54 protein-coding genes, 1 tRNA gene, 1 other RNA gene, 1 pseudogene and 1 riboswitch (2 of these 58 running past the window's edge) are annotated in these 55,178 nt (G+C 66.7%); of the genes and pseudogenes, 30 read left to right on the top strand and 27 right to left on the bottom strand.

Annotated features, from left to right (window positions below; all coding sequences use genetic code 11):
- The 4 genes from coaBC to DIE08_RS03525 all read right to left on the bottom strand — a co-directional run.
- On the bottom strand, positions 1-1,112 hold the 5' portion of the coding sequence (coaBC, locus tag DIE08_RS03510) for a bifunctional phosphopantothenoylcysteine decarboxylase/phosphopantothenate--cysteine ligase CoaBC (RefSeq protein ID WP_124901016.1). 100 nt of this gene lie to the left of the window's left edge; the window shows 1,112 of its 1,212 coding nt (coding positions 1-1,112); it begins with the start codon at positions 1,110-1,112; the stop codon falls past the left edge of the window.
- Between the two features lie 67 nt (positions 1,113-1,179).
- Positions 1,180-1,680, bottom strand: a complete 501-nt coding sequence (gene lspA, locus DIE08_RS03515; RefSeq protein ID WP_124901017.1) for a signal peptidase II — start codon at positions 1,678-1,680, stop codon at positions 1,180-1,182.
- A 2-nt stretch (positions 1,681-1,682) separates the two neighbouring features.
- A complete protein-coding gene (ileS, locus tag DIE08_RS03520; RefSeq protein WP_124621546.1) occupies positions 1,683-4,520 on the bottom strand; it encodes an isoleucine--tRNA ligase in 2,838 nt (945 codons plus the stop codon).
- Between the two features lie 102 nt (positions 4,521-4,622).
- Complete coding sequence (locus tag DIE08_RS03525) at positions 4,623-5,615, bottom strand: bifunctional riboflavin kinase/FAD synthetase (RefSeq protein ID WP_059603965.1); 993 nt, start codon at positions 5,613-5,615, stop codon at positions 4,623-4,625.
- Positions 5,616-5,739: 124 nt separating this feature from the next.
- Between DIE08_RS03525 and purN the strand changes: the two genes are divergently transcribed.
- The 6 genes from purN (at position 5,740) to nadC (ending at position 12,883) form a co-directional block, all read left to right on the top strand.
- Positions 5,740-6,402, top strand: a complete 663-nt coding sequence (gene purN / locus DIE08_RS03530; RefSeq protein ID WP_059603964.1) for a phosphoribosylglycinamide formyltransferase — start codon at positions 5,740-5,742, stop codon at positions 6,400-6,402.
- On the top strand, positions 6,399-7,661 hold the full coding sequence (locus DIE08_RS03535; protein ID WP_124621548.1) for an RsmB/NOP family class I SAM-dependent RNA methyltransferase: 1,263 nt from the start codon (positions 6,399-6,401) through the stop codon (positions 7,659-7,661). Before purN ends, DIE08_RS03535 begins: the two co-directional genes overlap by 4 nt.
- A gap of 15 nt (positions 7,662-7,676) precedes the next feature.
- Positions 7,677-9,056 carry a mechanosensitive ion channel family protein gene (locus DIE08_RS03540; RefSeq protein ID WP_124901018.1) on the top strand — a complete coding sequence of 460 codons (1,380 nt, stop codon included), beginning with the start codon at positions 7,677-7,679 and terminating at the stop codon, positions 9,054-9,056.
- A gap of 210 nt (positions 9,057-9,266) precedes the next feature.
- The gene (locus DIE08_RS03545) at positions 9,267-10,463 is read left to right on the top strand and encodes an acyl-CoA desaturase (protein ID WP_059468287.1); all 1,197 of its coding nucleotides are present in this window, start codon (positions 9,267-9,269) and stop codon (positions 10,461-10,463) included.
- Between the two features lie 405 nt (positions 10,464-10,868).
- Positions 10,869-12,005, top strand: coding sequence for a quinolinate synthase NadA (nadA, locus tag DIE08_RS03555; protein ID WP_059511738.1), 1,137 nt, complete (start codon positions 10,869-10,871; stop codon positions 12,003-12,005).
- Positions 12,002-12,883, top strand: coding sequence for a carboxylating nicotinate-nucleotide diphosphorylase (nadC, locus tag DIE08_RS03560; protein ID WP_059603955.1), 882 nt, complete (start codon positions 12,002-12,004; stop codon positions 12,881-12,883). The genes nadA and nadC overlap by 4 nt, the downstream gene beginning before the upstream one ends.
- Before the next feature lie 90 nt (positions 12,884-12,973).
- Here the strand turns inward: nadC and nadB are convergent, their stop codons facing one another.
- The 4 genes from nadB to radC all read right to left on the bottom strand — a co-directional run bounded on the left by nadB (position 12,974) and on the right by radC (position 16,177).
- Positions 12,974-14,560 carry an L-aspartate oxidase gene (gene nadB, locus DIE08_RS03565; protein WP_059603954.1) on the bottom strand — a complete coding sequence of 529 codons (1,587 nt, stop codon included), beginning with the start codon at positions 14,558-14,560 and terminating at the stop codon, positions 12,974-12,976.
- A gap of 180 nt (positions 14,561-14,740) precedes the next feature.
- Complete coding sequence (gene rpmG / locus DIE08_RS03570; RefSeq protein WP_006478046.1) at positions 14,741-14,908, bottom strand: 50S ribosomal protein L33; 168 nt, start codon at positions 14,906-14,908, stop codon at positions 14,741-14,743.
- A gap of 17 nt (positions 14,909-14,925) precedes the next feature.
- Positions 14,926-15,159 carry a 50S ribosomal protein L28 gene (gene rpmB, locus DIE08_RS03575; RefSeq protein WP_004186391.1) on the bottom strand — a complete coding sequence of 78 codons (234 nt, stop codon included), beginning with the start codon at positions 15,157-15,159 and terminating at the stop codon, positions 14,926-14,928.
- Positions 15,160-15,397: 238 nt separating this feature from the next.
- A complete protein-coding gene (radC, locus tag DIE08_RS03580; RefSeq protein WP_124901019.1) occupies positions 15,398-16,177 on the bottom strand; it encodes a RadC family protein in 780 nt (259 codons plus the stop codon).
- Positions 16,178-16,312: 135 nt separating this feature from the next.
- On the opposite strand from radC, the gene DIE08_RS03590 reads away from it, so the two are divergent.
- From DIE08_RS03590 to DIE08_RS03625, 8 genes and pseudogenes are all read left to right on the top strand, one after another.
- Complete coding sequence (locus DIE08_RS03590; protein WP_059468284.1) at positions 16,313-16,768, top strand: peptidylprolyl isomerase; 456 nt, start codon at positions 16,313-16,315, stop codon at positions 16,766-16,768.
- A 2-nt stretch (positions 16,769-16,770) separates the two neighbouring features.
- Positions 16,771-17,751 carry a 4-hydroxy-3-methylbut-2-enyl diphosphate reductase gene (ispH, locus tag DIE08_RS03595; protein WP_059603948.1) on the top strand — a complete coding sequence of 327 codons (981 nt, stop codon included), beginning with the start codon at positions 16,771-16,773 and terminating at the stop codon, positions 17,749-17,751.
- 270 nt (positions 17,752-18,021) lie between these two features.
- Positions 18,022-18,860: pseudogene (locus tag DIE08_RS03600) on the top strand (branched-chain amino acid ABC transporter).
- A 210-nt stretch (positions 18,861-19,070) separates the two neighbouring features.
- The gene (locus DIE08_RS03605) at positions 19,071-20,021 is read left to right on the top strand and encodes a branched-chain amino acid ABC transporter permease (RefSeq protein ID WP_059468282.1); all 951 of its coding nucleotides are present in this window, start codon (positions 19,071-19,073) and stop codon (positions 20,019-20,021) included.
- Between the two features lie 19 nt (positions 20,022-20,040).
- Positions 20,041-21,210, top strand: a complete 1,170-nt coding sequence (locus DIE08_RS03610; protein ID WP_124901020.1) for an ABC transporter permease subunit — start codon at positions 20,041-20,043, stop codon at positions 21,208-21,210.
- A 24-nt stretch (positions 21,211-21,234) separates the two neighbouring features.
- Positions 21,235-22,011 carry an ABC transporter ATP-binding protein gene (locus tag DIE08_RS03615; protein ID WP_011352945.1) on the top strand — a complete coding sequence of 259 codons (777 nt, stop codon included), beginning with the start codon at positions 21,235-21,237 and terminating at the stop codon, positions 22,009-22,011.
- Entirely contained in the window at positions 22,011-22,727 is a 717-nt protein-coding gene (locus DIE08_RS03620) for an ABC transporter ATP-binding protein (RefSeq protein WP_124901021.1), read from the top strand. The genes DIE08_RS03615 and DIE08_RS03620 overlap by 1 nt, the downstream gene beginning before the upstream one ends.
- 290 nt (positions 22,728-23,017) lie before the next feature.
- Positions 23,018-23,689, top strand: coding sequence for a DUF2278 family protein (locus DIE08_RS03625; protein ID WP_124901022.1), 672 nt, complete (start codon positions 23,018-23,020; stop codon positions 23,687-23,689).
- A gap of 18 nt (positions 23,690-23,707) precedes the next feature.
- On the opposite strand, the gene DIE08_RS03630 is transcribed toward DIE08_RS03625, so the two are convergent.
- The 3 genes from DIE08_RS03630 to DIE08_RS03640 form a co-directional block, all read right to left on the bottom strand.
- Entirely contained in the window at positions 23,708-24,163 is a 456-nt protein-coding gene (locus tag DIE08_RS03630; RefSeq protein WP_124901023.1) for a GNAT family acetyltransferase, read from the bottom strand.
- A 13-nt stretch (positions 24,164-24,176) separates the two neighbouring features.
- Positions 24,177-25,361, bottom strand: a complete 1,185-nt coding sequence (locus DIE08_RS03635) for an acetylornithine transaminase (RefSeq protein WP_124621558.1) — start codon at positions 25,359-25,361, stop codon at positions 24,177-24,179.
- A 294-nt stretch (positions 25,362-25,655) separates the two neighbouring features.
- Complete coding sequence (locus tag DIE08_RS03640) at positions 25,656-26,687, bottom strand: CDP-6-deoxy-delta-3,4-glucoseen reductase (protein ID WP_124901024.1); 1,032 nt, start codon at positions 26,685-26,687, stop codon at positions 25,656-25,658.
- A 105-nt stretch (positions 26,688-26,792) separates the two neighbouring features.
- On the opposite strand from DIE08_RS03640, the gene DIE08_RS03645 reads away from it, so the two are divergent.
- Positions 26,793-27,830 (top strand): NAD-dependent epimerase/dehydratase family protein, encoded by a 1,038-nt coding sequence (locus DIE08_RS03645; RefSeq protein ID WP_124901025.1) that lies wholly within the window; start codon positions 26,793-26,795, stop codon positions 27,828-27,830.
- Here DIE08_RS03645 and DIE08_RS03650 read toward each other — a convergent pair.
- On the bottom strand, positions 27,813-28,001 hold the full coding sequence (locus DIE08_RS03650; protein WP_059682071.1) for a hypothetical protein: 189 nt from the start codon (positions 27,999-28,001) through the stop codon (positions 27,813-27,815). The genes DIE08_RS03645 and DIE08_RS03650 overlap by 18 nt on opposite strands.
- Positions 28,002-28,106: 105 nt before the next feature.
- Positions 28,107-28,823, bottom strand: a complete 717-nt coding sequence (locus DIE08_RS03655; protein ID WP_124901026.1) for a pseudouridine synthase — start codon at positions 28,821-28,823, stop codon at positions 28,107-28,109.
- Positions 28,824-29,018: 195 nt separating this feature from the next.
- Between DIE08_RS03655 and DIE08_RS03660 the strand changes: the two genes are divergently transcribed.
- The 3 genes from DIE08_RS03660 to DIE08_RS03670 all read left to right on the top strand — a co-directional run bounded on the left by DIE08_RS03660 (position 29,019) and on the right by DIE08_RS03670 (position 31,595).
- On the top strand, positions 29,019-29,519 hold the full coding sequence (locus DIE08_RS03660) for a DinB family protein (protein WP_124901027.1): 501 nt from the start codon (positions 29,019-29,021) through the stop codon (positions 29,517-29,519).
- A gap of 193 nt (positions 29,520-29,712) precedes the next feature.
- A complete protein-coding gene (locus tag DIE08_RS03665) occupies positions 29,713-30,486 on the top strand; it encodes an SDR family oxidoreductase (protein ID WP_059603913.1) in 774 nt (257 codons plus the stop codon).
- Positions 30,487-30,665: 179 nt separating this feature from the next.
- Complete coding sequence (locus DIE08_RS03670) at positions 30,666-31,595, top strand: LysR family transcriptional regulator (RefSeq protein WP_124901028.1); 930 nt, start codon at positions 30,666-30,668, stop codon at positions 31,593-31,595.
- A 249-nt stretch (positions 31,596-31,844) separates the two neighbouring features.
- On the opposite strand, the gene DIE08_RS35480 is transcribed toward DIE08_RS03670, so the two are convergent.
- From DIE08_RS35480 to DIE08_RS03690, 4 genes are all read right to left on the bottom strand, one after another.
- Positions 31,845-32,015 carry a hypothetical protein gene (locus tag DIE08_RS35480; RefSeq protein ID WP_179955272.1) on the bottom strand — a complete coding sequence of 57 codons (171 nt, stop codon included), beginning with the start codon at positions 32,013-32,015 and terminating at the stop codon, positions 31,845-31,847.
- Positions 32,016-32,180: 165 nt separating this feature from the next.
- Positions 32,181-32,265 (bottom strand) — tRNA-Leu (locus DIE08_RS03680).
- Positions 32,266-32,357: 92 nt separating this feature from the next.
- Entirely contained in the window at positions 32,358-33,515 is a 1,158-nt protein-coding gene (locus tag DIE08_RS03685; protein ID WP_124901029.1) for an ABC transporter substrate-binding protein, read from the bottom strand.
- 64 nt (positions 33,516-33,579) lie between these two features.
- Complete coding sequence (locus tag DIE08_RS03690; RefSeq protein ID WP_009689198.1) at positions 33,580-34,521, bottom strand: CysB family HTH-type transcriptional regulator; 942 nt, start codon at positions 34,519-34,521, stop codon at positions 33,580-33,582.
- Positions 34,522-34,735: 214 nt separating this feature from the next.
- On the opposite strand from DIE08_RS03690, the gene DIE08_RS03695 reads away from it, so the two are divergent.
- The 6 genes from DIE08_RS03695 (at position 34,736) to cobA (ending at position 40,925) form a co-directional block, all read left to right on the top strand.
- Entirely contained in the window at positions 34,736-36,415 is a 1,680-nt protein-coding gene (locus DIE08_RS03695; RefSeq protein WP_124901030.1) for a nitrite/sulfite reductase, read from the top strand.
- A gap of 25 nt (positions 36,416-36,440) precedes the next feature.
- Positions 36,441-36,983 carry a DUF934 domain-containing protein gene (locus DIE08_RS03700; RefSeq protein ID WP_124901031.1) on the top strand — a complete coding sequence of 181 codons (543 nt, stop codon included), beginning with the start codon at positions 36,441-36,443 and terminating at the stop codon, positions 36,981-36,983.
- Positions 36,980-37,723 (top strand): phosphoadenylyl-sulfate reductase, encoded by a 744-nt coding sequence (locus DIE08_RS03705; RefSeq protein ID WP_059692230.1) that lies wholly within the window; start codon positions 36,980-36,982, stop codon positions 37,721-37,723. The genes DIE08_RS03700 and DIE08_RS03705 overlap by 4 nt, the downstream gene beginning before the upstream one ends.
- 75 nt (positions 37,724-37,798) lie before the next feature.
- Positions 37,799-38,761, top strand: coding sequence for a sulfate adenylyltransferase subunit CysD (gene cysD, locus DIE08_RS03710; protein WP_059603846.1), 963 nt, complete (start codon positions 37,799-37,801; stop codon positions 38,759-38,761).
- 22 nt (positions 38,762-38,783) lie between these two features.
- The gene (locus DIE08_RS03715) at positions 38,784-40,100 is read left to right on the top strand and encodes a sulfate adenylyltransferase subunit 1 (protein WP_059603843.1); all 1,317 of its coding nucleotides are present in this window, start codon (positions 38,784-38,786) and stop codon (positions 40,098-40,100) included.
- A 75-nt stretch (positions 40,101-40,175) separates the two neighbouring features.
- A complete protein-coding gene (cobA, locus tag DIE08_RS03720) occupies positions 40,176-40,925 on the top strand; it encodes a uroporphyrinogen-III C-methyltransferase (protein WP_124621592.1) in 750 nt (249 codons plus the stop codon).
- Between the two features lie 79 nt (positions 40,926-41,004).
- Here cobA and DIE08_RS03725 read toward each other — a convergent pair whose 3' ends face one another.
- Genes DIE08_RS03725 through lptF form a run of 3 tightly spaced genes read right to left on the bottom strand, consistent with a single transcriptional unit; the run spans position 41,005 to position 43,657 of the window.
- Positions 41,005-41,388, bottom strand: coding sequence for a sirohydrochlorin chelatase (locus tag DIE08_RS03725; protein ID WP_124901032.1), 384 nt, complete (start codon positions 41,386-41,388; stop codon positions 41,005-41,007).
- A 25-nt stretch (positions 41,389-41,413) separates the two neighbouring features.
- Entirely contained in the window at positions 41,414-42,562 is a 1,149-nt protein-coding gene (lptG, locus tag DIE08_RS03730) for an LPS export ABC transporter permease LptG (RefSeq protein ID WP_124901033.1), read from the bottom strand.
- Positions 42,563-42,565: 3 nt separating this feature from the next.
- On the bottom strand, positions 42,566-43,657 hold the full coding sequence (gene lptF, locus DIE08_RS03735; RefSeq protein WP_124901034.1) for an LPS export ABC transporter permease LptF: 1,092 nt from the start codon (positions 43,655-43,657) through the stop codon (positions 42,566-42,568).
- Positions 43,658-43,779: 122 nt separating this feature from the next.
- Between lptF and DIE08_RS03740 the strand changes: the two genes are divergently transcribed.
- Genes DIE08_RS03740 through DIE08_RS03750 form a run of 3 tightly spaced genes read left to right on the top strand, consistent with a single transcriptional unit; the run spans position 43,780 to position 46,457 of the window.
- Positions 43,780-45,291, top strand: a complete 1,512-nt coding sequence (locus DIE08_RS03740; RefSeq protein ID WP_124901035.1) for a leucyl aminopeptidase — start codon at positions 43,780-43,782, stop codon at positions 45,289-45,291.
- A gap of 34 nt (positions 45,292-45,325) precedes the next feature.
- Positions 45,326-45,742 (top strand): DNA polymerase III subunit chi, encoded by a 417-nt coding sequence (locus DIE08_RS03745; protein ID WP_059603821.1) that lies wholly within the window; start codon positions 45,326-45,328, stop codon positions 45,740-45,742.
- 25 nt (positions 45,743-45,767) lie between these two features.
- On the top strand, positions 45,768-46,457 hold the full coding sequence (locus DIE08_RS03750) for a DUF2486 family protein (RefSeq protein ID WP_124901036.1): 690 nt from the start codon (positions 45,768-45,770) through the stop codon (positions 46,455-46,457).
- Between the two features lie 135 nt (positions 46,458-46,592).
- On the opposite strand, the gene DIE08_RS03755 is transcribed toward DIE08_RS03750, so the two are convergent.
- Both DIE08_RS03755 and ilvD read right to left on the bottom strand, forming a co-directional pair.
- Complete coding sequence (locus tag DIE08_RS03755) at positions 46,593-46,922, bottom strand: c-type cytochrome (protein WP_059603815.1); 330 nt, start codon at positions 46,920-46,922, stop codon at positions 46,593-46,595.
- A gap of 125 nt (positions 46,923-47,047) precedes the next feature.
- Positions 47,048-48,721, bottom strand: coding sequence for a dihydroxy-acid dehydratase (gene ilvD / locus DIE08_RS03760; RefSeq protein WP_059603812.1), 1,674 nt, complete (start codon positions 48,719-48,721; stop codon positions 47,048-47,050).
- A 135-nt stretch (positions 48,722-48,856) separates the two neighbouring features.
- On the opposite strand from ilvD, the gene DIE08_RS03765 reads away from it, so the two are divergent.
- Both DIE08_RS03765 and lgt read left to right on the top strand, forming a co-directional pair.
- Positions 48,857-49,774 carry a LysR family transcriptional regulator gene (locus DIE08_RS03765; protein ID WP_124901037.1) on the top strand — a complete coding sequence of 306 codons (918 nt, stop codon included), beginning with the start codon at positions 48,857-48,859 and terminating at the stop codon, positions 49,772-49,774.
- A gap of 89 nt (positions 49,775-49,863) precedes the next feature.
- A complete protein-coding gene (gene lgt / locus DIE08_RS03770) occupies positions 49,864-50,754 on the top strand; it encodes a prolipoprotein diacylglyceryl transferase (RefSeq protein ID WP_124901038.1) in 891 nt (296 codons plus the stop codon).
- Positions 50,755-50,928: 174 nt separating this feature from the next.
- Here lgt and DIE08_RS03775 read toward each other — a convergent pair whose 3' ends face one another.
- The 5 genes from DIE08_RS03775 to DIE08_RS03795 form a co-directional block, all read right to left on the bottom strand.
- The gene (locus DIE08_RS03775; RefSeq protein ID WP_059603803.1) at positions 50,929-51,669 is read right to left on the bottom strand and encodes an SIMPL domain-containing protein; all 741 of its coding nucleotides are present in this window, start codon (positions 51,667-51,669) and stop codon (positions 50,929-50,931) included.
- Between the two features lie 208 nt (positions 51,670-51,877).
- Positions 51,878-52,339 (bottom strand): EVE domain-containing protein, encoded by a 462-nt coding sequence (locus DIE08_RS03780; RefSeq protein ID WP_059603800.1) that lies wholly within the window; start codon positions 52,337-52,339, stop codon positions 51,878-51,880.
- Positions 52,340-52,408: 69 nt separating this feature from the next.
- A non-coding RNA gene (ssrS, locus tag DIE08_RS03785) (6S RNA) lies at positions 52,409-52,590 on the bottom strand.
- A gap of 80 nt (positions 52,591-52,670) precedes the next feature.
- Positions 52,671-52,985: a cell division protein ZapA gene (locus tag DIE08_RS03790; RefSeq protein ID WP_011885730.1), complete on the bottom strand. Its 315-nt coding sequence runs from the start codon at positions 52,983-52,985 to the stop codon at positions 52,671-52,673.
- On the bottom strand, positions 52,982-53,332 hold the full coding sequence (locus tag DIE08_RS03795) for a hypothetical protein (protein ID WP_059603797.1): 351 nt from the start codon (positions 53,330-53,332) through the stop codon (positions 52,982-52,984). Before DIE08_RS03795 ends, DIE08_RS03790 begins: the two co-directional genes overlap by 4 nt.
- Before the next feature lie 176 nt (positions 53,333-53,508).
- A riboswitch (cobalamin riboswitch) is annotated at positions 53,509-53,762 on the top strand.
- 697 nt (positions 53,763-54,459) lie between these two features.
- Between DIE08_RS03795 and DIE08_RS03800 the strand changes: the two genes are divergently transcribed.
- A protein-coding gene (locus DIE08_RS03800) for an iron ABC transporter permease (protein WP_124901039.1) crosses the window boundary here: on the top strand, positions 54,460-55,178 show its 5' portion. 280 nt of this gene lie beyond the right edge of the window; the window shows 719 of its 999 coding nt (coding positions 1-719); the start codon lies at positions 54,460-54,462; its stop codon lies beyond the right edge, outside the window.

Raw genomic sequence — 55,178 nt, forward strand, 5'->3', positions numbered from 1 at the left:
GCCTCGAACAGCACGACTTCGTTGTCGTCGCGGCCGAACGTCAGCGGGCCGAGATTGCCGACCAGGAGCGGCACGTTCTTGCGCTTGCGCTTCTCGTCGCCGTGCACGTCGAGGTCGCCGCTTTCGGCCGCGAACCCGACGCAATACGGCGGATCGGGCAGCGCCGCGACCGACGCGAGGATGTCCGGGTTCTCGACGAACGCGAGCGCCGGCATCTTGCGGTCGGCCGTCTTCTTCATCTTGTGCTCGGCCGGATGATCGACGCGCCAGTCGGCGACTGCGGCCACCGCGATGAAGATGTCGGCGTCGGACACCGCTTGCATCACTGCGTCGTACATCTGCTGTGCCGTCTGCACGTCCTGGCGGGTCACGCCCCACGGCGTGTCGAGCGCGACCGGCCCTGCGACGAGATGCACGTCGGCGCCGGCCTGCTGCGCGGCGCGCGCGAGCGCGAAGCCCATCTTGCCGCTCGAGCGGTTCGTGAGGCCGCGCACCGGATCGAGCGGCTCGAACGTCGGGCCGGCCGTGATCAGCACGCGCCGGTGCGCGAGCACCTTCGGCGCGAAGTGCGCGATGATCGCTTCGTAAATCGCCTCGGGTTCGAGCATGCGGCCGTCGCCGACTTCGCCGCAGGCTTGGGCGCCCGAATCGGGGCCGAGCACCGACACGCCGTCGGCGCGCAACTGCGCGACGTTGCGCTGCGTGGCCGGGTTCTGCCACATCTGGCGGTTCATCGCGGGCACGACGAGCAGCGGGCAGTCGCGCGCGACGCACAGCGTCGACAGCAGGTCGTCCGCGAACCCGTGCGCGAGCTTCGCGAGGAAATCCGTCGACGCGGGCGCGATCACGATCGCGTCGGCTTCGCGCGACAGGTCGATGTGCGCCATGTTGTTGTCGATGCGTGCGTCCCACTGGCTCGTGTAGACGGGCCGGCCGGACAGCGCCTGCATCGTGACGGGCGTGATGAACTGCGTCGCGGCTTCGGTCATCGCGACCTGCACGGTCGCGCCTGCCTTCGTCAGCAGCCGGGTGAGCTCGGCGATCTTGTAGCAGGCGATGCCGCCCGTCAGGCCGAGAACGAGGTGTTTTCCTGCGAGTTCTGCGTGTGCCAACTCAGGCCTCCAAGGGTCAAACGGAACGGCCGGCGCGAAGCCGGCCGTCGACACCGAGTATGCGCGCTCAGCGCGAGCCGCGCACGCGACGCAGTTCGTCGTAGATCAGCAGCACCGCACCGATCGTGATCGCGGAATCGGCGAGGTTGAACGCCGGGAAGTGCCAGGCGCCAACGTGGAAATCGAGAAAGTCGATCACGTGGCCGTAGATCAGCCGGTCGATCACGTTGCCGAGCGCGCCGCCGAGGATCAGCGCGAGCGACAGGCTGAACAGCCGCTGCTGGCCGTGACGGCGCAGCAGGAAGCAGATCACGAGCGTGGCGCCGATGCCGAGCGCGGTGAACGCCCAGCGCTGCCAGCCGCTCGCGGTCGACAGGAAGCCGAACGCGGCGCCGCGGTTGTACACCAGCACGAGGTTGAAGAACGACGTCAGCGCATGCTGCGCGCCGTACACGAACGTTTTCAGGATCGCGATCTTCGACAGCTGATCGAACAGGATCACGATCAGCGAAATGCCGAGCCAGGGCGCGAGCGCGCCGCTGGCCGGTTTCGACACAGTCTTCGCCATATTCAAGCAGCGCTCCGGGTTTCGCCGTTTTCAAACAGGTTCGAGAAGCAGCGGCCGCACAGCGTCGGATGATCGGCGTGCGCGCCGACGTCCTCGCGATAGTGCCAGCAGCGTTCGCACTTCTGGTACTTCGACGCCGCAACGTCGACGCTTTCCTGCGCTTCGTCGTCGACCTTCACGACCGTTGCCGCCGACGTGATCAGCACGAACTTCAGGTCTTCGCCGAGGCTCGCGAGTGCGTCGTAGCGCGCGCCGCTCGCATGCACGGCCACTTCCGCCTGCAGCGACGAGCCGATGCGGTTCGCGGTGCGTGCCTCCTCGAGCGCCTTCGTCACGTTGCCGCGCACGTCGCGCAGCAGCGCCCACTTCTCGATCAGCGCGGCCGAGCCGGCAACTTCCGGATACGCGTAGTAGGTTTCCGTGAATACGGTGTCGCTGGCCGGCTGGAACACCTTCCACGCTTCTTCCGCCGTGAACGACAGGAACGGCGCGAGCACGCGCAGCAGGCCGTGCGTGAGGTGGTACAGCGCGGTCTGCGCGGAGCGGCGTGCGCGCGAATCGGCCGCGCTCGTGTACAGGCGATCCTTCAGCACGTCGAGGTAGAAGCCGCCGAGGTCTTCCGAGCAGTACGTCTGCAGCTTCGCGACGACCGGGTGGAACTCGTACTTCTCGTAGTGGCCGAGCAGTTCCGTCTGCAGTTGCGCGGAGAACGCGACCGCGTAGCGGTCGATCTCGAGCCATTCGTCGACCGGCACCGCGTGCTGCGCATAGTCGAAGTCCGACAGGTTCGCGAGCAGGAAGCGCAGCGTGTTGCGGATGCGGCGATAGCCTTCCGTCACGCGCTTCAGGATTTCCTCGGAGATCGCGAGCTCACCCGAATAGTCGGTCGACGCGATCCACAGGCGGATGATTTCCGCGCCGAGTCGGTTCGCGACTTCATGCGGGTCGATGCCGTTGCCGAGCGACTTGCTCATCTTGCGGCCTTCGCCGTCGACCGTGAAGCCGTGCGTGAGCAGGCCCTTGTACGGCGCGCGGCCGTCGATCATCGACGCGGTCAGCAGCGACGAGTGGAACCAGCCGCGGTGCTGGTCCGAGCCTTCGAGGTACAGGTCGGCCGGGAACTGCAGTTGATCCTTGTGCGAGCCGCGCAGCACGTGCCAGTGGGTCGTGCCCGAATCGAACCACACGTCGAGCGTGTCGCGGTTCTTTTCGTACAGGTTCGCGTCGTCGCCGATCAGCTCGCGCGGGTCGAGCGTCTGCCACGCCTCGATGCCCGACTGCTCGACACGTTTCGCGACTTCCTCGAGCAGCTCCAGCGTGCGCGGGTGCAGCTCGCCGGTTTCCTTGTGCACGAAGAACGCCATCGGCACGCCCCACTGGCGCTGGCGCGACAGTGTCCAGTCGGGACGGTTCGCGATCATGCTGAACAGGCGCTGCTTGCCCCACGACGGGTAGAACGCGGTCGCCTCGATGCCCTCGAGCGCGGTTTCGCGCAGCGTCTTGCCGTCGTCGCGCGGGGTGACGTCCATGCCGGCGAACCACTGCGACGTCGCGCGGTAGATGATCGGCGTCTTGTGGCGCCAGCAGTGCATGTAGCTGTGCGTGTACTTCTCGCTGCGCAGCAGCGAGCCGGCCGCGTTCAGCGCATCGACGATCTTCGGGTTCGCGTCCCAGATCGACAGGCCGCCGAACAGCGGCAGCGATTCGATGTAGCGGCCGTCGCCCATCACCGGGTTGATGATGTCCGAGTCGGTCATCCCGTGCGCCTTGCACGACTGGAAGTCCTCGATGCCGTATGCGGGCGACGAGTGCACGACGCCGGTACCCGTATCGGTCGTCACGTAGTCGCCGAGGTAGACGGGCGCGGTGCGCTTGTAGCCGGGGTGGGCCGATGCGAGCGGGTGGTGGAAGCGCAGGTTCGCGAGCTTCACGCCGGGGGTGGTCGCGACGACGCGGCCGGTCAGCTTGAACTCGGTCATGCAGGCTTCGACGCGTTCTTGCGCGATGATCAGCAGCCCGCGCTCGGTGTCGACCAGCGCATAGACGATTTCCGGATGGAGGTTCAGCGCCTGGTTGGCGGGGATCGTCCACGGCGTGGTGGTCCAGATCACGATGCCGCCCTCGGCGCGCGGCAGCGCCGGCAGGCCGAACGCCTGCGCGGTCTTTTCCGGTTCCGCGAATGCGAACATCACGTCGATCGTCGGGTCGGTGCGGTCCTTGTACTCGACCTCCGCCTCGGCGAGTGCCGAGCCGCAGTCGAAGCACCAGTTCACCGGCTTCAGCCCGCGATACACATAGCCCTTCTCGATGATCTTGCCGAGCGCGCGGATCTCTTCCGCCTCGTTGACGAAGTTCATCGTCTTGTACGGATTCGCCCAGTCGCCGAGCACGCCGAGGCGCTTGAAGCCGACCTTCTGCTTCTCGATCTGCTCGGTCGCGTACGCGCGCGCCTTGCTCATCACTTCGGCCGCCGGCAGCGACTTGCCGAACTGCTTTTCGATCTGGATCTCGATCGGCATCCCGTGGCAATCCCAGCCCGGCACGTACGGTGCGTCGAAGCCGGCCATGTTGCGCGACTTGACGACGATGTCCTTCAGGATCTTGTTGACCGCGTGACCGAGGTGGATGTCGCCGTTCGCATACGGGGGACCGTCGTGCAGGATGAACTTAGGCCGGCCCTGGCTGGCCGCGCGGATCTTCTCGTAGATGCCGCGCTCTTCCCATTCCTTGACCCACTGCGGCTCGCGCTTGGGCAGGTCGCCGCGCATCGGGAACGGCGTGTCGAGCAGGTTGACCGGATACTTGGCCTGCGGTTTCGAATCGGCTTTCTTGTTGCTCATGATGGGATCGCTATCTAAATCGGGGGACGCTCGGGCGTCGTGAATCGGGGATGCGCGCGAGTGGGCGGCGCGAGGGTGCGGCGCCAGGCGCCGCCGTCCGGATCAGCTAATTCGGTCGGTCGCCGACGTCGAGAAGCCGGTCGCGCGGCTGCCCGGCGCACGGTCGCGCTCGATGAAGTACGCGCGCGCGTTCGCGACGTCCAGTGCGATCGCGCGCGACAGCGCCTCGAGATCGTCGTACTTCGCCTCGTCACGCAGCTTCTTCAGGAATTCAACGCGGATCAGCTTGCCGTACGCGTCGCCGTGCCAGTCGAGCAGGTGGACTTCGAGCAGCACGCGGCCGGAATCGTCGACGGTCGGGCGCAGCCCGAGGCTCGCGACGCCCGGCAGCGGGTCGGGGCCGAGGCCGTGCACCTGCACGACGAAGATGCCCGCGAGCGCCGGCCGCTTGTGCGCGATCGGCAGGTTCAGCGTCGGGAAACCGAGGTCGCGGCCGAGCTTCAGCCCGTGCGCGACGTGGCCGCTGATCGCATAACCGTGGCCCAGCGCCTGCGCAGCCGCGCCGAGATCGCCCGCGGCGAGCGCGGCGCGCACGCCCGAGCTCGAGATGCGCGTGCCGTCGCTGCCGGCGACCGTGCCCATCTGCTCGACCTCGAAGCCGTACTGTTCGCCGGCCGCCTTCAGCGTGTCGAAGGTGCCCGCGCGCTTCGCGCCGTAGCAGAAATCGTCGCCGACCATCATCCAGCGCGTGTGCAGCCCGTTCACCAGCGTGCGTTCGACGAACGCCTGCGGCGACTGGCTCGCGAAGGTGTGGTTGAAGTGCTCGACGACGACGCGGTCGACACCGTGATCGCGCAGCGCCTCGAGCTTGTCGCGCAGCATCGCGATGCGCGGCGGCGCGCCGGCCGGATTGAAGAATTCGCGCGGGTGCGGCTCGAACGTCATCACGCACACGGGCAGGCCGCGCGCGTCCGCTGCCGCGCGCACGCGCGCGAGCAGGGCCTGGTGGCCGCGATGGACACCGTCGAAGTTGCCGATCGTCAGCGCGCACGGGGCACGGCTCTCGGCGTTGGGCAGGCCGCGGAAGACTTTCACGATAGCGGATGCAGCGGTCGGGGAATGGGCGGTGGGATGCCGCAAAGCAGAAGATTATAAACGTTCGGGCGGCCCGGCGGCCGAGAAGGGGGGGAAACGCGGGGGCGAATGGTAAAATTCGCGGATGAAAAAACTCGTGATCCTGATTTCCGGTCGCGGCAGCAACATGGAGGCCATCGTCCGCGCGTGCGCGCAGGAACGCTGGCCGGCCGAGGTCGCTGCCGTGATCGCCAACCGGCCCGACGCGGCCGGCCTGGCTTTTGCCGCGTCGCACGGGGTGGCGACCGCGGTGGTCGACCATCGCTCGTTCGACGGCCGCGACAGCTTTGACGCGGCGCTCGCCGCCGAGATTGACCGTTTCGCGCCCGATCTCGTCGTGCTCGCCGGCTTCATGCGCATCCTCACGCCTGATTTCGTCAGACGATATGAGGGCCGGCTGCTGAACATCCATCCGTCGTTGCTGCCGAGCTTCAAGGGCATCCACACGCACCAGCAGGCGCTGGATGCCGGCGTTGCGCTGCATGGCGCGAGCGTGCATTTCGTGATTCCCGAGCTCGACAGCGGCGCGATCGTCGCGCAGGGCGCGGTGCCCGTGCGCGCGGGCGACGACGCGGCCGCGCTCGCGCAGCGCGTGCTGACGGTCGAGCACGTGCTGTATCCGCGTGCGGTGCGCTGGTTCGTCGAGGGGCGCCTGCGCCTCGAGAACGGCCGGGCAGTTGTGCCGCCGGATGAGGCGCGCTGGATTTTCGCGGATCAACCGCATACCGAAACGAGCGAGGGCGTATGAAGCTGCACGGATTCCTGATTGGCCAGACCGAGACCTTGCTGGCCGAGGTGCTGAAGTTCACCGGCCCGGCCGACGCGACCACGAGCCGGTTCTTCCGCGCGCACCCGAAGCTCGGCCACGCCGAGCGCGGCGTGATCGCCGAGGCGGTGTTCGCGGTGCTGCGCCGGAAGATGGAGTTTTCGCACCTGGCCGAGAGTGGCACGGGCAGCCCCGCGCGGCGCCTGACGCTGCTCGGCCTGATGCAGACGCTCGGCCGCAATGCGCTGAAGCCGTTCGTGTCCGACACCGAGGCCGCGTGGCTCGAGCACGTGTCGAAGATCGATCCGGCGAGCCTGCCGGTGCGCGTGCGCACGAACCTGCCGGACTGGATCTACCAGGCGCTGTCGGCCCGTTTCGATGCCGAGGAACTCGCGCAGCTCGCCGCGGCGCTGAACTACCCGGCGCCGCTGGATCTGCGCGCCAACGCGCAGAAGGCGACGCGCGATCAGGTGATCGACGCGCTGCGCGCGAACGGCATCGACGCGGGTGAGACGCCGTTTGCGCCGCACGGCGTGCGCGTCGTCGGCAAGCCGGCGCTCACGCGCCTGAAGCTGTTCGAGGAAGGTCAGATCGAGGTGCAGGACGAGGGCAGCCAGCTGCTGTGCTCGCTGGTCGCGCCGCGACGCGGCGAGATGGTCGTCGATTTCTGCGCGGGCGCCGGCGGCAAGACGCTCGCGCTCGGCGCGATGATGCGCTCGACCGGGCGCCTGTATGCGTTCGACGTGTCGGAAAAGCGCCTCACGAAGCTGAAGCCGCGCCTCGCGCGCAGCGGGCTGTCGAACGTGAATCCGGTGCTGATCGACAGCGAGCACGACGCGAAGATCAAGCGGCTCGCCGGCAAGATCGACCGCGTGCTGGTCGACGCGCCGTGCAGCGGTCTCGGCACGCTGCGCCGCAACCCCGACCTCAAGTGGCGCCAGACGCGCACGTCGATCGAGGAACTCACGCCGAAGCAGGCGTCGATCCTCGCGAGCGCCGCGCGTCTCGTGAAGAAGGGCGGCCGGCTCGTATATGCGACCTGCAGCGTGCTCGACGCGGAGAACGAAGCGATCGTCGAGCAGTTCCTGGCCGATCATCCGGACTTCGTGCTGGTGCCCGCGCAGAAGGTGCTGGCCGACCAGCGCATCGCGCTCGAGACCGGCGACTACCTGTCGCTGTGGCCGCACCGCCATGCGACCGACGGCTTCTTCGCCGCGGTGCTCGAACGGCGCGCGCAGTAACGGCAGGACCCACGGATGATGCAGAACCGCCTGCTGTCGCACCGGCTCGCGTCGGTGATCCGCGACTTCAACCAGCCCGTGATGATCTGGCAGGCAGCGATCCTCGTCGGCGCGCTGTGTTTCGCGTGGGTCGCCGCGCGCTTCGTGCACGGCCGCATCGACGCGCGCCGGCGCGCGGCCGGCCGGACGCCGGGTGCCGGTGCGCAAAGCCTGAAGCGCGCGCTGTTCCCGCTGTTCGGCGGCCTGTTCGTGCTGGCCGCGCAGCTTGGGTTCGACCCGTTCATGTCGACGTCGCTGCTGTCGCTCGCGCTCGTGCCGCTGTTCGGCATCGGGTTGATCTACGTACTGTTCTTCTTCGCGCGGCGCGTGTTTGCCCGTGACGGCCACACGCATGCGTGGCTGTCGATCGTCGAGAAGATCGTGTCGGTGATCGTGTGGGCGGCGATGGTGCTCACGGTGCTGGGGATCCAGCGCGACGTGATCGCGTGGCTCGACAGCGTGCAGTTCCGCGTCGCGAATGCACACCTGACGCTGCTGTCGGTGATTTCCGGCGCGCTGTGGGTGTGCGTGACGCTGATGGTCGCGATGTGGCTCGGCTCCGTGTTCGAGGAGCGTCTCGCGCGCGCCTCCACGCTCGACGCGAACCTGAAGGTCGTGCTGTCACGGGTCGGCCGCGCGCTGCTCGTGTTCGCGGCGATCTTGATCGGGCTGTCGCTCGTCGGCATCGACGTGACGGTGCTCGGCGTGTTCGGCGGCGCGGTGGGCGTCGGCCTCGGCTTCGGGCTGCAGAAGATCGCCAGCAATTACGTGTCGGGCTTCATCATCCTGCTCGACCGCTCGTTGCGGCTAGGTGACGCGATCAGCGTCGGCGGGCTGCAGGGCGTCGTCACGCAGATTCGCACGCGTTATACGGTCGTGCGCGGCCTCGACGGCAACGAGACGCTGATCCCGAACGAGAAACTGATCACCGACGTCGTGCAGAACCAGTCGTCGTACCTGACGCGCGGCTACGCGAAGGTCGCCGTGCAGGTCGCCTATACCAGCGACGTCGAGCAGGCGCTCTCGGTGCTCGCGGAAGCCGCGAACGGCGTGCCGCGCGTGCTCGCGGAGCCGGCGCCGACCGCGTACCTGGTCAGCTTCGGCGCGGACGGGATCGATCTGGAGCTCGGTTTCTGGATCGAGGATTCGGCGAAAGGCACGTCGGGCGTGCGTTCGTCCGTGAACCGCAACATCTGGCGGCTTTTCGGCGAGCACGGAATCTCGATTCCGTTTCCGCAGCGCGAAGTGCGCGTGGTCGGCCTGCCCGACGGGTTTGCCGCGACCGGCGTGGGGGCCGAGGGCGTGCCCGTGGCGGCGGTCAACGGCGCGGGGGACGGGCGGGCGTCGGCGGCCTAGGCGCGAATCGGGCAATTCGGGCGGTCAGAACCGGAGCGCGGGGCTTTCCCGGTCCGCCGATGGACTGTCCGCGTTGCGTCAAGACAAGAAAATATTCATTTTTTACAAAGACTTGGAACGGTTGAAGTAAAATTCCGGTCTACACGCGGTATGCTTTCATTTTTATGACGTCGGCCTGCGTCGGCGTCGCTCTCACCACAGGTAACTGCCTTGTTGAATTCCCTGCTCGATTTTCTTTCCCACGGGCTCCTGCGCTTTTCGTGGTGGCAGGTCGCGCTGTTCGCGCTCGCCGTCACGCACGTCACGATCATCGGCGTGACGGTCTACCTGCACCGCTGCCAGGCGCACCGCGCGCTGGAGCTGCACCCGATCGCGAGCCACTTCTTCCGTGTCTGGCTGTGGATGACGACGGGCATGCTGACGGGCCAGTGGGCCGCGATCCATCGCAAGCACCACGCGAAATGCGAAACCGAGGAAGATCCGCACAGCCCGCAGACGCGCGGCATCTGGAAGGTGTTCCTCGAAGGCGCCGAGCTGTATCGCGCGGAAGCGAAGAACGAAGAAACGATGCGCAAGTTCAGCCACGGCACGCCGAATGACTGGATCGAGCGCAATCTGTACTCGAAGTACCCGATCCTTGGCGTGAGCCTGATGATGGTGATCGACGTCGCGCTGTTCGGCGTGCTCGGCCTGACCGTGTGGGCCGTGCAGATGGTCTGGATTCCGTTCTGGGCCGCGGGTGTCGTGAACGGGTTCGGCCACTTCTGGGGCTACCGCAACTTCAACTCGGCCGACGCGAGCACGAACCTGTTCCCGTGGGGCATCGTGATCGGCGGCGAAGAACTGCACAACAACCACCACACGTTCGCGACGTCGGCGAAGCTGTCGAACAAGTGGTACGAGTTCGATATCGGCTGGATGTACATCCGCATCATGTCGGCATTCGGTCTCGCGAAGGTGAAGAAGGTCGCCCCGACCCCGCGTCTGAACAAGCCGAAGACGGTGCTCGACCAGGAAACGCTGCAGGCCGTGCTGTCGAACCGCTACGAAGTGATGGCGCGCTACGGCAAGGCCGTGAAGCGTGCGTACCGCCAGGAGCTCGCGCACCTGAAGGAACTCGGTTCGAGCGAGAAGTACCAGCTGATGCGCGGCGCGCGCAAGTGGTTCCACAAGGATGCCGACGGCCTCGACGAGCCGCAGAAGAAGCTGCTGCCGGAGATTTTCGCGAACAGCCAGAAGCTGCATACGTACTTCCAGCTGCGCCAGGATCTGGCCGCGATCTGGGATCGTTCGACCGCCTCGCGCGAACAGCTGCTCGCGCAATTGCAGGATTGGTGCCATCGCGCGGAACAAAGCGGCATCAAGGCGCTGCAGGAATTCGCGACGCGCCTGCGCCGCTACGCCTGATTCGAAATCGATTAGAATCTCAGGACGTCACAAACCCCGCGTTGGCGGGGTTTTTTCATTTGGGCGGCTGGTTTTCGAAGGGCGACCGGAAGCGCCGGAATTCGTGTGAGGCTTTGGGGCGCGGCGACGTGGTGCCCCGGGTGATAGCGTAGAGGATGGGGCTGGAGTGCGCGCTGAAGCGCTGACTCGGACCGACCGCGAAGCATGGGGCCCGAGTAAGTGCTGAAGGACTGACTCGGGCCGACCGCGAAGCATGGGGCCCGAGTAAGTGCTGAAGGACTGACTCGGGCCGACCGCGAAGCATGGGACCCGAGTAAGTGCTGAAGGACTGACTCGGGCCGACCGCGAAGCATGGGACCCGAGTAAGTGCTGAAGCACTAACTCGGGCCGACAGGAGATATGGAGATGCAATCGACGATCAAATCCGTCGAGTACGACCGGCCGGTCTCGGCAGGAACCGTCTGTGGCGTCGGGCAAGCGTGGGCCAAGGTGCCCGATGCACCGTCGGCCGAAGAACGCGCCGCCCTGAAGGCGCGCATCAAGGCGCTGCTCGCACGTGAAAAGGCCGTGCTCGTCGCTCACTACTACGTGGACGCCGAGCTGCAGGAACTGGCCGACGAAACCGGCGGCTGCGTCGCCGATTCGCTTGAAATGGCACGCTTCGGCCGCGACCACGACGCACAGACGCTCGTCGTCGCCGGCGTGCGCTTCATGGGCGAAACCGCCAAGATCCTGAGCCCCGGGAAACGCGTACTGATGCCCGATCTCGACGCGACCTGCTCGCTCGATCTCGGTTGCCCGGTCGACGAATTCTCCGCGTTCTGCGATGCGCATCCCGATCGCACCGTCGTCGTCTACGCAAACACCAGCGCCGCCGTGAAGGCGCGCGCCGACTGGATGGTCACGTCGTCGATCGGCCTCGAGATCGTCGCTGACCTGCACGCACGGGGCGAGAAGATCATCTGGGCACCCGATCGCCACCTCGGCAGCTACATCCAGAAGAAAACCGGCGCGGACATGCTGTTGTGGCAGGGTTCGTGCCTCGTCCACGACGAATTCAAGGGCATCGAGCTCGACCTGCTGCGCGCCGAGTATCCGGACGCGAAGGTGCTCGTGCATCCCGAGTCGCCGGAAAACGTCGTCGCGCAGGCGGACGTCGTCGGCTCGACGACGCAGCTGATCGACGCAGCCGTGAAGTTCGACGCGACGCACTTCATCGTCGCGACCGACCTCGGCATCCTGCACAAGATGCAGCTCGCGGCGCCCGGCAAGACCTTCATTGCCGCGCCGACGGCCGGCAACAGCGCGACCTGCAAGAGCTGCGCCCATTGCCCGTGGATGGCGATGAACGGCCTCGCGAACCTCGCCGACGTGCTCGAGCGCGGTCACAACGAGATCTTCGTCGATCCCGCGATCGGCGCGCGCGCGCGTCTGCCGATCGACCGGATGCTCGATTTCGCAGCGGCGCACAAGAAGCGCGTGCAGGCGAGCGGCGATCTGCAGCGCGATCAGCAACTGTTCGCGAACGTGGGGGCTGCATGATCGGCGCAGTTTCCCCACTGTTCGAAGCCGTGCGCGCACAATACGGCGCGGCATTCGACGAAGCGATCGCACGCAACGTCGCCGATGCGATCGCCGAAGACGTCGGCACCGGTGACCAGACCGGGCGGCTCGTGCCGGCCGGGGAGCGGCGCCGTGCGCGCATCATCGTGCGTGAGGAAGCGGTGTTGTGCGGCGTGCCGTGGTTCGAGGCCGTCATCTCGCGCATCGATCCGTCGATCGTCGTGCAGTGGCGGTATCGCGAAGGCGACCGGATGACGCCGGATTCGACGGTCTGCGAACTCGAAGGACCGGCGCGCGCGCTGTTGACGGCCGAGCGCAACGGCCTGAACTTCCTGCAACTGCTGTCGGGCGTCGCGACCGCAACGCGTCGTTACGTCGATCGCGTCGAAGGCACGCGCGCGAAGATTCTCGATACGCGCAAGACGCTGCCGGGCCTGCGGCTCGCGCAGAAGTACGCGGTGCGGGTCGGCGGCGGCGAGAACCAGCGTCTCGCGCTGTACGACGGCATCCTGATCAAGGAAAACCACATTGCGGCAGCCGGCGGCGTCGGCGAAGCGCTCGATGCGGCGTTCGCCCTCGATTCAGGCGTGCCGGTGCAGGTCGAGGTCGAGACGCTCGCGCAGCTCGACACGGCGCTCGCGCATGGCGCGCAATCGGTGCTGCTCGACAACTTCACGCTCGACATGATGCGCGAAGCGGTGCGTGTCGCGACCGGCAAGGCCGTGCTCGAAGTGTCGGGCGGTGTCAATTTCGATACGGTGCGCACGTTCGCGGAGACGGGCGTCGACCGCATCTCGATCGGCGCGCTGACGAAGGACGTGCGCGCGACCGACTATTCGATGCGGATCGTCGACTGACCGCGCGATAGTCAGTCTGACGAAAAAAGCCGCTGGCGCGCAAACGCCAGCGGCTTTTTTGTGGGCCTCAAGCCGGGAAGGGCCTGCCGCTCAGCGGCGCGAGCGGGGCGTGAGCACGCTCGGCAGCGCCTTCGGCAGCGTGTGCGGCCAGTCGCGGCTGTAGTGCAGCCCGCGGCTTTCGCGGCGCGAGTACGCGCTCTTCACGATCAGTGTCGCGACGTCGACGAGATTGCGCAGTTCGAGCAGGTCGCGCGTCACGCGGAAGTTTGCGTAGTACTCGTGGATCTCGTCGCGCAGCAGCGACAAACGATGCTTCGCGCGCTCGAGACGCTTGTCGGTGCGCACGATGCCGACGTAGTTCCACATCAGCCGGCGCAGTTCGTCCCAGTTGTGCGCGACGACGACTTCCTCGTCCGCATCCGACACGCGGCTTTCGTCCCATGCGGGCAGCGTGCCCGGCGTTTCGGCGTCGAAGCCGGCCGCCTCGATTGCCTCGGCCGCCGCGCGGCCGATCACGAGGCATTCGAGCAGCGAATTGCTCGCGAGCCGGTTCGCGCCGTGCAGCCCCGTGTACGACGTCTCGCCGACCGCATACAGGCCCGCGAGATCGGTGCGTCCCGCGAGGTCGGTGACGACGCCGCCGCACGTGTAGTGCGCGGCCGGCACGACCGGAATCGGCTGCTTCGCGATGTCGATGCCGAATTCAAGGCAGCGCGCGTGGATCGTCGGGAAGTGTTCGCGCAGGAACGCTTCCGGCTGATGGCTGATGTCGAGATACACGCAGTCGATCCCGCGCTTCTTGATCTCGAAGTCGATCGCGCGCGCGACGATGTCGCGCGGCGCGAGTTCCGCGCGCGGATCGTGCGCGGGCATGAAGCGCGTGCCGTCCGGCAGTTTCAGCAGGCCGCCTTCGCCGCGCACGGCTTCCGAAATCAGGAACGATTTCGCGTACGGATGGAACAGGCAGGTCGGGTGGAACTGGATGAATTCCATGTTCGACACGCGGCAGCCCGCGCGCCACGCCATCGCGATGCCGTCGCCGGTCGCGGTGTCGGGGTTCGTCGTGTACAGGTAGACCTTGCCGGCGCCGCCGGTCGCGAGTACCGTGTGCGGCGCCTCGATCGTGATCGTGCGATCGTTGTCGACGTCGAGCGCATACAGCCCGTGACAGCGGCGGCCGGGCAGCCCGAGCCGGTCCGACGTGATCAGGTCGATCGCATGGTGGTTTTCGAAGAACGTGATGTTCGGATGCTGGCGCGCGCGGTCGGACAGCGTCGCGAGCACCGCATGGCCGGTTGCGTCGGCCGCGTGGATGATTCGGCGGTGACTATGGCCGCCTTCGCGCGTCAGATGGAAGCCGAGTTCGGCCGCATCGTCCTTCGTGAACGGCACGCCCTGCGAAATCAGCCATTCGATCGCTTCGCGGCCGTGCTCGACGATGTAGCGCGTCGCGCCTTCGTCGCACAGCCCGCCGCCGGCGACCAGCGTGTCGTCGACGTGGTTCTCGATGCTGTCCGCCGAATCGAGGACGGCCGCAATGCCGCCTTGCGCGTGATCGCTTGCCCCCTCCATCATCGAACGTTTAGCGATCAGCGCGACACGTCGCGTGCTGGCCAGGTTGAGTGCGACCGACAGCCCTGCCAGGCCGCTGCCGACGATCGCCACGTCGAATTTCATGCTGCATCTCCATCGTTACGCTTTAGCTCTTGTGCGTTCCGTCGGCCGTGGCCGGGGAAAGAGGAGAGCATACCGCGTCGGGCTCGCGCGTGCGCGCAAAACCCCACCTGTGCGCGCAAAACAAAAAGCCCCGCATGTGCGGGGCTTTTTGGTCGCCGTCAGGCTGGCAGAAACCGGAGATTACTTGATCTTGGTTTCTTTGTATTCCACATGCTTGCGGACGACGGGATCGAACTTCTTGATCGCCATCTTTTCCGGCATGTTGCGCTTGTTCTTCGTGGTCGTGTAGAAGTGACCCGTACCAGCGGTCGACTCCAGCTTGATCTTGTCGCGTGCGCCTTTTGCCATGATTGTGCTCCTTGGGCTTAGGCTTCGCCGCGTGCGCGCAGGTCAGCGAGCACGGAATCGATGCCGTTCTTGTCGATCAGGCGCAGGCCGGCGTTCGAGACGCGCAGGCGCACCCAGCGGTTTTCGCTCTCCACCCAGAACCGGCGGTTTTGCAGGTTCGGGAGGAAGCGGCGCTTCGTCTTGTTGTTGGCGTGGGAAACGTTGTTGCCGCTCATCGGCGCTTTCCCAGTTACTTGGCATACGCGTGCCATGAGAGCACTCCTAATACGCTAAATTCGGGGTTCGATCGCCGATGAAGGTTCCATCGTACCGCCACGTGATCCATGGCTGCACTCAGAACGCCGAAGCCTTTACAGACAAGGCCCTTCGATGGCTAGAACTGGTTGGAAAAAAGACAGACGACGATTCTAGCAGAAAAAGTTCAGAAAAATCAAACCCAATTTCGCTTCGTCGTTGCGGAGACCCCGGGGCGGGTCGCCGGGCCACAGTCTACAGCCAACCGGCGCGTGCGAACGAAAATGTATCGTCGGTGCCGACGACGACGTGATCGAGCAGCTTCGCGTCGACGAGCATGAGCGCTTCGTGCAGCATGCGCGTCAGGCGGCGATCTTCCGCGCTGGGCTGCACCGCGCCGGACGGGTGATTGTGCGCGATGATCAGCGCGGCGGCATTCAGCATGAGCGCGCGCCGCACGATCTCGCGCGGATAGACGACCATCCGTGTCAGCGAGCCGCGTGCGCTCTCTTCCACGTCGATGAGGCCGTGACGGGCGTCCAGGTACAGCGTGACGAATACTTCGTGCGGACGCGTGCCGATCCTGAGCCGCAGATAGTCCTCGACCGCGCCTGGCGAGCCGATCTGCATCCGCTCGCGGGCTTTCTCGGCGAGCGCGCGCTGAACGATCTCGGTCACCGCGATCAGCACCGCCGAGCGAGCGGGGCCGATGCCGGGGTGCATGGCGAACGCGCCGGGCTCCGCGTCGAGCATGTTGCGCAGCGAATCGCCGAAACGTGCGAGCAGCGCGCGGGCGCTGGCGAACACGTCGTGGCCGCCGCCGCCCGTGCCGAGCAGCAGCGCGATCAGCTCCGCGTCGGTCAGCGCGGCCGGCCCGCGTTCCAGCAACCGCTCGCGCGGCAGATGGGGTTTCCAGTTTCGCGTGCGGCGCGTGCGCGACGGCGTGGCTGCGTCGATGCGGCGGGCCGGAGCGACAGGCGCATCGGCGATGTCGCGACATTCGGTCGCCGGGGCGGTGAGACAGGGTGACGGCATGATCCAGACTCCATTGGCGGCGTGCGCGGGCGCGATGTCGTCGCACTTTCAGCCTTGCGCGCTCAGGTGACTTACAATATTGGCTTTGCGCCGGGCCTTTCGGCCAGTTCGGGCGCCGACGAACACGAGTCATTCATGAGCATCATCGACCTATCCGAAGTGAAGCCCGGTTCCCATGTCACGCTGCATTACCGGCTTGCGTTGGCCGACGGCGCCGACATCGTCAACACCTTCTCCGACAAGCCCGCCACGCTGCTGCTCGGCGCGGGGCAACTGGCGCCCTCGCTGGAACAGATTCTGATCGGGCTCAGGGTGGGCGACCATTCGACTTATCAGCTAACGCCCGAGCAGGGGTTCGGTCCCCGCAATCCCGACATGCTCCAGCGCGTGACGCTGTCGACGCTGCGGGAGAACGGGATGGTCGGCGACGATTTCACGCCGGGCGACCTGATCGAGTTCAACGCGCCGGACGGCGGCCGCTATGCAGGGGTGCTGAAGGAAGTCAGCGAAACCTCGGCGCTGTTCGACTTCAATCATCCGCTCGCGGGCCAAGCGCTCACGTTCGAAGTGAAAATCATCGGAATCCTGTAATCATGAGCACCACCGATACGCTGTCCGGGCAGACCGTCGCCGCCGATGCCGAAATCCTGCTGGCCCAGCCGCGTGGCTTCTGCGCGGGCGTCGATCGTGCGATCGAGATCGTCGAGCGCGCGATCGCGATGCACGGTGCGCCGATCTACGTCCGTCACGAGATCGTCCACAACAAGTACGTGGTCGAGGATCTGAAGAAGAAAGGCGCGATCTTCGTCGAGGAACTCGAGGAAGTGCCGGCCGGCAACACCGTGATCTTCAGCGCGCACGGCGTGTCGAAGGCCGTGCGCGACGAGGCGGACGTGCGCGGGTTGCGCATTTACGACGCAACGTGCCCGCTCGTCACGAAGGTGCACGTCGAAGTGGCGAAGATGCGCCAGGACGGTGTCGACATCGTGATGATCGGCCACAAGGGCCACCCGGAAGTCGAAGGCACGATGGGGCAGGTCGAGCGCGGCATGCATCTCGTCGAAAGCGTCGAGGACGTGCAGAAGCTCGAGCTCGCCGATCCCGAGCGCATCGCACTCGTCACGCAGACGACGCTGTCCGTCGACGACGCCGCCGAGATCATCGGCGCGCTGAAGGCGAAGTATCCGAAGATTCGCGAACCGAAGAAACAGGACATCTGCTACGCGACGCAGAACCGCCAGGATGCAGTGAAGTTCATGGCGCCGCAGTGCGACGTCGTGATCGTCGTCGGCAGCCCGAACAGCTCGAATTCGAGCCGGCTGCGTGAAGTGGCCGAGAAGCGTGGCGTGGCCGCGTACATGGTCGACGCACCGGACCAGATCGATCCGGCATGGGTCGCCGGCAAGCGCCGCATCGGCGTGACGGCCGGGGCATCGGCGCCGGAAGTGCTCGCCCAGGCCGTGATCGCGCGGCTGCGCGAGTTGGGTGTGCGCAACGTCCGCGCACTCGAAGGCATCGAGGAAAACGTGTCGTTTCCGCTGCCGCGCGGGCTGAACCTGCCGCCTGCCGCCTGATTGCCGCATCGCACCCGCGATACCCCGAAGCGCGCCGTTTGGCGCGCTTTTTTTTGCGTTGCGAAAACGAGATCGCAACCATTATTCACATCAATGGTGCAACCCGGTTGCTATCGCCGCGCTGAACCGTCTCTCAAAATTGGTTGCAATGCAGGAAAACCCCATCGAATCAGGATTATTGGCGTCCTATAAATGGAGTTACAATGCGCCCGTTTTCAGGCCGGAATGGCTTTGAAATCGGGTTTTGGCAAGGCGCGGGAGACCTACTCGATGCATGTGAAGTTGGCTTACGCCATGTCCGTCGCCGCACCGGTTGCAATGACTGCCGGCTGCAGCAAAAAGAGCGACGACGAGGCGAGCAGGGACGCTGCGGCACGCGCAGCACTGGCAGCCAGCGACGTGCGCGCTGCCGGAACCGGTCGAGCGGTGCCATTGGTGTGCCGCATTGCGCAATCGGACAGTGACAAGGACTACGGGGCACGTTTGGCGATCGAGGAAATCAACGCGCAGGGCTCGAAGATCGGCATGCATTCGGTACGGCGGGCAGCACGCGCCGGCGCCGCCGCCATCGACCGGGCGACGGGCCTGCAGATTGTCCGACAACGAGCCGCGGACCGCGATGCGGCAACGGCAGGGCGCGTCGAACGACGGACGCCCGGGTTTCGGGGCAACGCAGGCGACGTGCAGATGTCACGGGTCCCCTTTCATTTCGATTCGACGAAACAGCGTGTCGCCGCGACCCATCGCGTCGCGGCGGGCGGTCTGCTTCGTTTCACGGATTCCGACACAGTCCTGACGAGAGTCGGGCGCCACCTTCGCGATGCCGGTGCGGGCGCCGCGGGGGCGGCGGCGGACGGCCCGCTTGCAGCGCAGGCGACGGCGTCCGGCATCGGAGCGCAAACCCTTGGCGACAACGGCATGTGCGTCGCCAAGGTGGTCGAGCCCGCGGGCGACGCGGCGCGCAACCTGATCTGTCCGGATGCAGGGTTCGTCCCGGCCCGGACGGAAAAAGGCATGGCGTTCGGGAAACCGGACACCGGCCGTTGCGGCACGTGCCCTACGACTTCAAGGAGGCCAAGTACACCGTCCTCGATGTCGTGACGATTTAGCGACGGGACTCATGATGGCACCGAAACAGTGCGGTGCCGTTCTGTATCCGCTCCGGCGGCAGGTCCGGCCGTACAGGCCGGGCGGCGCGCGCCGGGACGATCCACCCTTACCGGTATCGACTAGTACCCGCAGTGTCGCCGAGAAGGCGCGATTCCTCGCTTACCCGCGGGGCGCAACGTCCTCCGGCAGCATGGGCCAAGGAGCTTTAAATGGATATTTTCATCCAGCAGATCCTCAACGGGCTGGTGCTCGGCAGTGTCTACGCCATCATCGCGTTGGGCTACACGATGGTGTACGGCATTCTCGGCATCATCAACTTCGCGCACGGCGACGTGCTGATGATCGGCGCGATGGTCGCCCTGTCGGCGATCACCGTGCTGCAGAATCACTTCCCCGGACTCGGCAACGTCGCGACGCTGACGATCGGCCTTGGCATCGCCGCGGTCGTCTGCGCATGCGTGGGCTACACGATCGAGCGTGTCGCGTACCGGCCGCTGCGCCGCGCGCCGCGTCTCGCCCCGCTGATCACCGCGATCGGCGTGTCGATCCTGCTGCAGACGGCCGCGATGATCATCTGGTCGCGCAACCCGCTGCCGTTCCCGCAATTGCTGCCGACCGATCCGATCAACGTGATCAAGGCGACCGACACGACGCCCGGCGCCGTGATCTCGGTGACTGAAATCGTGATCATCGCGGTGGCGTTCATCGTGATGGCAGGTCTCCTGCTGCTCGTGCACAAGACCAAGCTCGGCCGCGCGATGCGTGCGATCGCCGAAAGCCCGAACACGGCAAGCCTGATGGGCGTGAACCCGAACTTCGTGATCTCGGCGACGTTCATGATCGGCTCCGCGCTCGCCGCGCTGGCCGGCGTGATGATCGCGTCCGAATACGGCAACGTGCACTTCTACATGGGCTTCATCCCCGGCATGAAGGCGTTCACGGCGGCGGTGCTCGGCGGGATCGGCAACCTCGGCGGCGCGATGGTCGGCGGCGTGGTGCTCGGCCTGATCGAGCAGCTCGGCGCGGGCTACATCGGCAACCTCACGGGCGGCGTATTCGGCAGTAACTACCAGGACGTGTTCGCATTCATCGTGCTGATCATCGTGCTGGTGTTCCGTCCGTCGGGCCTGCTGGGCGAACGTGTCGCGGACCGCGCGTAACGGAAGGGGAGCAAACAACATGACATCCATTCAACCGATCGAATCCTCGACGTCGCTCGTCGAAGAACGCAACACGGCCAAGACCGTCATCATCGGCATCCTGACCGCGGCCTTCGTGATCGCGGCGCCGATCATCATCGGCTCGGCAGGCGGCAATTACTGGGTCCGCGTGCTCGACTTCGCGATGCTGTACGTGATGCTCGCGCTGGGGCTGAACGTGGTGGTCGGCTTCGCCGGCCTGCTCGACCTCGGCTACATCGCGTTCTACGCGGTCGGCGCGTACACGGCGGCACTGCTGAGCTCGCCGCACCTGACCTCGCAGTTCGAGTGGATCGCGGCGCTCGCGCCGAACGGCCTGCACATCCCGTTCCTGATCATCGTGCCGATCGCGATGGCGCTGGCGGCGACCTTCGGGATCCTGCTCGGCGCGCCGACGCTGCGCCTGCGCGGCGACTACCTGGCGATCGTCACGCTCGGCTTCGGTGAAATCGTCCGGATCTTCATGAACAACCTCGACCGTCCGGTGAACATCACCAACGGCCCGAAGGGGATCACGGGCATCGATCCGGTGCACGTCGCCGGCTTCAACCTGTCGCAGACGCACTCGCTGTTCGGCTTCCAGCTGCCGTCGGTGTACATGTACTACTACCTGTTCGTGCTGTGCTCGCTGCTGGTGATCTGGGTGTGTACGCGCCTGCAGCACTCGCGTATCGGCCGCGCTTGGGCCGCGATCCGCGAGGACGAAATCGCGGCGAAGGCGATGGGCATCAACACCCGTAACGTGAAGCTGCTCGCGTTCGCGATGGGCGCGTCGTTCGGCGGCCTGTCGGGCTCGATGTTCGGCGCGTTCCAGGGCTTCGTGTCGCCCGAGTCGTTCACGTTCTGGGAATCGATCGTCGTGCTCGCCTGCGTGGTGCTCGGCGGCATGGGCCACATCCCGGGCGTGATCCTGGGCGCGGTGCTGCTCGCGATCTTCCCGGAATTCCTGCGCTCGACGATGAGCCCGCTGCAGCATGCGATCTTCGGTCACGACATCGTCGATACCGAAGTGATCCGTCAGGCGCTGTACGGCCTCGCGATGGTCATCATCATGCTGTACCGCTCGGAAGGCCTGTGGCCGGCGCCGAAGCATGAGGACAAGATCGCGAAACTGGCGAAGCGCAACAGCAAGAAGCCGGTGCGCGCTTAACCAACGGACAAGGGGATATCACACATGAGCGACAAGCAAATCCGACTGTCCGTCAAAGGCGTGAACAAGCGCTTCGGCGGCTTGCAGGCACTGTCCGACGTCGGCCTCGAGATCAAGGAAGGCGAGATCTACGGCCTGATCGGCCCTAACGGCGCCGGCAAGACGACGTTCTTCAACGTGATCACCGGCCTTTACACGCCGGACTCCGGCGAGTTCAAGCTCGACGGCACGGAATACAAGCCGACCGCGGTGCACCAGGTCGCGAAGACGGGCATCGCGCGTACGTTCCAGAACATTCGACTGTTCGGCGGGATGACCGCGCTCGAGAACGTGATGGTGGGCCGCCACGTGCGGACCAAGCACGGGCTGCTCGGCGCGGTGTTCCAGACGCCGGCGGAACGCCAGGAAGAGCGTGAGATCAAGGAGCGCGCGATCGAGCTGCTCGAATACGTGGGCGTGCTGCAGTACGCGGACTACACGTCGCGCAACCTGTCGTACGGCCACCAGCGCCGGCTGGAAATCGCCCGCGCGCTGGCGACCGACCCGAAGCTGCTCGCGCTCGACGAGCCGGCGGCCGGGATGAACGCGACCGAGAAGGTCGAACTCACGCGCCTGCTCGACAAGATCCGCTCGGACGGCCGCACGATTCTCCTGATCGAGCACGACGTGAAGCTCGTGATGGGGCTGTGCAACCGGATGACGGTGCTCGATTACGGCAAGGTGATCGCCGAGGGTCTGCCGCAGGACGTGCAGAAGAATCCGAAGGTGATTGAGGCATATCTCGGCGCAGGGGTGCACTGATGGCAGCGGCAATGTTGAAAATCAAGGGCTTGCAGGTCAACTACGGCGGCATCCAGGCCGTCAAGGGCGTTGACATGGAAGTCCGCCAGGGCGAACTCGTGACGCTGATTGGCGCGAACGGTGCCGGCAAGACCACGACGATGAAGGCGATCACGGGTCTCAAGCCGTATTCGGCGGGTGACATCGAGTACGACGGCAAGTCGATCAAGGGCGTGCCGTCGCACGAACTGCTCAAACGCGGGCTCGCGATGGTGCCGGAAGGCCGCGGGATCTTCGCGCGGATGTCGATCATCGAGAACATGCAGATGGGCGCGTACCTGCGCAACGACAAGGAGCAGATCAAGAAGGACGTCGACCGGATGTTCGGCTTCTTCCCGCGTCTCAAGGAGCGTGCGACGCAGCTCGCGGGCACGCTGTCGGGCGGCGAGCAGCAGATGCTGGCGATGTCGCGCGCGATCCTGAGCAAGCCGAAGCTGCTGCTGCTCGACGAGCCGTCGATGGGGTTGTCGCCGATCATGGTCGAGAAGATCTTCGAAGTGGTTCGCGAGATCTCGAAGGAGGGCATCACGGTGCTGCTGGTCGAGCAGAACGCACGCCTCGCGCTGCAGGCGGCCGACCGCGGTTATGTGATGGACTCGGGCATGGTCACGATGGAAGGCGACGCGAAGCAGATGCTCGACGATCCGAAGGTGCGGGCCGCGTATCTGGGTGAATGAGCGGGCCCGGTGCGGCGCGGCGGCGGATGCCGGCGTGCCGCACAAGGGCTTTCGAAAGGCTGTCACGGGATGCCGTGACAGCTTTTTTTTCGTGCGGCGCGCCCGGCGACGAACTGTGCGTGCGGAGGCGACTCCATTCATTCGGCGGTGACGCCGACCATGCGGTGCGCGACTCGGTAGCAGGCCGTCCGCGACCGGCCGTCCGCAACCGGCCGTCCGCAACCGGCCGTCCGCAAACCGACACGCGGGCTGCGTAGCATGGTCGATCCATCGGGACACGGAGAGCACGCATGAGTCTGGACTACGGTTTCGTGAAGGCGAAGGTGACGTCGGTGGCGCGGCTGAAGGGCTCGCCGCACGGCGGCGAGATCCAGTATCACATCCACCTGACGCTCGCATTGCCGACCGGCGACTGGGACGTCGCGATCAACGTCGGCACCAACGACTCGGACGACCTGCTGAACTACAAGCTCGTCTACGATTTCCATCATCCGGTCACGGCGACGCTCGCGGCCGCGGCCGAAGGCTACAACGATCTCACCGGGCAAACCGCGCTGCCGGCGCTCGACTATCTGCGCAGCGACATCCTGAACGAGACCGGGGCATGGCGCGCGAGCGCTGTGATGGACGGCACCGAGAACGCGGAGCCGATCCCGTCTCTGCTGCGGCTCGTCAACGCCGCGCAGTCGCAGGGGCTCGCCGTCGTCGTGTTCGGCCGCACGTATTCGGAAGGCAACGGCATCCACGATACGCACATGAACCAGGGTTCGACGGGCTCGAACTACCTGCACCGCGCGGGCGACGACCACAACGATCACAACGACGTGTGGCAGGACGGCGCGCTGATCGTGCGCGTGAGCGAGACGCAATGGGCCGCGTATTTCGCGGCGTTCGAGCAGCAGGCCGTGCCGACCGACGCGCTCGGCAATCCGCTGCCGGACGCGGGGCCGATCACGCGCTGATGGGGGCTGCCGGCGGCGTCAGGCGGCCGGCAGCGTCTTGCCGAACGAGATGCGTTCCTCGACGCGATAACCGAGCGCCGCATAGAAGCGGCACGCATCGTCGTTGCCAGGCAGTACCTGCAGATTGATCTTGAGGCAGCCGCGCGCGGCGAGCGCGCGTTCCGCATGCGCGATCAGCGCGCGGCCGATGCCGAGTCGCCGAGCATCGTTCGACACGCCGAACGAGTAAAGCCAGCCGCGATGACCGTCGAAACCCGCCATCAGCGTGCCGACGACCCGCGCGCCGCTGGTCGCGACGAAGAACAGTTCTGGCTGCGTCGCGAGCTTCAGCTCGATCGATCGCAGCGGATCGCGGTGCGGCGGCGCGTCGGCTTCGTCGTAGTGCGGGAACGCGTCGCGCCAAACCGCGAGCACGGCATCGGTGTCGTCGCGTTCGAACGGGCGGATAGCAACAGCCTCGGCGGCGGCATCCATCGCGGCGGTCTCCTCAGAGCGTGTCGAGAATCGACCGCAGCATCGCCATCATCTGGTCGATTTCCTCGGTCGTGACGTTCAGAGCGGGCATGAAGCGCAGCAGGTTCGGGCGCGCCGCGTTCAGCAGCAGGCCGTCGGGCTGCATGTCGCGCGCCTTCTCGACGATCTGCGGGCCGATGTCCTTGCCGAGCAGCAGCGCGCGCAGCAGGCCTTCGCCGCGTTCGCCTTCGAAACCGCGCTCCTCCGACAGCTCGAGCAGCTTGCGCTTCAGGTATTCGCTGCGCTCACGCACGCCTTCGAGGAAACCGGGCGCGACGAGCTGCGAGATCACCGAATAGCCGACCGCCGTCATCAGCGGGTTGCCGTTGTAGGTGCCGCCCTGGTCGCCGGCCTCGAACACAGCGACGTCGGCCTTCGACAGCAGCGCGCCCAGCGGTGCGCCGCCGCCGATGCCCTTCGCGAGCGTCATGATGTCCGGCTCGATGCCGGACAGCTCGTACGCGAACAGCGTGCCCGCGCGGCCGCAGCCGCTCTGCACTTCGTCGACGATCAGCAGCAGGTCGTGCTGCTTCGTCAGCGCACGCAGCGCCTGCATGAATTCACGCGTCGCCGGAATCACGCCGCCTTCGCCCTGGATCGGCTCGAGCATCACCGCGACGGTCTTGTCGGTGATCAGCTTCTCGACCGAGTTGATGTCGTTCAGCTCGGCCTTCGGGAATCCCGGCACCTGCGGTGCGTAGATCGTGTCCCAGCCCGGCTTGCCGCTGGCCGACATCGTCGCGAGCGTGCGGCCGTGGAAGCTGTGGTCGAACGTGATGATCTCGTACGCGCCGTTCTTGAACTTGCGGCCCCACTTGCGCGCGAGCTTGATCGCGCCTTCGTTGGCTTCCGCGCCGCTGTTCGTGAAGAACACCTTGTCGAACACGCTGTGCTGCGTCAGCAGCCCCGCGAGCTTCGCCATCGGCTCGTTGTAGAACGCGGGCGACGGGTTCAGCAGCTTTTCCGCCTGCGTCTTCAGCGCTTCGACGATGCCGTCGTTGCAGTGGCCGAGGCTGTTGACGGCCCAGCCCTGAATGAAGTCCAGATAGCGCTTGCCCGTGTGATCGTAGAGCCACGAACCCTTGCCGTGCGTAAACACGATGTCGGGGCGGTTCGTGATGTACATCAGCGAGTCGATCGGGTAATCGTTCAGGGGCATGACAGCAGACTCCAGCGGACGTTGAAAGGGAAACGGGCAATAAAAAAGCCACGGGAGGCCGTGGCTGGTAGGTCGAACAGCTTGTGCGTAACCGGTGAAGCGGAGGAGGGTTACGCGCGAGTCCGTGACGAGCCGGCGGCATCCGGGCGGAGCGGCGAGCGGCGACGTCGGAGAGCGGACAGGAAGCGGTTCATGTGCGCAAGCATAAGGCATCCCGCGCCCCACTGTAAACCGCCGCGATGCCACGAATGTGTCACGGCGGCGCGCAGGAGGGGACGCGGGCGCGCCCGGTGCTCAGACCGGATGCGCGAGATCGGCGGCGCTCGTGAACGAGTCCGCGTAGAACTCGTCGGCCGGCAGCGCGTGGTGCTGGGTGAAGTCGCGCTGCGCGGATTCGACCATCACCGGCGCGCCGCATGCGTACACCTGGTGGCCCGACAGATCGGGCAGGTCCTCGATCACCGCGCGGTGGACGAAGCCGGTGCGGCCGGTCCACTGGTCGGCGTCGTCCGGCTCGGACAGCACCGGCACGTACTTGAAGTTCGGGATCTCGCGCGCCCATTGCTCGGCGAGCTCGCCGAGGTAGATGTCCTTCTTGCGGCGTGCGCCCCAATAGAGCGTCATCGGGCGCGTGATGCCCGAATGCCTGACGTGCTCGATGATCGCCTTGATCGGCGCGAAGCCGGTGCCGGACGCGAGCAGCACGATCGGCTTGTCGGAATCCTCGCGCAGGAAGAACGTGCCGAGCGGGCCTTCGAAGCGCAGGATGTCGCGCTCCTTCATCGGGCCGAACACGTGGTCGGTGAACTTGCCGCCCGGCATGTGGCGGATGTGCAGCTCGATCGGGCCTTCCTCGTGCGGCGCATTCGCCATCGAGTAGCTGCGGCGCGAGCCGTCCTTCAGGATGAACTCGACGTACTGGCCCGCGAGGTATTGCAGGCGCTCGTTGGCGGGCAACTGCAGCTTCACGATCATCACGTCGTCGGCGCGGCGCTCGAGCGCCGCGATCCGGCACGGCAGCTTCTTCACCTGCACGCCGTCGACGCCGGCGATTTCGCGCACGTCGATCTCGAGGTCGCATTGCGCCTTCGAACAGCAGAGCAGCGCGAGGCCGCGCGTGCGTTCGTCGTTGGACAGTGCCGACGCGGCGTGCGGGCCCTGTTCGATCTGGCCCGACACGATCTGGCCCTTGCAGGAGCCGCACGCGCCGTTCTTGCATCCGTACGGCAGATGGACGTTCTGGCGCAGCGCCGCCGCCAGCACGGTTTCGTCCGACTCGACCTGGAACTGCCGGCCGCTTTGCTTGAGAGTAACGTTGAATGCCATAGAACCAAATAGAACAAAATGTGGGGACCGTGCATGTCGGCACGGCAGCTACAATGCAAACCCGTTGCGCGCCGCGCAACGGTGGCTACTGATTTCGCAACCAACATGATCGCGACTCGAATCCTGCGCCGGCCGCGCGTACTGATCGTCGGCTGCGGCGACGTCGGCCTGCGCTGCGTCGCGCAATGGCGCGCCGCGCGCCGCAACCTGCGCATTGTCGCGCTGACGAGCCATCCGGGCCGCCGCGACGAATTGCGCGCGGCAGGCGCGACGCCGATCGTCGGCGACCTCGATCGCCGGGCGACGCTCGGACGTCTCGCGGGGCTCGCCCGCACGATCCTGCATCTCGCGCCGCCGCAATCCGACGGCCGCGACGATCGCCGCACCCGCGCGCTGATCGCCGCATTGTCCGTGCCTGCACGGCGGCCATCCGCACCGCCGGTGTCGTCGGTCGGCCGGCTCCGCACGCTGCGTGCCGCGACCCGACAGGCCGGCACGCCGGTGCGGGCAGCGCGTATTGTACCCGACGCCCTTCGCGCGCCGACGCTCGTCTACGCCAGCACGACGGGCGTATACGGCGATTGCGGCGGGGCGCGAATCGACGAAACGCAGCCGCTGCGCCCCGCGAATCCGCGCGCGTTCCGGCGCGTGTCGGCCGAGCGTCAGTTGCGGGCGGCGACGGTGCGCGGCGTGCTGTCCGCGCGCATCGTGCGCATTCCCGGCATCTATGCGGCGAACCGGCTGCCGCTCGCGCGGCTCGAGCGCGGCACGCCGGCGCTCGACGCGGCCGACGACGTCTACACGAACCATATCCACGCGGACGATCTCGCGGCGATCCTGCGGCGCGTGGCCGTGCGCGGCAAGCCGGCGCGCGCCGTGCACGCGTCGGACGACAGCGAACTGCGGATGGGAGAGTATTTCGACCGGGTCGCGCAGGCGTTCGGCCTGCCGCTGCCGCCGCGGATCAGTCGCGCGGACGCCGAGCATCGGCTCGAGCCGACGCTCCTGTCGTTCATGCGCGAGTCGCGGCGCCTGTCCAATGCGCGGCTCAAAGCCGAATTGTGCGTGACGTTGCGCTATCCGACCGTAGACGAATTCCTTCAAACGGTCGCGCCACGCGGCGCGTCAGGTCAGCGCCGGTAACGCCTCGATCAGCAGGAAGCACAGCAACGCGCCGATCAGCGCGCCGATCAGGTTCGGATGATACTTGTGCTTCATGTGCATCGTGGCCAGCAGCCCGCCGATCACGATGGCACCCACGATCGCGAACGCGATCGTCACGTACGACAGTTCGAAAGAATGGTTGATGTTCATGATGTCTCCCCTGCATCGCTGCTCGTACAGCTTGTGATTTCAGTATAGCGGGGGATCGTGCGGCCGCGACGCGGCCGGACACCGAACGGTCATGCGGATTTTCCCTTACAGGGTTTTGACGGAATGGCGCAGTGCTGAAAGGTCGTCTTCCCCGAGCCAGCGCCATGCGCCGGGCGTCAGGTCGTCCGGCAGCGTGAAGCCGCCGATGCTTTCGCGGTGCAGCGCCTCGACGCGGTTGCTGGCCGCGGCGACCATGCGTTTCACCTGATGATATTTGCCTTCGAGGACGGTCAGCGCGAGCGCATGCGTGTCGCGCGCGTCGGCGGCGACCGCCGCGATCGGCTTCGGCTCGCCGTGGAGCTGCACGCCGGCGCGCAGCGCGTCCAGCTGGGCGTCGTCGAGCGGGTGGCGCACGGTCGCGACGTAGGTCTTCGGCACCTTGCGCTTCGGCGACGTGTACGCGTGCACGAACTGGCCGTCGTCGGACAGCAGGAGCAGGCCCGTCGTGTCCTGGTCGAGGCGGCCGACGCACTGCACGCCGCGTGCGACGAGCGGCGCGGGCAGCAGGCTGAACACGCTCGCATGGTGTTGCGGCTCGCGCGAGCACTCGTAGCCGGCCGGCTTGTTGAGCGCGAGATACGCGCGGGCGTGGAACGGCCAGGCGGTGTCGTCGACCGTGAACACGAGGCCGTCGGTGTCGAACGACGCGTCGGGGTGGGTCGCGCTCGCGCCCGCGACGGTGACGCGGCCCGTTTCGATCAGTCCGCGGCACTGGCGGCGCGAGCCGAAGCCCTGCGTGTAGAGAATGCTTTCGAGATCCATAGCGCGCGCATTCTATCAAGCGGCGCGCCGGCGTCGGCACGAACCCGCCCGCGCTGGTAAGCTGCGGAGCGCCGCGCGCGACGCGGCGCACGTTCCTTCTTCACGGAAAGACGGTGTCAGCGTGAAGTAGCGCCAGGGCGGCGGCCGGTCCGTGCGAGGGCTGCCACCGTTCTCATCCGACACGGAGTTTGCCGCATGAATCCGACGACGCTCGATGCACTCGCCGATTTTCCCCGCCAGCTCGAAGCCCATTTCGCCGCCGTGCCGGACGGCTATGCACGCTGGACCCCCGACGACTGGAACGGCATCCCGAGCGAGCACTTCTCGCCGCTTGGGCAACTCTGCCACGTGCGCGACATCGAGATCGACGGCTACCACGTGCGGTTGAGGCGGATGCTCGATGAGGATCATCCGCTGCTCGTGTCGGTTGACGGCGAGGCGCTCGCGATCGAGCGCCGCTATGACGCCGCGTACGCATCCGCCGTGCTCGCGGCGATTCGCGACGCGCGGCGCGAGACGCTCGACCTCGTGTCGCGCCTGACACCCGAGCAGCTTGCTCGCACCGGCGAGTTCGAAGGCTATGGCGCGCTGACCGTGCGCGGCCTGGTTCATTATCTGTGCAGCCACGACCAGCAGCATCTGGCCGGGATGCAGTGGCTGCTCGGCAAGATCGACGCGGCGCTTTACGCACGCTGACTCGCGCGTGGGCGGTGGCCGTGCGACGTGTCGCGTCCAGCAGATTTCGCCGCCCCTGTCGGTGGGGCAGCCCACCATTCCGGATGCCTGATTGGATCGTTTTTCTGGATAATCCATCCAGCCATGCCCGGCTGACCGGCGCGTCGCGCGTGCCTACACTCCTAGCTTCATTCAACGCAAAAAGGAGTCAACCGTGGCTACTCACACGCTCGCAGACAAGGTCGTCCTGATCGCCGGTGGCGCCAAGAATCTCGGCGGCTTGATCGCCCGGGATCTGGCCGGCCACGGCGCGAAGGCGGTGGCGATTCACTACAACAGCGCGGCGTCGCAGGCGCAGGCCGAAGAGACGGCCGCCGCCGTGCGCGCGGCCGGCGCGCAAGCCGCGACGTTCCAGGCCGACCTGACGACGGCCGCCGCGGTGGAGAAGCTGTTCGGCGACGCGAAGCAGCGCTTCGGCAAGATCGACATTGCGATCAATACCGTCGGCAAGGTGTTGAAGAAGCCGATCACCGAAATCTCCGAGGCCGAATACGACGAGATGTTCGCGGTAAACAGCAAGTCCGCATTCTTCTTCATCAAGGAAGCGGGGCGGCATCTCGAGGATCACGGCAAGCTCGTCACGCTCGTGACGTCGCTGCTCGGCGCGTTCACGCCGTTCTACGCGGCCTACGAAGGATCGAAGGCACCCGTCGAGCACTTCACGCGCGCGGCATCGAAAGAATATGGCGCGCGCGGCATCTCGGTGACGGCGGTTGGGCCGGGCCCGATGGACACGCCGTTCTTCTACCCGGCCGAGGGCGCCGACGCGGTCGCGTATCACAAGACGGCGGCTGCGCTGTCGCCGTTCAGCAAGACGGGCCTCACCGATATCGAGGACGTCGTGCCGTTCATCCGCCATCTCGTGACCGACGGCTGGTGGATCACCGGCCAGACGATCCTGATCAACGGCGGCTATACGACCAAGTAACGGGCCGTGCCGGCGGTCGTCGCGTGCGCGCGGCGATCCGCAATGGACCGTTTGCATGGACAATGGGCGGGCGCGCGGGCACAAGGCCGCGCGCCCGTTTTTTCTGTGCCGCCGGGATCGGCCGCGACGCGCGGCGCTTGGCGGTGACGGTCGTCCGAACCCACGTTTTCCGCCCGCCGATGGACAAGCTGGATCAGGTCAGAATCTTCCTTCAGGTTGCCGAGATGGGCAGCTTCATCAAGGCCGCGCATGCGCTCGACGTGCCGCGCGCGACGGTGTCGGCCGCTGTCCAGCAGCTCGAGGCCGCGCTCGGCACGCGCCTGTTGCACCGTACGACGCGGCAGGTGCAGCTGACGGCCGACGGCGCGCTGCTGCTGGAGCGCGGCCGGCGCCTGCTCGCGGAAGCCGACGAGCTCGACCGGCTGTTCCGGCGCCGCGATCGCGACGTGATCGGGCGGCTGAACGTCGATGTGCCGAGCCGGATCGCGCGCCGAGTGATCGCGCCCGCGCTGCCGTCGCTGTTTCGCCGCTACCCGAAGCTGCAACTGTCGCTCGGCTCGACGGACCGCTCGATCGATCTCGTGCAGGAGGGCGTCGACTGCGCAATCCGGGTCGGGCGGCTCGCGGACAGCAGCCTCGTCGTGCGGCCGCTCGGGCAGTTCGCGCTGATCAACTGCGCGAGCCCCGACTACCTGCGCGAATGCGGCGTGCCCGAGCACCCCGATGCGCTCGCGCACGGGCACTGGGCGATCGGCTATGCGTCACCGACGACCGGCCGCGAGCTCCGCTGGGAATACTGCGCGGACGGCAGCCACCACACACTGGCGCTGCCGAGCCGTGTGACCGTCAACAACGCCGAAACCTATATCGCGAGCTGCATTGCCGGGATGGGGCTGATCCAGATTCCGCGCTTCGACGTCGTGCATCTGCTCGACAGCGGGGCATTGGTCGAGGTGATGCCCGGCCATCGGGCCGCGCCGATGGACGTGTCGGCCGTCTATCCGCATCGCCGGCACCGGTCGAGACGGCTCAACGCGTTCATCGAATGGTTCGCGGAGTTGATGGCGGATGCGTTGAACGACAAGGGCGCGACCGCGACCGGCGACTGAAAAGGGCGCCGCGCCCGCCCGCGCCGACTGCGATCGACGGCGGCATTCGACAGGTATTGCGGTGTTGCGGCCGGCGCGCGCCTTCAGCCCGGTCGGCTGGGAAGCCGTGGTCGAAACGCTGGCCGCGCGCGGCTACCGCGTGCTCGCCCGGCGTTGCGCGGCTTCGCGCCGACTCGCTTTGCGACCCGCGGTTCTGCGAGCAGGGCTGAACGCGCGGTGCACGCGTGGGGGCGAGATCGGTCGAGCCGGTCACTCGGTGCGGTGGGGAATGTTGTCCGGGAACGGGTAGGGCGCATGCGGCCCGGGCCATTCGGGCACGGGTGGCTGGCGGAGCAGGTCGCATCCGCCCAGCATGATCGACAGCAGCGCGACGAGCATGCCTCGGGCAATCCGGCTCGAAAAGAGGACGCGCGTGGACATGGGGGCCTCCGTGCTTGCGTGTCCTGATACTTGGACTGCCGAGGGAGGGCGCGCGTTGCAGTGTGCGATGCGCGCGGGAAAAACGCGCGGGAAAAAACAAAAAACCCGCGAAGCGGTGAGCTTGCGCGGGTTTCGACAGGTGCAGCGCATGACGCTGCGAAATACTGGTGCCCAGGGCCGGAATCGAACCGGCACGCCTTGCGGCGGGGGATTTTGAGTCCCCTGCGTCTACCAATTTCACCACCTGGGCTTTGATCCTGGCCGCGCATGCGATTGTGCGCGGCGAAACGCAAATTATGGCGGAAAACGGGGCACCGGGCAAGTTTTCCGGCGGCCGCCGTGTTACTGGCTCAGGTAGACGAACTGGCCGTGCTTCACGATCCCCATCACGCTCGCGCGTTGGTCGAGCCCCACATGATCCTTGTTGCTGGTGTTGACGACGCCGTTCGGCACGACGAGCTCGTGCGCGCGTTCGAGCTCGCGCCGCAGCGCCGCGCGGAAGGCCGGCGTGCCGGGCTGCGCGGTCTTGAGCGCGCGGCCGACTGCGTCGACGAGGCGCGGGTACACGCCCGCCGCGTCGCCAGCGAACTGCGTGACGGTGCCGGCACCGTATTTCGCTTCATATGCATCGACGAACGCGAGCGCGGCCCTGCGGGCCGGATGGTCTGCCGGCAGCGTGCGCGCGACGACGACCGGCTGGGTCGGAAACAGCGTCCCGTCGACGTCCTTGCCGCCGAGCTTGATGAATTCCGGCGTCGCGATCCCGTGCGTCTGGTAGATCGCGCCCTTGTAGCCGCGCTCGATCAGCGTGCGCTGCGGCAGCACGGCCGGCGTGCCCGAGCCCGCGATCAGGATCGCGTCCGGCTTCGCCGCGATCAGCTTCAGCGCCTGGCCGGTGACGCTTGCGTCGGTGCGGTTGAAGCGCTCCGTCGCGATCACGCGGATCTTGCGGACTTCGGCGAAGCGTGTGAATTCGTTCAGCCAGCTGTCGCCGTAGCTGTCCGCGAAGCCAATGAAGCCGACCGTCTTCACGCCGTGGTTGGCCATGTAGCGCGTCATCACGTCGGCCATCGCACTATCGCTCTGCGCCATCTTGAATGCCCAGGTCCGCGCGCCTTCCTGCGGCTCGACGATCGCGCCGGAGCCGACCAGCGTGATCATCGGCGTCTGCGCGGCCGCCACCGCGTCGAGCGCCGCGAGCGCGGCCGGCGTGATGTTCGGCCCGACCACGACGTCGACTTGATCCTCGTCGACCAGCTTGCGGATGTTGCGCACGGCGGCGCCCGGATCGGACGCGTCGTCGAGCACCGTCACCTGCAGCGGCTGCCCGGCGATCGTCTTGGGCCACATCAGGATCGCGTTCTTGCTGGTGATGCCTATCGCGGCGGCCGGGCCGGTCGACGACAGGTCGACGCCGACCTTCAGGTCGGCATGCGCGGCCGCGCAGGCGAGCACGAGGGCGGCGCCGGCGGCGCGGCGCAACAGGGCGGGAAGCGTCATGCGGGATTCTCCGTCGGACAGCAAAAAGGGGCGCGATATGCGCCCCCGTGGTTATACACGCCGCTCAGAGTTCGTACGATTCGGATTCGCCCTTGAGCGCCTGTTCGATCAGCTTGCGGTTCAGCGTCGGCGACAGCAGCTCGACGAGCGTATACACATAGCTGCGCAGGTAGGCGCCCTGCTTGAGCGCGACGCGCGTCACGTTGCTGCCGAACAGGTGGCCGACCGGGATCAGCCGCAGGTTGCGGTCGCGCTCGGGATTGAACGCGATGTCGGCCATGATCCCGACGCCGAGGCCGAGTTCGACGTAGGTCTTGATCACGTCGGCGTCGATCGCCTCGAGCACGATGTCCGGCGACAGCCCGCGCAGCGCGAACGCGTGATTGATCTTCTTGCGGCCCGCGAACGCGTCGTCGTACGTAATCAGCGGATACTGCGCCAGATCGTCCAGCGTGACCGGCTTGCGCTCCAGCAGCGGATGGTCGGCCGGCACGACGGCCGCGTGGTGCCACTGGAAGCAGGGCAGCGACACGAGTTCCTTGTAGTCGGCGATCGCCTCGGTCGCGATCGCGAGATCGGCCTGGTCGTGGATCACCATCTCGGCGACCTGCGTCGGGCTGCCCTGCAGGATCGACAGGTGCACCTTCGGGAAGCGCTTCTTGAATTCGGCGATCGCGGCGGGCAGCGAGTAGCGGGCCTGCGTGTGGGTCGCCGCGATGGTCAGGTTGCCCTGATCCTGCGCCGCATAATCCTTCCCGACCCTTTTGAGGCTCTCAACCTCCTGAAGAATCCGCTCGACCGACGCGAGGATGATCCTGCCCGGCTCGGTCAGCGAGCGCACGCGCTTGCCGTGCCGCGTGAAGATCTCCACGCCCAGCTCGTCCTCGAGCTCGATGATCGCCTTCGATACCCCTGGTTGCGACGTGTAGAGCGCCTTGGCGGCCTCGGTGAGGTTGAAATTCTGCCGGACGGCCTCGCGCACGAAGCGAAATTGGTGCAGGTTCATTTATAACCCTTCCGCATATCAACAGAATTTTTTAGTCGTTTGAAATATAAGGCGAGTTTATTACGATTCACCGGAGTTTTTCAAATATGGATATCTGTTTTCGTCATTAGCAATCCACCCGGCAGCGGATGGTGGCGGTGACGGCGGAACGGAGATTCGGGCGCGACGTGGCTAGGACGTCGCGCGGTCACCACGAAAACCCTGGGGTCCCCGAATGTATCAGTACGACCAGTACGACCAGACGATCGTCGACGAGCGAGTCGCGCAGTACCGCGATCAGGTGCGCCGCCGCCTGTCGGGCGAGTTGAGCGAAGACGAGTTTCGTCCGCTGCGCCTGCAGAACGGCCTGTACATGCAGCGCCACGCGTACATGCACCGCATCGCGATTCCGTACGGCAACCTGCGCAGCGAGCAACTCCGCATGCTGGCGCGCATCGCCCGCGAACACGACCGCGGCTACGGCCACTTCTCGACCCGCTCGAACATCCAGTTCAACTGGGTCCAGCTCGAGGAAACGCCCGAGATCCTGGCGAAGCTCGCGTCGGTGCAGATGCATGCGATCCAGACGTCGGGCAACTGCATCCGTAACATCACGGCCGACCAGTTCGCCGGCGTCGCTCAGGACGAGGAGATCGATCCGCGTCCGTGGTCGGAAATCCTGCGCCAGTGGTCGACGTTCCATCCCGAATTCGCATGGCTGCCGCGCAAGTTCAAGATCGCGGTGTCCGGTTCGAAGGACGATCGCGCGGCCGTGCAGATCCACGACCTCGGCGTGTACCTGAAGAAGAACGCACAGGGCGAAGTGGTCGCGAGCATCCTCGCGGGCGGCGGTCTCGGCCGCACGCCGATCGTCGGCGCGGTGATCAAGGAAGACCTACCGTGGCAGCACCTGCTGACCTACTGCGAAGCCGTGCTGCGCGTGTACAACCGCTACGGTCGCCGTGACAACCTGTACAAGGCGCGTATCAAGATCCTCGTGAAGGCGCTGTCGCCCGCGAAGTTCGCGCAGCAGGTCGAGGAAGAGTGGCAGCACCTGAAGGACGGCCCGTCGACGCTCACGCAGGCCGAACTCGACCGCGTGTCGCAATACTTCAAGCCTCCCGTCTACGAGAAGCTCGCCGACACCGACGCGTCGTTCGAACAGCACCTGCTCGAGAACAAGGCGTTCGCGCGCTGGGTCGAGCGCAACGTCGCGCCGCACAAGGTGCCGGGCTATGCCGCCGTCACGTTGTCGCTGAAGGATCACCGCGTGGCCCCGGGCGACGCGACCGACGCGCAGATGGACCTGGTGGCCGACTGGGCCGACGCGTACTCGTTCGGCGAACTGCGCGTGTCGCACGAGCAGAACCTGATCCTCGCCAACGTGAAGAAGCGCGACCTGTTCGCGCTGTGGGAAAAGGCGAAGGCGGCCGGTTTCGCGACGCCGAACGTCGGCCTGCTGACCGACATCATCGCGTGCCCGGGCGGCGATTTCTGCTCGCTCGCGAACGCGAAGTCGATCCCGATCGCGCTGGCGATCCAGCAACGTTTCGACGATCTGGACTACGTGTACGACCTCGGCGACCTGTCGCTGAACATTTCCGGTTGCATGAACTCGTGCGGTCACCACCACGTCGGCAACATCGGCATCCTCGGCGTCGACAAGGACGGTGCCGAGTGGTACCAGGTGTCGCTTGGCGGCGAGCAGGGCACGGGCCGCAACGGCGCGCGCCTCGGCCGCGTGATCGGGCCGTCGTTCTCCGCGGAGGAAGTGCCGGACGTGATCGCGAAGCTGATCGACACGTTCGTCGAGGCGCGCATCGACGGCGAGCGCTTCATCGACACGTACGACCGCATCGGCATCGCACCGTTCAAGGAGCGCGTGTATGCAGCGCGCCAGGCAGTGAACGCGTAACCAACCGGCTAGAAGGAATTTGCAGATGGCTTCGATTATCAAGAACCGCGCAGTGATCGACGACGCATGGCAGGTCGTGCGCGCGGCGGAAGACGGTGCGCTGCCCGCGGTCGACGCGTTGCCGGCCGGCAAGGTGCTGGTGCCGTTCGCCCTGTGGCAGGCCGAGCGCGCGGCGCTCGTCGCCGCGAAGACGAAGGACGAACTCGGCGTGTGGCTCGCGCCGGACAGCGAGCCGGCCGATCTCGTGGCCGATTTCGGCACGATCTCGCTGATCGCCGTCGATTTCCCGCGCTTCGCGGACGGCCGCGGATACAGCATCGCGCGCCTGCTGCGCGAGCGCCACGGCTGGACCGGCGAGCTGCGCGCGATCGGCGACGTGCTGCGTGACCAGTTGCTGTACATGTCGCGCTGCGGCTTCGACGCATTCGCGGTGCGTGCCGACAAGGACATCCGCGACGCGCTGAATGCGTTCACGGAATTCACGCAGCGTTACCAGGGCGCGTTCGACGAGCCGGCACCGCTGTTCCGCCGCCGCGACGCCGCGGCCGACGCCAAGGTGAACGCATGAGCACCGCGACCGCACTGACGCCGGAACTCGCCGCGAAGGTCGAGCGCCTCGACGCACTGCTTGCGCAGATCGGCGCGCGCCACGAGAAGGTGAAGTTCGCGAGCAGCCTCGCCGCGGAAGACATGCTGCTCACGCACGCGATCCTGTCGAAGGGCGTGTCGATCGGCATCTTCTCGCTGAACACCGGCCGCCTGCACGCGGAAACCCTGGGCATGATCGACCGCGTGCGCGAGCGCTACGGCTACGAGATCGAGCAGTTTCACCCGCGCCAGGACGCGGTCGACCAGTACGTCGCCGAGCACGGCCTGAACGCGTTTTACGAAAGCGTCGAGCTGCGCAAGTCGTGCTGCCACATCCGCAAGGTCGAGCCGCTGAACCGCGCGCTGGCCGACGTCGGCGCGTGGGTCACGGGCCAGCGTCGCGAGCAGTCGGTCACGCGTGCCGAGCTGCACGAGGAAGAGCAGGACGAAGCGCGCGGGATCGCGAAGTACAACCCGCTCGCCGACTGGACGGAAGCCGATGTATGGGCGTACCTGAAGGCGTTCGACGTGCCGGTCAACCCGCTGCATGCGCGCGGTTACCCGAGCATCGGCTGCGAGCCGTGTACGCGCGCGATTCGCCCCGGCGAGGACAGCCGGGCGGGCCGCTGGTGGTGGGAGTCACGCGACACGAAGGAATGCGGGCTGCACATCACGATCACGCCGATTCCCGCGAATGCCGAAGCCGGCGCCGCGCACTGAAAGCCGACAAGAAACCGAATATTGCGCCGCCTGCGACAGCGGGCGGCACGAACCCAGAAGAGAAGGACTGAAATCATGAGCACGACGCTCGAGCAATCCGCCTTTGCCCCGCCCACCGGTGCCGACGACCGCATGGGCCACCTCGACTGGCTCGAAGCCGAGTCGATCCACATCCTGCGCGAACTCGTTGCCGAATGCAGCAAGCCGGCGCTGTTGTTCTCGGGCGGCAAGGACTCGGTCGTCGTGCTGCACCTCGCGCTGAAGGCATTCGGCCTCGGCGCGAACCGCAAGACGACGCTGCCGTTCCCGCTCGTGCACATCGACACGGGCCACAACTACGAGGAAGTGATCGACTTCCGCGACCGCCGTGCGCAAGAGCTGGGCGCCGAGCTGGTGGTCGGCCACGTCGAGGATTCGATCCGGCGCGGCACGGTCGTGCTGCGCCGCGAAACCGATTCGCGCAACGCCGCGCAGGCCGTCACGCTGCTCGAGACGATCGAACAGCACGGCTACACGGCGCTGATCGGCGGTGCGCGCCGCGACGAAGAGAAGGCGCGCGCGAAGGAGCGGATCTTCTCGTTCCGCGACGAATTCGGCCAGTGGGATCCGAAGGCGCAGCGCCCGGAACTGTGGAGTCTGTTCAACGCACGCCTGCACAAGGGCGAGCACCTGCGCGTGTTCCCGATCTCGAACTGGACCGAGCTCGACGTGTGGCAGTACATCGCGCGCGAGAACCTCGAACTGCCGTCGATCTACTACGCGCACCAGCGCGAGATCGTGCGCCGCAACGGTCTGCTCGTGCCGGTCACGCCGCTCACGCCGATGCGTGACGGCGAGACGAGCGAACTCGCGCAGGTGCGCTTCCGCACGGTCGGCGACATCAGCTGCACGTGCCCGGTCGAGAGCGATGCGGACGACGTCGAGAAGATCATCGCCGAGACGGCGGTGACCGAGATCACCGAACGCGGCGCGACCCGGATGGACGACCAGGCATCCGAAGCCGCGATGGAACAGCGCAAGAAGCAAGGTTATTTCTGAAGCACACGAGGACATTCACATCATGAGCATCATCGAGAACACCGAAGACCTCGGCGTGTTGCGCTTCATCACCGCGGGCAGCGTCGACGACGGCAAGAGCACGCTGATCGGCCGCCTGCTGTACGACAGCAAGGCCGTGCTGTCCGACCAGCTGTCCGCGCTGTCGCGCGCGAAGAACAAGCGCACGGTCGGTGACGAGATCGACCTCGCGCTGCTGACGGACGGGCTCGAAGCCGAGCGCGAGCAGGGCATCACGATCGACGTCGCATACCGCTACTTTGCGACCGCGAAGCGCAAGTTCATCATCGCCGACACGCCGGGCCACGAGCAGTACACGCGCAACATGGTGACGGGCGCATCGACCGCGCATGCGGCGATCATCCTGGTCGACGCGACGCGCGTGACGGTCGAGAACGGCGTTGCGGAACTGCTGCCGCAAACGAAGCGCCACAGCGCGATCGTGAAGCTGCTCGCGCTGCAGCACGTGATCGTCGCGATCAACAAGATGGACCTCGTCGACTACAGCGAAGCGCGCTTCAACGAGATCCGCGATGCGTACGTTGCGCTCGCGAAGCAGCTCGGCCTGAAAGACGTGCGTTTCGTGCCGGTGTCGGCGCTGAAGGGCGACAACATCGTCGGCGCGAGCGAGCGCATGCCGTGGTATGCGGGCGAGCCGCTGCTCGACGTGCTCGAATCGCTGCCGGTCGAGACGCAGGCCCATGACGCGCTGCGCTTCCCGGTGCAGTGGGTCGCACGCCAGGACGGCAGCTCAGCCGACGATTTCCGCGGCTACATGGGCCGGATCGAATCGGGCGAGGTGAAGGTCGGCGACGAAATCGTCGTGCTGCCGTCGAACCGCACCGCGACGATCGCCGAGATCGTCGCGCCGGTGCCGGGCGGCACCGCGTCGGTTGCGCACGCATTCGCGGGCCAGACGGTGACGATTCGCCTTGAACAGGACGTCGACGTGTCGCGCGGCGACATGTTCGTCACGACCGCCGAGACGGTCGCGCCGGCGAAGAAGCTCGAGGCGGACCTGTGCTGGTTCGACGAGACGCCGCTGTCGCCGCACCGCAAGTATCTGCTGAAGCAGACCACGAGCACGGTGTTCGCGAAGATCGGCGCGGTGAAGGAAGTGCTCGACGTGCATACGCTGTCGCACGCGACCGACCGCCAGGAACTGAAGATGAACGACATCGGCCGCGTGGCGCTGACGCTGCAGAAGCCGATCGTCTGCGACACGTACGACGCGCACCCGGGCACGGGCGCGTTCGTGCTGATCGACGAGGCGACGCATCATACGGTCGCCGCCGGCATGATCCGGGCGTTCTCGGCATAACCGGCGTTGAGCGCCGCCCGTGCGGGCGGCGCGCGCCGGTTGCCGTCCACGAGCAGGACAAGCGAAGCGACAAACATGGGCAAGGTGTATCTGATCGGAGCAGGGCCGGGCGCTGCGGACCTCATCACGGTGCGTGGCGCGCGGCTGCTCGAGCAAGCCGACGTCGTGCTGCACGACGCGCTCGTCGAGCCCGCGATGCTCGACTATGCGCCGAACGCGCGGAAAATCGCGGTCGGCAAGCGCTGCGGGCAGCGTTCGACCGCGCAGCACTTCATCAACAAGCAGATCGTCGACGCGGCGCGCGAGCATGCGTGCGTCGTCCGCCTGAAGGGCGGCGATCCGATGCTGTTCGGTCGCGCCGAAGAAGAAATGCGCGCGCTCGAGGCGGCCGGCATCGATTACGAGGTCGTGCCGGGCATCACCGCGGCGCTGGCCGGCGCGGCGACGCTGAAGCGCTCGCTGACGTTGCGCGGCGTGTCGCGCAGCGTCGCGTTCGCGACGCACAGCCGTGCACCGGGCAGCGACGAGATTCGCGAGACCGCGCGCGCCGATTCGATCGTCTACTACATGGGGCGCGACAGCGCGCCGGGCATCGCCCGCGAACTGATCGACGCGGGCCGTGCGCCCGCGACGCCGGTGGCGATCGTCGAGGCCTGCAGCACCGTGCGCGAGCGCACGCTGACGCTCACGCTTGCGCAGATGGCGGCGGGCGACGCGCAGGCGTGGCTCGACCCTGCGGAACCGAGCCTGCTGATGATCGGCGATGCGTTCGCCGAACGCGTGCGGCGCGTGAAAGAGGGCGATGCGCTGCAGGACGCCGCTTGAGTCGAACGCGTGGTTTGCAGGCGCAAAAAAAGCGCTGGCTTCCGAAGCCAGCGCTTTTTTGTTTGGGCCACCGGTTCGCTTATGCGTCGCGGCCGAGCTGGTCGATGCAGTAGCGTGCGATCGCATCGAGCACGCCGTCGTCTTCCCCGACGGCCGTCGCGCAATGGATCTCGATGCCCGGATGCGCGGCACGGCACGCGTCGACGAGCTGCGGCAGGTCGCGGCGCACATGGCCGCCCTGGCCGAAGAACACGGGCACCACGGTGATGCGCGTGCAGCCGGCCGCGACCTGCGCGGCAACGGCCGTATCGAGCGACGGCGTCATCAGCTCGAGAAACGCGAGCGACACGTGCGGGGCAGGGGGGCCGGCCGCGCGCAGCCGTGCGGCGAGCCGCTCGAACGGCTCGGCCCAGCGCGGATCGCGTGCGCCGTGGCCGAACAGGACGATACCGTGCGAACTCATGTCGAAGCCTCCGTCGTGACGGCGCTCAGTGCCGGTCGACCCACTTGAGCGCGAACAGGCCGAGCGCGAGATAGATGAGGCCCGGTGTCGCCGCGGTCAGCGGCGCGGGCCACGTGTTCAGCGTGCCGATGTGCGAGAACAGCGTGTTGAGCAGCTGGAAGCTCATGCCGAGCATGATGCCGCCGAACACCTTCACGCCGACCACGCCGGCACGCGTATGCAGGTACGCGAACGGCAGCGACAGCACGAGCATCACGAACACCGCGAACGGGTAGAGCAGCTTGCGCCACAGTGCGATGTCGTAGCGCTGCGTGTCCTGCTGGTTTTCGCGCAAGTGCTGGATGTAGCGGAACAGGTTGATGAGCGACATCCGTTCCGGCGACACGAGCAGCACCGACAGGATCTGCGGCGTCAGGTCCGAGCGCAGCCGGTATTCGGGCAGCATCACCTGCTGCGACCGGTATATGGGGTTCAGCGCGTCGGCCGGTTCGCCGCTGATCGGCTTGATCGGCGTCAGTTCGGTTTCCGTCACACCCTTGAGCAGCCAGTGGCCGGGCGGCTCGTAGCGGCCGGTCTGCGCGATCCGAACGTTCTGCAGCTGGAATTTCGAGTCGAATTCGTAGATGCGCACGTTGCTGATCGTCGAATCGGGCGACAGGCTGCCGACGTTGACGAAGCGCGTGACCTGCTCGCCGTTCTCGCGGGCCGCGAGCGTGTCCTTCACCCACACGCCCGACTGGAAGTTCGACGATACCGACGCGCCGAGCGCCTGCAGCCGCACGCGTTCGGACAGCTGGTCGGCGTACGGGCCGACGAATTCGCCGATCAGGTAGGTGATGATCACGAGCGGAATGCCGATCTTCAGCAGCGAGCGCAGCGCCTGGTTGGTCGCGAGGCCCGACACGCGAAAGATCGTGAATTCCGAGTTCGCCGCCATTTGCGCGAACACGTAGATCGCGCTGATCAGCGCGGCGACCGGGATGATCTCGTAGAAGCGCGACGGGGTCTGCAGCGCGACGCGCAGCACCGCGTAGCCGAACTTGTAGTTGCCGTGCCCGACCGAGTTCAGTTCGCTGATCAGGTCGAAGAAGAAGAACAGGCCCGAGAACGCGAACAGGATGAAGACGAACGTGACGTAGATCTGCCGCGCGAAGTATTTTTCATAGAGCCGCATCGATCATGCTCCCGAGCGGCCGAACAGCGCGCGTGTAAACAGCGGACGATTGCGCACGCGCAACCAGAAGATGAACGCGACGATCGCTGCGACGACCAGGTGCAGGCCGACGAGGCCGACGCCGAACGACATCTTGCCCTGCTCGATCTGCGACTGCACGACGTTCAGCAGGTTCGAGTACGTGAGGTAGATCAGCACGGCCATCACGAGGTTGATCGTGCGGCTGCGGCGCGGGTTCTGGTACGACAGCGGAATGCCGAGCACCATCAGGTTGATCGCGATCAGCGGCAGCCCCGCGCGCCACGCGAATTCCGCGAGGTTGTCGCGCGTCGGGTTGCGCAGCAGGTCGGGCGTCGGCGTGCTGTTGGTGGTCGGTACGTTGGTGACCGGCGTGCTCGTGATCTTCACGCCGTAGCGCTGGAACTCCATGATCTTGAAGTTCGGCTGGCCGGGCGTGCCGTCGTAGCGGCGGCCGTCCTCCAGCACGACGAAGCGATCGCCGTCCTTCGTTTCCGTGTGGCCGGTGTGCGATACCACGACGTTGACCTTGCCGTTCTCGGTCGACGTGACGAACACGTTCTGCACCTTGCTCTGGTCCGGCGACATCTTCTCGATGAAGAACACGCGATGGTTCGACGCCGATTCGCGGAACTGGCCTGGCGCGAGCAACGAGATCTCGTCGCGCTGCTGGAAGCGCGCCTTGATCATCTTGCTCTGCTGGTTCGACCACGGCCAGCCGACGAACGCGAAGAACGCGATCAGCAGGATGATCGGCGTGGCGAACACGCCGATCGGCTTGATCAGGCGCGTGAGGCTCACGCCCGACGCGAGCCAGACGACCATTTCGGAGTCCCGGTACCACCGGGTCAGCACGAACAGGATCGACACGAACAGCGTGACGACGAGCATCACGGCGAGATAGCCGATCACGGTCAGGCCGATCAGCACGAGCACGTCGCGCGGATCGATTTCGCCGGACGCGGCATAGCCGACGATGCGGATCATCATCGTCGTGAGCATGATCGTGAGCAGCACCATGAACACGGCGCCAGCCGTATACGCAAGCTCGCGCTGGAGGGAGCGTTCGAAGATCATTCTTGATGAGAAGAGGGCGGGAGGCTGCGCACGCGTGGTGGAGCGCTCGCGCCGCCACGGGAAAAATAGCGGATAATTGCGGCTTTCATCCTTAGCCCAGATTTTATCCGAGGACAAGCGCGATGGACTTTAGCATAAAAGGCTGTGATTGGAGCAAAGGCGAGGCCAAGGGGTTCCTGACCGGGAAGTCCGACTGCATCGTGCTCGGCATCTTCGAGGCGCAGACTCTCTCGGGCGCGGCGCTCGACATCGACACGGCCACCAAGGGGCTGATCTCGCGCGTGGCGAAGGCCGGCGACATGGACGGCAAGCGCGGCAAGACGCTGTTCCTGCACGAGGTATCGGGCATCGGTGCGTCGCGCGTGCTGCTCGTCGGCCTCGGCAAGCAGGATGCTTTCAATCAGAAAGCCTACAACGACGCGGCGACGGCCGCATGGCGCGCGCTGCTGGCCACCAAGGTCGTGCAGGTCACGTTCACGCTCGCGCAACTGCCGGTCGACGAGCGCGGCTCCGACTGGGGCGTGCGTGCGGCGATTCTCGCGCTGCGCAACGAGACCTACCGCTTCACGCAGATGAAGAGCAAGCCGGAACCGGCGTCGCATGCGCTCAAGCGCGTCGTGTTCAGCGTCAATCCGGCCGATGAAAAGGCGGCGAAGCTGGCGGCCAAGCAGGCCGTCGCGCTGGCGAACGGGATGGACCTCACGCGTGACCTCGGCAACCTGCCCGGCAACGTGTGCACGCCGACCTATCTCGGCAATACCGCGAAGAAGATCGCGAAGGATTGGGGTCTGAAGGTCGAGGTGCTCGGCCTGAAGCAGATCCAGGCGCTCAAGATGGGCTCGTTCCTGTCGGTCGCGCGCGCGTCGGTCGAGCCGCCGCAGTTCATCGTGCTGCATTACCAGGGCGCCGCCGCGAAGGCCGCGCCGGTCGTGCTGGTCGGCAAGGGCATCACGTTCGACACGGGCGGCATCTCGCTGAAGCCGGGCGAGGGCATGGACGAGATGAAGTACGACATGTGCGGCGCGGGCTCGGTGCTCGGCACGATGCGTGCGGTCGCCGAAATGGGCCTGAAGATCAACGTCGTCGCGATCGTGCCGACCTGCGAGAACATGCCGGGCGGCAACGCGACGAAGCCGGGCGACATCGTCACCAGCATGAAGGGGCTGACGATCGAGGTGCTCAACACCGACGCCGAGGGCCGCCTGATCCTGTGCGACGCGCTCACTTATGCGGAACGCTTCAAGCCCGCAGCGGTGATCGACGTGGCGACGCTGACGGGCGCTTGCGTGATCGCGCTCGGCGGACACAACAGCGGCCTGTTCTCGAAGGACGATGCACTCGCGGGCGAGCTGCTCGACGCCTCGCGCGAAGCGAACGATCCGGCGTGGCGCATGCCGCTCGACGACGAATACCAGGATCAGCTGAAGTCGAATTTCGCGGACATCGCGAACATCGGCGGGCGTCCGGCCGGCGCCGTGACGGCGGCGTGCTTCCTGTCGCGCTTCACCGACAGCTATCCTTGGGCACACCTGGACATCGCCGGCACGGCGTGGAAGGGCGGCGCGGCGAAGGGTGCGACCGGCCGTCCGGTGCCGCTGCTCGCGCAGTTCCTGATCGACCGCGCCGGCCAGTGATGGCAGGTCTCACGACGATGCGGGTGCGCGGGCAATGACGCGAATCGATTTCCATTCGAACGTCGGCGATTCGCTCGCGTACGCGTGCCGGCTGCTGCGCAAGGCCTACCAGGCCGGGCAGCCGGTCGTCGTGCTCGCGGAACCCGCGCGCCTGCGCGCGCTCGACGAGCAGCTCTGGACGTTCTCGCCGCTCGATTTCATTCCGCACTGCGGCGTCGACAGCGCGCATGCGGCCGGCACGCCGATCGTGCTGACCGCTGATCTCGACCAGGCGCCGCATCACCACGTGCTGCTGAACCTCGGCGCGGCCGTGCCCGCGCAGTTCGCGCGCTTCGAACGCCTGCTCGAGGTGGTCGGCAATGCGCCGGACGAACTGGCCGCGGGCCGCGACCGCTACCGCTTCTACCGCGATCGCGGATACGCGCTGAACAACTACAAGCAAGGCAGCTAGCCGAAACCGTCGACGGAGCGTCCCCGTGACACAAGCCGAATCCTCTTCGATCCCGACGCTGACCGACGTGCTGGTGCCGGGCAAGCCGGTGCCGGCGCGTTCGTCCGCGACCGATATGCCGCCGCGCGACGATGCCGCCGCGCCGGAGCGCACGGGAACCGACCCCGAATTCGTGGTGGTCGAGCCGGTGCCGACGCCGGACGTCCCGACCGTCGAACTGCCGGGCGACAGCGATGCGCCGGCGCAACCCGGTGCCGCCGGACACGTCGTCGCCGAGGAATCGGCTGCGGCGCAGGCGCCGTTGCGCTCCGCGCTGGCCGATGACGAGGGGCAGCAGGCCGGCGTTGCCGCGACGCCGCGCGAGCCCGGTGAAGCGATGCCGTCCCACGCGGGCGCACCGGCTGCCGACGGGCTGGCCACCGATCATCCTGCTCGCGCAGCGCTTCCGGAGTCGCGTGCGGCCGGCGCGCTGACACCGGAGGACGCGCACCATATCGCCGAGCGTCTGCGCAATCGGCTGACGAATTATCTGACCGGGGAAGGGCGCGAGGTCATCGGGGCACGCTGCCGCGACGCGCTGCACGACCATACGGCCTGGCTGGTCGGCCAGATCACGCGCGAAGTGGCGCTGGCGCTCGAAACCGAAGTGATGGAATGGGTTCGCGACGCGGTCGACGAAGAGATCGCTCGCCGCCGGACGGGTCGTTCAGGCTGAGCGCACGGCGAGTGTCGTGCGCTGGCGCCGCGGGCGCGGCTCCGATCGCCGTTGTTGACGATCGCCGATCCGGTTGCAACGAGAGGCATGGAATCGTGCCGGGTGCCAGGCGCGGCGCGCGCCCGGTCATCCAACTCAGTGGAGCGACAGCACCCACTGCGCGAGCGTGTGCGCCTCGACGCTCGTCAGCTGCGTATTGGCGGGCATCGGCACGCCGCCCCACACCCCGACGCTGCCCTTCACGATTGATTGCGCGAGGTAATCGACGGCGTCGGCACGTGCCGCGTACTTGCCCGCGATGTCGTGGAACGACGGGCCCATCAGCGGCTTGCCGACCGCATGGCAGGCCATGCAGTTCTTGCGCTGCGCGAGCACGAGTCCGTCGCTGGCCTGGTCGGCGTGTGCCGCCGCCGCGCCGCCGGTCAGCAGCGCCACGAGCAGCGCGCGCGATATCGTCTGTTTCATGCGGTTCTCCGCCGGCGGGAACGGCCGGCTTCACGGTCCGCGCATTATAAAAGCAAAGGGAATGCGCGTTTTGCGCGTTTCCCCGGCGGCCGTCTGCAATGGGGTCGCATGACCTGCGTGCCGCATCAGCCGGTGACGGCACCCTTGTTCGCCGGGCGGGCGAGGGCTGCGTACTTGGCGAGCACGCCGCGCGTGTAGCGCGGCGCCGGCTGCTTCCACGCGGCGCGCCGGCGCGCGAGCTCGGCGTCGTCGACGTTCAGCTGCAGCACGAGCCGGTGCGCATCGATCGTGATCGAGTCGCCTTCCTGCACGAGCGCGATCGTGCCGCCGACGAAGGCCTCGGGCGCGACGTGCCCGACCACCATCCCCCAGGTACCGCCCGAGAAGCGGCCGTCGGTGATGAAGCCGACCGATTCGCCGAGCCCCTTGCCGATGATCGCCGACGTCGGCGCGAGCATTTCCGGCATGCCGGGGCCGCCCTGTGGACCGAGATAGCGCAGCACCAGCACGTCGCCTGCGCGGATCCGGTCGCCGAGGATCGCGTCCATCGCGCTTTGCTCGTCGTCGAACACGCGCGCCGGGCCCGTGATCACCGGGTTCTTCAGGCCGGTGATCTTCGCGACCGCACCGTCTTGCGCGAGGTTGCCCTTCAGGATCGCGAGATGCCCTTCCTTGTACAGCGCGCGGTCGATCGGGAAGATCACCTTCTGGTCCGCGCGCGGCACGCCCGGCACGTCCTTCAGCTCCTCGGCGATCGTGCGGCCGGTGATCGTCATGCAGTCGCCGTGCAGCAACCCCGCATCGAGCAGGATCCGCAGCACCTGCGGGATGCCGCCGGCCTGGTGCAGGTCGGTCGCCACGTACTGGCCCGACGGCTTCAGGTCGCAGATCACCGGCACGCGCTTGCGGATGCGCTCGAAGTCGTCGATCGTCCAGTCGATCTCGGCCGCGTGCGCGATCGCCAGATAGTGCAGCACCGCGTTGGTCGAGCCGCCAGTCGCCATGATCAGCGACACCGCGTTCTCGATCGACGCCTTCGTGATGATGTCGCGCGGCTTCAGGTCGCGCTTCACGGCCTCGACCAGCACGCGCGCCGATTCGGCGGCCGAGTCGACCTTCTCCTGATCGGGGTTCGCCATCGTCGACGAATACATCAGCGACATGCCGAGCGCCTCGAACGACGAGCTCATCGTGTTCGCGGTGTACATCCCGCCGCACGACCCCGACGTCGGACACGCGTTCTGCTCGACACCCTCGAAATCTTCCTGCGACATCCGGCCCGCGGTGAACTCGCCGACCGCCTCGAACGACGACACGATGGTCAGGTCGCGGCCCTTCCAGTGGCCGGGCCGGATCGTGCCGCCGTACACGTAGATGCCCGGCACGTTCAGGCGCGCGAGCGCGATCATCCCGCCCGGCATGTTCTTGTCGCAGCCGCCGACCACCACCACGCCGTCCATCCACTGGCCCTGCACGCAGGTCTCGATGCAGTCGGCGATCACTTCGCGCGACACGAGCGAATACTTCATGCCCTCGGTGCCCATCGACATGCCGTCCGAGATCGTCGGCGTGCCGAAGATCTGCGGGTTCGCATCGGCCGCCTTCACGGCCGCGACGGCCGCGTCCGACAGCCGCTGCAGGCCCGAGTTGCACGGCGTGATCGTCGAGTGGCCGTTCGCGATGCCGATCATCGGCTTGTCGAAATCGTCCTTCTGGTAGCCGAGGGCGTAATACATCGAGCGATTCGGCGAACGGGCCACGCCTTGCGTGATGTGCTTCGAGCGACGGTTGTACGGCATGGGGGACTCCATCGTTGTATTGGCGACTCCCGCGAACGGCGCGCCGGTTCGGATCAATCAAGAATGGAGTTTCCGGTTTGGAATGTCCAATATATTATTTGTCGATTATTAAGTCGTTTTGCGAATGAGTAAGACATGGCCGACCCGACGCCCGATCTGCGCCAGTGGCGCTATTTCGTGACCGTTGCCGACGAGCGCCATTTCGGCCGCGCGGCCGAGCGCCTGTCGATGACGCAGCCGCCGCTGTCGCAGGCGATCCGGGCGCTGGAGGAGGCGCTCGGCGTCGCGCTGTTCGCGCGTACCAAGCGCTCGGTCGCGCTGACGGCGGTCGGCGCGGCGCTGCTGCCCGACGTCCGCCGGCTGCTCGCGTCGGCTGACGCGCTGCCGCCGCTCGCGCGGCGTCTCGCGCGCGGCGAAGCCGGTTCGCTGTCGCTCGCGTTCGTGTCGACCGCCGATTACGGGCTGCTGCCGTCGCTGCTGCGCGCGTTCGGCGCACGCTATCCGCACGTGCGGCTGCAGCTCGCGGAAGCGACGAGCGACGTACAGATCGACGAACTCGTCGCCGGCCGCATCGACGCGGGGCTCGTGATTCCGCCGGTGCCGCCGCGCCACGCGGCCGGGCTGTCGTACCTGCCGGTCGTGCGCGAGCCGCTGGTGGTCGCGATGCCGGCGGCCGCGGCCCCCGGCGTGCCCGAAGACGAACCCGTGCATCTGGCCGAGCTGTCCGCGCTGCCGCTCGTCATCTTCCCGCGTCGTTTGGCGCCCGGCTTTTATGACATCATTACGGGCTGCTACGGCGCGGCGGGGGAAACCCCGCGCATCGGCCAGGAGGCAATCCAGATGCAGACGATCGTCAGCCTCGTGTCGGCCGGCATGGGCGTCGCACTGGTGCCGCAGTCGTTGCGTAACCTGCGGCGCACCGGCGTGGTCTATCGGCCGCTCGCCGGCGACGCACCGGTCGTCGAGACTGGCCTCGTGTGGCGCACGGGCGATGTCAGCCCGGTGCTCGCCGGCTTCATCGACGTCGTGCGCGCGCACGGTCTTGCCGCATGATGCGAACGATGGCGCGCCAGCGCCGTCCAATGCGCGGTGCGGCGCCGGTGCGAGCGCCGTACCGCATTCGAAAACTTCATCGCTAACCCATGATCATTCACCCGAATTTCGACCCCGTAGCGATCCATCTCGGGCCGCTGGCCGTGCGCTGGTACGGCCTCATGTATCTCGTCGGCTTCATCGCGGCGATCGTCGTCGGCCGGATCCGCCTGAAGCTGCCGTACGTCGCGGCGCAGGGCTGGACCGCCAAGGACATCGACGACATGATGTTCTACGGTGTGCTCGGCACCGTGCTCGGTGGCCGGCTCGGCTACGTGCTGTTCTACAAGGCCGACTTCTACTTCTCGCATCCGCTCGACGTGTTCAAGGTGTGGGAAGGCGGAATGTCCTTCCACGGCGGCTTCCTCGGCGTGACGCTCGCGATGGCCCTGTTCGCGTGGCAGCGCAAGCGTCACTGGCTGCAGGTCACCGATTTCGTCGCGCCGATGGTGCCGACGGGGCTCGCGGCCGGGCGGCTCGGCAACTTCATCAACGGCGAGCTGTGGGGCCGCGTGACCGATCCGAGCGCGCCGTGGGCGATGCTGTTCCCGGGCGCGATGCGTGACGACGCGGCGTGGCTGCCGAGGCATCCGGCGCTCGTCGAGAAGTGGCATCTCGCCGACGTGTTCATGCAGTACCAGATGTTGCCGCGCCATCCTTCGCAGCTCTACGAAATCGCGCTCGAAGGCGTTGCGCTGTTCTTCGTGCTCTTCTTCTTCTCGCGCAAGCCGCGGCCGATGGGCGCGATATCCGCGCTGTTCCTGATCGGCTACGGGCTCGCGCGCTTCACGGTTGAATTCGCGCGTGAACCGGACGACTTCCTCGGCCTGCTTGCCCTCGGCCTGTCGATGGGGCAGTGGCTGTCGCTGCCGATGATTCTCGCGGGCATCGCGCTGCTGGTGTGGGCGTACCGTCGCCGCGCGGCGAGCGTGGCGGCGTGATGTTGCTGCGTCATGCGGTTGCGTCACGCGCGAGCTGTGTGACGCATGACGCGTGATGCGTGATGCGATGCGGATGCGCACGATCGGCGTGCGCATCGATCGCAGGCTCTCGAACGAAAAACGCCGGCCCGAAGGCCGGCGTTTTCGCATCTGCCGCGCGTTGTGCGACGTGCGTTACTTCATCTGCACCGAGCCGTTGACCGTGACCGACACGGTCGCCTTGCCGCCTTCGACCGAGATCGGCGCGCTCATCTTCGCGCTGTCCGTCGGTGCCGCGGCCATCGCCAGCATGCGCGGGTACGGCTGCACGTTGCGGCTGCCGCCGACGTTCACGTCGCGGATCGAGTAGCTGTTGTAGCCGAAGGCCTTCGCGGCTTCGTCTGCGCGCGCGCGGAACGACTTGATCGCTTCGGTCGTGAGCTTCTGCTCGGCCGTGCGCTGTGCTTCGGGCGACAACGAGAACTCGACGTTCGCGACCTGCATCTGGTTCGACAGCTGGCCCGCGAGCTTCGACGCCGCCGCGAAATCGCGCGATTCGAGCACGACTTCGGTACGGCCGCGCCATGCGGAGATCTTGCCGTCGCGATCGGTGCTCGGATACACGGAGAACGCACCGGTGTGCGCGGTGACGCCCGATACGCCCTTCGCCTGCGCGAGCGCCGCGTCGGCCCGCTGGTTGAGCGCGGACGTCAGGCTGCCCGGGTCCTTCGCCTGCTGTTCGTAGAACAGCGTGATGTGGATGATGTCCTGCGGCACGTCGGCGCTGGCCTGCGACGACAGCGACAGCACGCCCGCCGGTTCCGGAAAGTGCGGGTTCGCGGTCTGCGCGTGCGCGGCCGGTGACGCGAGCGTCAGCGCGACGGGCACGGCGGCGGCGAGGGCGAGCGACAGCGCGAGTGCGGATTTCTTGGTCATTGTTGGACTCCTTGTGCGAGGGCGCGCATGCGGATCACGCGTGCGCGACGCGGGCGTACCGCGCGACGAAAAAACGGCCGTCGTCCCGATCGGGCGACAGCGGTTGCTTAGGCTGCACGAACGCGTCGCGAGTTCCGTGGCGGCGGCGCGTCTTGACGGGATTTGACCTTTGCTGTTTGTCTGTTGCGCGTGCCGCGACTGCGTGCGCCTACTTCATCAGCCTTTCGGTGATGAAGCGCCACTCGGCGCGCGTGACGGGTGTGATCGACAGCCGATTGCCGCGTGCGAGCACGCGCATGTCGGCGAGTTCGTCATGCTCGCGCAATGCGGCGAGCGGCACGAGCGGCGACTTCTTCACGAAGCGCACGTCGACGAGCAGCCAGCGCGGTGCTTCCTGCGTCGACTTCGGATCGTAATACGGGCTTTTCGGATCGAACTGGGTGGGGTCGGGGTAGGGCGTCGACGAGACTTCGGCGAGGCCCGCGATGCCCGGCTCAGGGCAGCTCGAGTGATAGAACAGCACGCCGTCGCCGATCTTCATCGTGTCGCGCATGAAATTGCGCGCCTGATAGTTGCGCACGCCGGTCCATGGCAGCGAGTGCTGCGGTGCGTGCGCGAGATCGTCGATGCTTGCTTCGTCCGGTTCGGACTTCATCAGCCAGTATTGCATGGATCGTAATCGACGCAGAAAGGGCTGCTACAAAAGGAAACGGCATCGGGGATCCCCGATGCCGTTGGATAGGCCCCCGCCTTGGCCGCTAGGCCGGCATCCTGAACCTGGGGTTCAGAATTGGTCGCAGTTAGCAGCACTTCGGGTACATCAGACAGAGTGACGCGCGCGCCCGTGCTACAAATTTCCGCAACCGTGCACATGGCATTGGTTCAAGGAATATATGACCTTGGCGAACCAGGCAGGGAAGCTGACTGAACTGTGTTTCGTTGCGCCAATTTGACCACCGTTGATCGCCGAGATCAAGGGGAATCGACGCATCGATCAAACGTTACTGCGTCTCGTGCTGTGCGAGCACCGCGCCGAGCTGTTCGTTCATCTGGTGCATTGTACGACGGATTTCTTCCGCCGGAAATGCTTCACCGTGACGCACGCTCGTTTGCAGTCGCAGCAATTCGGATGCGAGCGACAGTGCCGCCATCACCGCGATACGGTCGGTGCCGCGCACCGAACTGTTCGCGCGGATCTTCGACATTTCAGCGTCGACGCGTGCGACGGCCTCGAGCAACGCCGCTTCGGTCTCGGCCGAACAGGCGAGCCGATAGGGCTGGCCGAGAATCGAGACTTCGATCTGCTTGGTGCTCATGCATGTTCTCCGTGGCTGGCCGCGTCGTCGCCATCCGTGCGCGCCTGCGCATCGAGCAGGTCGAGCTGGTTGTCGGCTTGCTCTGCGTTCTTCGTGCGCGGCAGCTTTTCGAGAATCGCGTTCAGTTTGACCTGAGCGTCGTCGATCTTTGCCGACAGCGTGTCGCGCTCGGCCGCGAGCGCATTGCGTTCGTCGCGCAGTTGCGCGAGTTCCGCGCGGACCGTGTCCGCTTCCGCGCGCATTTGCGCGACTTGCTCCTCGAGCGCGAGCCGTTCCGCGTGATAGCGCTTGTTCAGCGAGATCAGACGGCCAATATTTTGAGATAAGGTTTCGAGTTCGTTGAGCATTTGCTGCGTCCTCTAAAGACCCAGCATTTTAGCGCGGAATAACGCGCATTCCGACATCTGTAACGTTTCCAGTCGTAACACCCCGGCTTCTTGCCGCGAATACGCGGCTCCGGCGTGTTCGCGGCGTGCTCCCGGCATACGTTCGGCCGCTTTCTTGACGCTTGCGCGACCCGCTCCTAAACTGGCGCCGCCTCGGTGCTCGCGCGCGTGTCGCGCGGTTAAACGGGAAGCAGGGCGCGTGCTCCGCATGGAGATCGCCAACCTGCGCTGCCCCCGCAACGGTAAGCGGCCGCGTCGGACGACGCAGGCCGGCTCGGGCGCGTTTCGCGTGCAGGTCGCACGCGGGCGCGGGCCACTGCGCGTGATACGCGCGGGAAGGCGAGCCGGTACGCCGCCAGCCCGGATACCGGCCGAGGCGGGGAGCCTGTACGGCTTCATGACGCGCGGCCTGCGGGGACGCGGGGCGCGCAGTGCTTCACGGGACTTGTCTTCGATGCTGACCCCAATCGTCCGCACGGCCTCCGGCGCACGCCGCGGCGCGCCGCATCTCGCCGTCGCGCACACTGCGGCGGCGGCTGGTTCGCCCGGATCGGCGACGACGCAGGCCGTTGCGGCGCCGGCACCTGTCGCGCCGCGCGCCGACGCGCCTTTGCCGCCGGATGTCGCGGTCGCCGCGCCGAACATGCCTGATGGCTACGACGCAACCGCGATGCCGATCGACCCGATGCGGCGGCTTCCTCTATATTGCGCAGAATGTCGACCGCACGCAGGTGCGGCTCGATGGATCGTGGCCGTGTCACGCCGGTGCGACCGACGTTCGGCCGGCCGAATGCTTGCGGGACGCGATCGGCCAAACGTGGGAATCGGGGTATCGATCGTGGTGCGCGCTATGGTGCGCCGCCGGCCGTGCATCGCTCGCTCTGCCGCACATGGCATGGCATCCGAGCCGCGCGCGCGATGACATCACCGGGTCGCTGTTCGTCCGTGCACGCATCAACAACCTGTTCGACGAGGATGACGAGCTTGCGTAAGTCTGCAACACACCGGAGCGCGACGCTGGTGCCGCGCCTGGCCGGCAACGATGGTCGGCGGAAGCATCGCGCGTCGTGCGCGATGCCGTGCGGCGCATGAGCGCCGCGCGTGCCGCCGCGATCTGGCTAGCGCTCGCGGCCGTGGTCGCGTTGCTGTTCGTCGCATCGCTGTCGATCGGCAGCGTGCCGATGTCACCGTGGCAGGCGCTCGCGTCGCTTGTGCCGCACGGCGGCGACGCACTGTTCGCCGACATCGTGCGCACGCTCCGGCTGCCGCGTGCGCTTGCGGGGTTCGCGTGCGGCGCGCTGCTTGCGCTGGCCGGTGCGCTGCTGCAGGTGCTGCTGCGCAATCCGCTCGCGGAGCCGTATGTGCTCGGCGTGTCCGGCGGCGCGGCCGGCTTCGCGCTCGTCACGATGATCGCGGGCGGCGCGTGGTGGCTCGTCGATGCGTCCGCGTTCGCCGGCGCGCTCGTTTCCGTCGCGCTCGTGCTCGGGCTTGCTCGCCGCGAGCTGTGGCGCGGCGACTCGCGCGATGCGTCGCCGCGGCTGCTGCTCACGGGTGTCGTGATCGCGGCCGGGTGGGGCGCGCTCGTCACGCTGCTGCTGTCGCTCGCGCCCGATGCGCGACTGCGCGGCATCATCTTCTGGCTGACGGGCGACCTGAACGGCGTGACGGCGCCGTGGTTCGCATGGGGCGCGCTGCTGGTGGCCGCATGCGTCGCGCTGCCGGCCGCGCCGCAGCTCAACGTGCTGCTGCGCGGCGACGCGACCGCACTCGCGCTCGGTGTGCCGGTCGCGCGAGTTCGCGTGCGGAT

It is taken from the genome of Burkholderia sp. Bp9004 (assembly GCF_003858025.1).
Taxonomy (GTDB): Bacteria; Pseudomonadota; Gammaproteobacteria; order Burkholderiales; family Burkholderiaceae; genus Burkholderia; species Burkholderia diffusa.

Coding starts and splice junctions, on each gene's coding strand:
- lspA (WP_124901017.1), bottom strand. CDS start 1,680: ATGGCGAAGACTGTGTCGAAACCGGCCAGCGGCGCGCTCGCGCCCTGG.
- ileS (WP_124621546.1), bottom strand. CDS start 4,520: ATGAGCAACAAGAAAGCCGATTCGAAACCGCAGGCCAAGTATCCGGTC.
- purN (WP_059603964.1), top strand. CDS start 5,740: ATGAAAAAACTCGTGATCCTGATTTCCGGTCGCGGCAGCAACATGGAG.
- DIE08_RS03535 (WP_124621548.1), top strand. CDS start 6,399: ATGAAGCTGCACGGATTCCTGATTGGCCAGACCGAGACCTTGCTGGCC.
- DIE08_RS03540 (WP_124901018.1), top strand. CDS start 7,677: ATGATGCAGAACCGCCTGCTGTCGCACCGGCTCGCGTCGGTGATCCGC.
- nadA (WP_059511738.1), top strand. CDS start 10,869: ATGCAATCGACGATCAAATCCGTCGAGTACGACCGGCCGGTCTCGGCA.
- nadC (WP_059603955.1), top strand. CDS start 12,002: ATGATCGGCGCAGTTTCCCCACTGTTCGAAGCCGTGCGCGCACAATAC.
- nadB (WP_059603954.1), bottom strand. CDS start 14,560: ATGAAATTCGACGTGGCGATCGTCGGCAGCGGCCTGGCAGGGCTGTCG.
- rpmG (WP_006478046.1), bottom strand. CDS start 14,908: ATGGCAAAAGGCGCACGCGACAAGATCAAGCTGGAGTCGACCGCTGGT.
- rpmB (WP_004186391.1), bottom strand. CDS start 15,159: ATGGCACGCGTATGCCAAGTAACTGGGAAAGCGCCGATGAGCGGCAAC.
- radC (WP_124901019.1), bottom strand. CDS start 16,177: ATGCCGTCACCCTGTCTCACCGCCCCGGCGACCGAATGTCGCGACATC.
- DIE08_RS03590 (WP_059468284.1), top strand. CDS start 16,313: ATGAGCATCATCGACCTATCCGAAGTGAAGCCCGGTTCCCATGTCACG.
- ispH (WP_059603948.1), top strand. CDS start 16,771: ATGAGCACCACCGATACGCTGTCCGGGCAGACCGTCGCCGCCGATGCC.
- DIE08_RS03605 (WP_059468282.1), top strand. CDS start 19,071: ATGGATATTTTCATCCAGCAGATCCTCAACGGGCTGGTGCTCGGCAGT.
- DIE08_RS03610 (WP_124901020.1), top strand. CDS start 20,041: ATGACATCCATTCAACCGATCGAATCCTCGACGTCGCTCGTCGAAGAA.
- DIE08_RS03615 (WP_011352945.1), top strand. CDS start 21,235: ATGAGCGACAAGCAAATCCGACTGTCCGTCAAAGGCGTGAACAAGCGC.
- DIE08_RS03620 (WP_124901021.1), top strand. CDS start 22,011: ATGGCAGCGGCAATGTTGAAAATCAAGGGCTTGCAGGTCAACTACGGC.
- DIE08_RS03625 (WP_124901022.1), top strand. CDS start 23,018: ATGAGTCTGGACTACGGTTTCGTGAAGGCGAAGGTGACGTCGGTGGCG.
- DIE08_RS03630 (WP_124901023.1), bottom strand. CDS start 24,163: ATGGATGCCGCCGCCGAGGCTGTTGCTATCCGCCCGTTCGAACGCGAC.
- DIE08_RS03635 (WP_124621558.1), bottom strand. CDS start 25,361: ATGCCCCTGAACGATTACCCGATCGACTCGCTGATGTACATCACGAAC.
- DIE08_RS03640 (WP_124901024.1), bottom strand. CDS start 26,687: ATGGCATTCAACGTTACTCTCAAGCAAAGCGGCCGGCAGTTCCAGGTC.
- DIE08_RS03645 (WP_124901025.1), top strand. CDS start 26,793: ATGATCGCGACTCGAATCCTGCGCCGGCCGCGCGTACTGATCGTCGGC.
- DIE08_RS03650 (WP_059682071.1), bottom strand. CDS start 28,001: ATGAACATCAACCATTCTTTCGAACTGTCGTACGTGACGATCGCGTTC.
- DIE08_RS03655 (WP_124901026.1), bottom strand. CDS start 28,823: ATGGATCTCGAAAGCATTCTCTACACGCAGGGCTTCGGCTCGCGCCGC.
- DIE08_RS03660 (WP_124901027.1), top strand. CDS start 29,019: ATGAATCCGACGACGCTCGATGCACTCGCCGATTTTCCCCGCCAGCTC.
- DIE08_RS03670 (WP_124901028.1), top strand. CDS start 30,666: ATGGACAAGCTGGATCAGGTCAGAATCTTCCTTCAGGTTGCCGAGATG.
- DIE08_RS35480 (WP_179955272.1), bottom strand. CDS start 32,015: ATGTCCACGCGCGTCCTCTTTTCGAGCCGGATTGCCCGAGGCATGCTC.
- DIE08_RS03685 (WP_124901029.1), bottom strand. CDS start 33,515: ATGACGCTTCCCGCCCTGTTGCGCCGCGCCGCCGGCGCCGCCCTCGTG.
- DIE08_RS03690 (WP_009689198.1), bottom strand. CDS start 34,521: ATGAACCTGCACCAATTTCGCTTCGTGCGCGAGGCCGTCCGGCAGAAT.
- DIE08_RS03695 (WP_124901030.1), top strand. CDS start 34,736: ATGTATCAGTACGACCAGTACGACCAGACGATCGTCGACGAGCGAGTC.
- DIE08_RS03700 (WP_124901031.1), top strand. CDS start 36,441: ATGGCTTCGATTATCAAGAACCGCGCAGTGATCGACGACGCATGGCAG.
- DIE08_RS03705 (WP_059692230.1), top strand. CDS start 36,980: ATGAGCACCGCGACCGCACTGACGCCGGAACTCGCCGCGAAGGTCGAG.
- cysD (WP_059603846.1), top strand. CDS start 37,799: ATGAGCACGACGCTCGAGCAATCCGCCTTTGCCCCGCCCACCGGTGCC.
- DIE08_RS03715 (WP_059603843.1), top strand. CDS start 38,784: ATGAGCATCATCGAGAACACCGAAGACCTCGGCGTGTTGCGCTTCATC.
- cobA (WP_124621592.1), top strand. CDS start 40,176: ATGGGCAAGGTGTATCTGATCGGAGCAGGGCCGGGCGCTGCGGACCTC.
- DIE08_RS03725 (WP_124901032.1), bottom strand. CDS start 41,388: ATGAGTTCGCACGGTATCGTCCTGTTCGGCCACGGCGCACGCGATCCG.
- lptG (WP_124901033.1), bottom strand. CDS start 42,562: ATGCGGCTCTATGAAAAATACTTCGCGCGGCAGATCTACGTCACGTTC.
- lptF (WP_124901034.1), bottom strand. CDS start 43,657: ATGATCTTCGAACGCTCCCTCCAGCGCGAGCTTGCGTATACGGCTGGC.
- DIE08_RS03740 (WP_124901035.1), top strand. CDS start 43,780: ATGGACTTTAGCATAAAAGGCTGTGATTGGAGCAAAGGCGAGGCCAAG.
- DIE08_RS03745 (WP_059603821.1), top strand. CDS start 45,326: ATGACGCGAATCGATTTCCATTCGAACGTCGGCGATTCGCTCGCGTAC.
- DIE08_RS03755 (WP_059603815.1), bottom strand. CDS start 46,922: ATGAAACAGACGATATCGCGCGCGCTGCTCGTGGCGCTGCTGACCGGC.
- ilvD (WP_059603812.1), bottom strand. CDS start 48,721: ATGCCGTACAACCGTCGCTCGAAGCACATCACGCAAGGCGTGGCCCGT.
- DIE08_RS03765 (WP_124901037.1), top strand. CDS start 48,857: ATGGCCGACCCGACGCCCGATCTGCGCCAGTGGCGCTATTTCGTGACC.
- lgt (WP_124901038.1), top strand. CDS start 49,864: ATGATCATTCACCCGAATTTCGACCCCGTAGCGATCCATCTCGGGCCG.
- DIE08_RS03775 (WP_059603803.1), bottom strand. CDS start 51,669: ATGACCAAGAAATCCGCACTCGCGCTGTCGCTCGCCCTCGCCGCCGCC.
- DIE08_RS03780 (WP_059603800.1), bottom strand. CDS start 52,339: ATGCAATACTGGCTGATGAAGTCCGAACCGGACGAAGCAAGCATCGAC.
- DIE08_RS03790 (WP_011885730.1), bottom strand. CDS start 52,985: ATGAGCACCAAGCAGATCGAAGTCTCGATTCTCGGCCAGCCCTATCGG.
- DIE08_RS03795 (WP_059603797.1), bottom strand. CDS start 53,332: ATGCTCAACGAACTCGAAACCTTATCTCAAAATATTGGCCGTCTGATC.